The 52221-nt window shown below is 74.3% G+C and carries 42 protein-coding genes and 1 pseudogene; 32 read left to right on the forward strand and 11 right to left on the reverse strand.

Annotated elements, in window-relative coordinates:
• Window positions 1-88: 88 nt before the first annotated feature.
• The 3 genes from ACFTWP_RS18680 to ACFTWP_RS18690 all read right to left on the reverse strand — a co-directional run bounded on the left by ACFTWP_RS18680 (window position 89) and on the right by ACFTWP_RS18690 (window position 3885).
• Complete coding sequence (locus ACFTWP_RS18680; RefSeq protein ID WP_380265701.1) at window positions 89-1015, reverse strand: lytic polysaccharide monooxygenase; 927 nt, start codon at window positions 1013-1015, stop codon at window positions 89-91.
• 513 nt (window positions 1016-1528) lie between these two features.
• Window positions 1529-2782, reverse strand: a complete 1254-nt coding sequence (locus ACFTWP_RS18685) for an amino acid deaminase/aldolase (protein WP_380265702.1) — start codon at window positions 2780-2782, stop codon at window positions 1529-1531.
• A 50-nt stretch (window positions 2783-2832) separates the two neighbouring features.
• On the reverse strand, window positions 2833-3885 hold the full coding sequence (locus ACFTWP_RS18690) for a serine hydrolase (protein WP_380265703.1): 1053 nt from the start codon (window positions 3883-3885) through the stop codon (window positions 2833-2835).
• A gap of 93 nt (window positions 3886-3978) precedes the next feature.
• On the opposite strand from ACFTWP_RS18690, the gene ACFTWP_RS18695 reads away from it, so the two are divergent.
• Window positions 3979-4716, forward strand: coding sequence for an SseB family protein (locus ACFTWP_RS18695; protein WP_380265704.1), 738 nt, complete (start codon window positions 3979-3981; stop codon window positions 4714-4716).
• 141 nt (window positions 4717-4857) lie between these two features.
• On the opposite strand, the gene ACFTWP_RS18700 is transcribed toward ACFTWP_RS18695, so the two are convergent.
• Window positions 4858-5238, reverse strand: coding sequence for a DUF1844 domain-containing protein (locus tag ACFTWP_RS18700; protein WP_380265705.1), 381 nt, complete (start codon window positions 5236-5238; stop codon window positions 4858-4860).
• Window positions 5239-5807: 569 nt separating this feature from the next.
• On the opposite strand from ACFTWP_RS18700, the gene infC reads away from it, so the two are divergent.
• From infC to ACFTWP_RS18745, 9 genes are all read left to right on the forward strand, one after another.
• Window positions 5808-6545, forward strand: a complete 738-nt coding sequence (gene infC / locus ACFTWP_RS18705; protein ID WP_073921540.1) for a translation initiation factor IF-3 — start codon at window positions 5808-5810, stop codon at window positions 6543-6545.
• Between the two features lie 141 nt (window positions 6546-6686).
• Window positions 6687-6881, forward strand: coding sequence for a 50S ribosomal protein L35 (gene rpmI / locus ACFTWP_RS18710; RefSeq protein ID WP_329486877.1), 195 nt, complete (start codon window positions 6687-6689; stop codon window positions 6879-6881).
• Window positions 6882-6984: 103 nt separating this feature from the next.
• Window positions 6985-7380: a 50S ribosomal protein L20 gene (gene rplT / locus ACFTWP_RS18715; protein ID WP_073921538.1), complete on the forward strand. Its 396-nt coding sequence runs from the start codon at window positions 6985-6987 to the stop codon at window positions 7378-7380.
• 223 nt (window positions 7381-7603) lie between these two features.
• On the forward strand, window positions 7604-8470 hold the full coding sequence (locus ACFTWP_RS18720) for a TrmH family RNA methyltransferase (protein ID WP_380265706.1): 867 nt from the start codon (window positions 7604-7606) through the stop codon (window positions 8468-8470).
• A gap of 60 nt (window positions 8471-8530) precedes the next feature.
• Window positions 8531-9634, forward strand: a complete 1104-nt coding sequence (locus ACFTWP_RS18725) for an ATP-binding protein (RefSeq protein ID WP_380265707.1) — start codon at window positions 8531-8533, stop codon at window positions 9632-9634.
• Window positions 9635-10120: 486 nt separating this feature from the next.
• On the forward strand, window positions 10121-11242 hold the full coding sequence (gene pheS / locus ACFTWP_RS18730; protein WP_380265708.1) for a phenylalanine--tRNA ligase subunit alpha: 1122 nt from the start codon (window positions 10121-10123) through the stop codon (window positions 11240-11242).
• On the forward strand, window positions 11242-13761 hold the full coding sequence (pheT, locus tag ACFTWP_RS18735; RefSeq protein ID WP_380265709.1) for a phenylalanine--tRNA ligase subunit beta: 2520 nt from the start codon (window positions 11242-11244) through the stop codon (window positions 13759-13761). The genes pheS and pheT overlap by 1 nt, the downstream gene beginning before the upstream one ends.
• 407 nt (window positions 13762-14168) lie before the next feature.
• Entirely contained in the window at window positions 14169-15005 is an 837-nt protein-coding gene (locus tag ACFTWP_RS18740) for a chitosanase (RefSeq protein WP_380265710.1), read from the forward strand.
• Window positions 15006-15142: 137 nt separating this feature from the next.
• Window positions 15143-15874 (forward strand): hypothetical protein, encoded by a 732-nt coding sequence (locus ACFTWP_RS18745; RefSeq protein ID WP_380265711.1) that lies wholly within the window; start codon window positions 15143-15145, stop codon window positions 15872-15874.
• A 536-nt stretch (window positions 15875-16410) separates the two neighbouring features.
• On the opposite strand, the gene ACFTWP_RS18750 is transcribed toward ACFTWP_RS18745, so the two are convergent.
• Entirely contained in the window at window positions 16411-17280 is an 870-nt protein-coding gene (locus ACFTWP_RS18750; protein ID WP_380265712.1) for a 3-hydroxybutyryl-CoA dehydrogenase, read from the reverse strand.
• Window positions 17281-17509: 229 nt separating this feature from the next.
• On the opposite strand from ACFTWP_RS18750, the gene ACFTWP_RS18755 reads away from it, so the two are divergent.
• The gene (locus ACFTWP_RS18755; RefSeq protein WP_380265713.1) at window positions 17510-18328 is read left to right on the forward strand and encodes an SDR family NAD(P)-dependent oxidoreductase; all 819 of its coding nucleotides are present in this window, start codon (window positions 17510-17512) and stop codon (window positions 18326-18328) included.
• A 72-nt stretch (window positions 18329-18400) separates the two neighbouring features.
• On the opposite strand, the gene ACFTWP_RS18760 is transcribed toward ACFTWP_RS18755, so the two are convergent.
• Together ACFTWP_RS18760 and ACFTWP_RS18765 are read right to left on the reverse strand one after the other, a co-directional pair.
• Entirely contained in the window at window positions 18401-19405 is a 1005-nt protein-coding gene (locus ACFTWP_RS18760) for a ketopantoate reductase family protein (protein ID WP_380265714.1), read from the reverse strand.
• A 115-nt stretch (window positions 19406-19520) separates the two neighbouring features.
• Window positions 19521-20408 (reverse strand): polysaccharide deacetylase family protein, encoded by an 888-nt coding sequence (locus ACFTWP_RS18765; protein ID WP_380265715.1) that lies wholly within the window; start codon window positions 20406-20408, stop codon window positions 19521-19523.
• A 127-nt stretch (window positions 20409-20535) separates the two neighbouring features.
• Between ACFTWP_RS18765 and ACFTWP_RS18770 the strand changes: the two genes are divergently transcribed.
• Window positions 20536-21459: an SAM-dependent methyltransferase gene (locus ACFTWP_RS18770; protein ID WP_380265716.1), complete on the forward strand. Its 924-nt coding sequence runs from the start codon at window positions 20536-20538 to the stop codon at window positions 21457-21459.
• Between the two features lie 115 nt (window positions 21460-21574).
• Complete coding sequence (locus ACFTWP_RS18775) at window positions 21575-22084, forward strand: FBP domain-containing protein (protein WP_380265717.1); 510 nt, start codon at window positions 21575-21577, stop codon at window positions 22082-22084.
• Between the two features lie 33 nt (window positions 22085-22117).
• Here the strand turns inward: ACFTWP_RS18775 and ACFTWP_RS18780 are convergent, their stop codons facing one another.
• A complete protein-coding gene (locus ACFTWP_RS18780) occupies window positions 22118-22489 on the reverse strand; it encodes an RNA-binding S4 domain-containing protein (RefSeq protein WP_380265718.1) in 372 nt (123 codons plus the stop codon).
• Between the two features lie 50 nt (window positions 22490-22539).
• On the opposite strand from ACFTWP_RS18780, the gene ACFTWP_RS18785 reads away from it, so the two are divergent.
• The gene (locus ACFTWP_RS18785) at window positions 22540-23484 is read left to right on the forward strand and encodes an ADP-ribosylglycohydrolase family protein (protein WP_380265719.1); all 945 of its coding nucleotides are present in this window, start codon (window positions 22540-22542) and stop codon (window positions 23482-23484) included.
• 44 nt (window positions 23485-23528) lie between these two features.
• On the opposite strand, the gene ACFTWP_RS18790 is transcribed toward ACFTWP_RS18785, so the two are convergent.
• Complete coding sequence (locus ACFTWP_RS18790; RefSeq protein ID WP_380265720.1) at window positions 23529-23918, reverse strand: VOC family protein; 390 nt, start codon at window positions 23916-23918, stop codon at window positions 23529-23531.
• Between the two features lie 285 nt (window positions 23919-24203).
• Here ACFTWP_RS18790 and argC point away from each other — a divergent pair, with 285 nt between their 5' ends.
• The 16 genes from argC to cobA all read left to right on the forward strand — a co-directional run bounded on the left by argC (window position 24204) and on the right by cobA (window position 45172).
• A complete protein-coding gene (gene argC, locus ACFTWP_RS18795) occupies window positions 24204-25232 on the forward strand; it encodes an N-acetyl-gamma-glutamyl-phosphate reductase (protein WP_380265721.1) in 1029 nt (342 codons plus the stop codon).
• A 14-nt stretch (window positions 25233-25246) separates the two neighbouring features.
• A complete protein-coding gene (argJ, locus tag ACFTWP_RS18800; RefSeq protein ID WP_380265812.1) occupies window positions 25247-26401 on the forward strand; it encodes a bifunctional glutamate N-acetyltransferase/amino-acid acetyltransferase ArgJ in 1155 nt (384 codons plus the stop codon).
• 75 nt (window positions 26402-26476) lie between these two features.
• Window positions 26477-27409 carry an acetylglutamate kinase gene (gene argB, locus ACFTWP_RS18805; RefSeq protein ID WP_380265722.1) on the forward strand — a complete coding sequence of 311 codons (933 nt, stop codon included), beginning with the start codon at window positions 26477-26479 and terminating at the stop codon, window positions 27407-27409.
• Complete coding sequence (locus ACFTWP_RS18810) at window positions 27406-28614, forward strand: acetylornithine transaminase (RefSeq protein ID WP_380265723.1); 1209 nt, start codon at window positions 27406-27408, stop codon at window positions 28612-28614. Before argB ends, ACFTWP_RS18810 begins: the two co-directional genes overlap by 4 nt.
• 18 nt (window positions 28615-28632) lie before the next feature.
• Entirely contained in the window at window positions 28633-29181 is a 549-nt protein-coding gene (locus tag ACFTWP_RS18815) for an arginine repressor (protein ID WP_073921522.1), read from the forward strand.
• Between the two features lie 271 nt (window positions 29182-29452).
• Window positions 29453-30646 (forward strand): argininosuccinate synthase, encoded by a 1194-nt coding sequence (locus tag ACFTWP_RS18820; protein WP_380265724.1) that lies wholly within the window; start codon window positions 29453-29455, stop codon window positions 30644-30646.
• A gap of 89 nt (window positions 30647-30735) precedes the next feature.
• On the forward strand, window positions 30736-32160 hold the full coding sequence (gene argH, locus ACFTWP_RS18825) for an argininosuccinate lyase (RefSeq protein WP_380265725.1): 1425 nt from the start codon (window positions 30736-30738) through the stop codon (window positions 32158-32160).
• Window positions 32161-32322: 162 nt separating this feature from the next.
• A complete protein-coding gene (locus ACFTWP_RS18830; protein ID WP_380265726.1) occupies window positions 32323-32967 on the forward strand; it encodes an RNA polymerase sigma factor in 645 nt (214 codons plus the stop codon).
• A gap of 274 nt (window positions 32968-33241) precedes the next feature.
• Window positions 33242-33742, forward strand: coding sequence for a GNAT family N-acetyltransferase (locus ACFTWP_RS18835; protein ID WP_380265813.1), 501 nt, complete (start codon window positions 33242-33244; stop codon window positions 33740-33742).
• A gap of 550 nt (window positions 33743-34292) precedes the next feature.
• The gene (locus tag ACFTWP_RS18840) at window positions 34293-35318 is read left to right on the forward strand and encodes a methionine ABC transporter ATP-binding protein (RefSeq protein ID WP_380265727.1); all 1026 of its coding nucleotides are present in this window, start codon (window positions 34293-34295) and stop codon (window positions 35316-35318) included.
• Window positions 35315-36070, forward strand: a complete 756-nt coding sequence (locus ACFTWP_RS18845) for a methionine ABC transporter permease (RefSeq protein WP_380265728.1) — start codon at window positions 35315-35317, stop codon at window positions 36068-36070. The genes ACFTWP_RS18840 and ACFTWP_RS18845 overlap by 4 nt, the downstream gene beginning before the upstream one ends.
• 52 nt (window positions 36071-36122) lie before the next feature.
• The gene (locus tag ACFTWP_RS18850; RefSeq protein WP_380265729.1) at window positions 36123-36950 is read left to right on the forward strand and encodes a MetQ/NlpA family ABC transporter substrate-binding protein; all 828 of its coding nucleotides are present in this window, start codon (window positions 36123-36125) and stop codon (window positions 36948-36950) included.
• Window positions 36951-37148: 198 nt separating this feature from the next.
• The gene (locus ACFTWP_RS18855; protein ID WP_380265730.1) at window positions 37149-37793 is read left to right on the forward strand and encodes a GNAT family N-acetyltransferase; all 645 of its coding nucleotides are present in this window, start codon (window positions 37149-37151) and stop codon (window positions 37791-37793) included.
• A 204-nt stretch (window positions 37794-37997) separates the two neighbouring features.
• Window positions 37998-39347, forward strand: a complete 1350-nt coding sequence (gene cbiE / locus ACFTWP_RS18860; protein ID WP_380265731.1) for a precorrin-6y C5,15-methyltransferase (decarboxylating) subunit CbiE — start codon at window positions 37998-38000, stop codon at window positions 39345-39347.
• A 462-nt stretch (window positions 39348-39809) separates the two neighbouring features.
• Entirely contained in the window at window positions 39810-43781 is a 3972-nt protein-coding gene (cobT, locus tag ACFTWP_RS18865) for a nicotinate-nucleotide--dimethylbenzimidazole phosphoribosyltransferase (RefSeq protein WP_380265732.1), read from the forward strand.
• A gap of 134 nt (window positions 43782-43915) precedes the next feature.
• On the forward strand, window positions 43916-45172 hold the full coding sequence (cobA, locus tag ACFTWP_RS18870; RefSeq protein ID WP_380265733.1) for a uroporphyrinogen-III C-methyltransferase: 1257 nt from the start codon (window positions 43916-43918) through the stop codon (window positions 45170-45172).
• 173 nt (window positions 45173-45345) lie between these two features.
• On the opposite strand, the gene ACFTWP_RS18875 is transcribed toward cobA, so the two are convergent.
• Window positions 45346-48123 carry a SpoIIE family protein phosphatase gene (locus ACFTWP_RS18875; protein ID WP_380265734.1) on the reverse strand — a complete coding sequence of 926 codons (2778 nt, stop codon included), beginning with the start codon at window positions 48121-48123 and terminating at the stop codon, window positions 45346-45348.
• 281 nt (window positions 48124-48404) lie between these two features.
• Here ACFTWP_RS18875 and ACFTWP_RS18880 point away from each other — a divergent pair, with 281 nt between their 5' ends.
• The gene (locus ACFTWP_RS18880) at window positions 48405-49313 is read left to right on the forward strand and encodes a TrmH family RNA methyltransferase (RefSeq protein WP_380265735.1); all 909 of its coding nucleotides are present in this window, start codon (window positions 48405-48407) and stop codon (window positions 49311-49313) included.
• Window positions 49314-50007: 694 nt separating this feature from the next.
• Here ACFTWP_RS18880 and ACFTWP_RS18885 read toward each other — a convergent pair.
• Window positions 50008-51234, reverse strand: a pseudogene (locus ACFTWP_RS18885) (protein kinase); the annotation flags it as partial.
• 521 nt (window positions 51235-51755) lie between these two features.
• Between ACFTWP_RS18885 and ACFTWP_RS18890 the strand changes: the two are divergent.
• Window positions 51756-51947, forward strand: a complete 192-nt coding sequence (locus ACFTWP_RS18890) for a hypothetical protein (RefSeq protein ID WP_380265736.1) — start codon at window positions 51756-51758, stop codon at window positions 51945-51947.
• Window positions 51948-52221: the final 274 nt, after the last annotated feature.

Below are 52221 nucleotides of genomic sequence, written 5' to 3' on the forward strand. Positions count from 1 at the left end.
CCCCCGGACACCCGGGGGCGGGCCGGCCGCCTGGCGTCCGCCGCCGGCGCCGGCCGTCCCGCCGTACGGATCCGGCGCCGGCCCGGCGTCAGGCCGCGTCGCGCGCGGCGTCGGCACGCCGGCGGCGGACCACCATCACGCCCCAGCCGGCGCTGACGGCCACCGCGCCGGCGAGCATCATCGGGCCGGCCTGGGAGGTGCCGCCGACCGCGGCCGCGTGGGCCTGGACGACGGGCGCGTCCGGGGCGGTGTCCCCGCCGTGGCCGTGGTGGCTGACGGTGGACTTCGCCGCGGCCGCGGTGATCTGCTGGTCCGTCGGCGCGGCCGGCGCCTCCCCGGCGGTGGCGGCCAGGGCGGACGTCGACTGGGTCGCGGCCTTGGCGCCGAAGTCCACGTCCGAGCAGCTGTAGAACGCCTCGGGGCTGTCGCTGCGCTGCCAGGTCATGTAGAGCAGCTGGCGGCCGGTGCGCTGCGGCAGGTTGCCGGTGAAGTTGTAGTAGCCGTCGGTCGCCGTCCGGGTCACCTGGGTCTGCGCGACCGGCGTCGGGTCGAGGTCGGACCACTTCAGCGGCTTGGTCGGGTCGTAGCCGACCTTGGTGATGTAGACCGTCATCAGGCCGATGTGCGCGGCGGTGACCCGGAACTTGAAGTTGTACGGCCCCGACGCGACGGCGGTGGCCGGCCAGTCGGTCCGGGCCATGTCGAGGGCCTTGTACTTGTCGCGGTTGGCCGAGCAGAGCTTGCCGTCCGGGATCAGCGCCTGGTGCTGGCCGTTGGCGTTGGCGATGTTGACCTCGTTCCAGTCGTAGAGCGGCTGGGTGCCGCTCTGCGCGACGAGGTCCTTGCACACCTGGGACTGGGGGTGCTCGGGGCCTTCGGCGAAACAGGCCGCCACCCGGCTGACCGGGTTGGACATCGAGCCGTGCGCGCTGGCGGTGCCGGCCGAGGTGAGGGCGGTGAGCAGCGCGGTGGAACCGACGACGCCGAGCGCGAGGGCTCTGCGGTGGAGCGACATGGGGACTCCTTGACGGTGCTTCGGGGTCGAACAGTGTGGGGGACGGGCACGTCTGCCCGAGGTCGCGACTGCGGCCGAGCGTATGATTGGACTAGACCAGGTGGCAATAGGCCTGCCCTGGACAGTTTCTGACGGTTGTTCGCCACTGGCCGGGATCGGCCGGACCGCTCCGACCGGGTGGTCGGCGGTCGCCCGCGGTGCCCGCCGGCCTGCACGGCGTCGGTGCCGGCCGCGTCGGTGGAGTCCGCCAACCGGCCCTGTGCAGGCGGGGATTGACCTCGCGCTCGGCGATCGGGGCGCGATCGCGAGCAGGCTCGACCGTCGACCGGTGGGTCGCGGGAGCGGGAGGAACGGAGCCGGCGGGCACTCCCCGGCGGGAGCGTGGGGCCCGGCCGCTTGAGGGCCTCTTAAGGAGCCGATGAGCCCGTGTTCAGGAGCCGCCGCGCCGCCGCCGGCGACTGCGGCGGCGGCGCACGGTGCCGGACTCCGTCCGGCCTTGGAGGGGGCCGGCCGTCAGAGGAAGGTCTTCCCCTCGCCGCGGTAGGTGGGCACGCTGCGCACCACCCGGTCGCCCTCGATCAGGTGCAGCTCGGCGAAGCGCTCGCAGAGCTCGCCGGCCTTGGCGTGCCGGAACCACACCCGGTCGCCGATCAGCAGGTCGTCGGCCGCCGCCCCGAGCAGCGGGGTCTGCACCTCGCCCGCCCCCTCCATGGCGTCGTAGGACAGCCCGGTCGGGAGGTAGGGCACGGGGGAGCGGTCCGGGCCGGCCGGGCCCGAGGCCGGGTACCCGCCGCCGAGCACCGTCACCACGCCGAGGCCCGGCCGGCGCACCACCGGCAGGGCGAACAGGGCCGCCGGACGCCCCTGGAACGCACGGTAGTTGTCGAAGAGCCGCGGCACGTACAGCCCGGAACCGGCCGCGACCTCGGTCACCGCCCGCTCGGCGACGGTCGACTCCACGCTGCCCGTGCCGCCGCCGTTGACGAACTCCAGGTCGGCGACCTCCCGCAGCCGTCGCACCACCGCGGCGCGGCGCACGGCCAGTTCGGCGCGGGCCCGGGCCTGCATCAGCCGGATCATCCGCGAGCGCACCGGGCGCCCGGCGAGGCTGTCCCCGACGCCCGCGATGTGCCCCTCGTACGCCATCAGCCCGACGACCCGGAACCCCGGCCGGCGCTGCACCAGTTCGGCGAGCGCGCCCACGTCCTCGGGCGTGCGCAGCGGCGAGCGCCGGGCGCCGACCCGGACCCGGCCGCCGAGCAGTTGCAGCGAGGTGTCCAGCTCCAGGCAGACCCGGACCTCCTGGCTGCCGCCCCTGGCCTTGTCGATCAGGTCGAGCTGGGCCGGATCGTCCACCAGGACGGTCACCGCGGCGGCGAGGTCCGGGTCGGCGGTGAGCTCGGCGTAGCCGGCCCGGTCGGCGGAGGGGTAGGCGAGCAGGATGTCCTCGAAGCCGGCACGGGCCAGCCAGAGCGACTCCTCCAGGGTGAAGCTCATGATCCCGGCGTAGCCGTCCCGTGCCAGCACCCGCTCCAGCAGTGCCCGGCAGCGCACCGACTTGCTGGCCACCCGGATCGGCTTGCCGCCGGCCCGGCGGACCAGGTCGTCGGCGTTGGCGTCGAAGGCGGCCAGGTCGACGATGGCGAGCGGGACGTCCAGGTGCGCGGTGGCCCGGTCGTAGCGGGCGCGGTCGGCGGCGGGGGACGACTGGGCCGGCGCCGGGCTCGTGGACGAGCCGGGACGGGCGGGAGCTTCGGGCTTGGCCATGGCCGCAGACTGCCACACCGCCCCTACCGGTGGGTAGGGCCATCGGCCGGTCAATCGGAGCCGCTGTCGACGAGGGCGTCCACCGCCGCCACGGCCACCGACTCGACCAGGGCGATGCCGGCCTCCTCGGTGCTGTTGCCGTCCGAGAGCACGGCCACCAGCACCTCGTGGTCGGCGCGGGTGACCAGGCCGATGCTGTTGACCGCCCAGAGGCCGTCCGAGGTGCGCGGCAGCCAGCCGTTCTTCAGCATCCGGTCGCCGTCCGGGTCGGCCGCGGCCGAGACTCCCCAGGCCTGGTCGGCGGATATCAGGCCCATCAGCTTCCGCAGGTAGGCCCGGTCGTCGGCGGCGAGCGGCGAGTCATCGGTGAAGATCACCCGGAGCAGCCGCAGCTGGTCGGCCGGCGTGGTGGTGGTGAGACCCCAGTAGCCGTCCCGGCCGGCCGTCGTCCCGGTGAGGCCGAAGGCCCGGTTGGCCTCGTCGAGTCCGTCGGCCCCGCCGATCGCGTCGTACAGGTCGCTCGCGGCGTCGTTGTCGCTCTGCTCGATCATCGCCTCGGCCAGGGTGCGCTGCGCGGCGTCGATCCCGGAGCCCGACTGCCGCAGCAGGGCCGCCAGGATGTCCGCCTTCACGATGCTGGCGGTGACGAAGGCGTGGCCGCCGTCGCCCGGGACGAGGCCGTCCGCGCTGCTGCCGCCGTCGGAGCCGCCGTCGTCCGGGGCGGAGTCCGCAGGCGCGGAGCCGACCGGGGCGGGGCTCGCGGTGCCGGCGGGCCCCGAGCCGAGGACGTCCGCACCCGCGCCGGCGCCGGAGGTGAGGTCCAGTACCGCGACCGCCACCGCGCCCTCCGCGCCCGCCCCGGCGGAGCGCACCGCCGCGCCGACGGACCGGGTCGCCGCGGTGTCCGCCGCGTCCTGGCCGGCCGCCGCGGACGGCGTGCCGGTGCTCCCGGCCGTGGCGGTGGTGGCCGGGCGGGCCACCAGCTGGCCCCCGCCCGCCCCCATGTCCAGCGCCAGCGCCACCGCGACGGCCGCGGCCAGGGTCAACAGGCCCGCCCGCAGGGGTCGGTGCCGGCGGCGGGCGGCGCGGTGTCGGGCTGTCATGCCCCCATGGTGGCCCGCGCGGCTGGGCGCAGGATGAGCCTTCGGTGAACGCCTCCTGAGAGGGCGCGCCGCACGGTGGCATAGGCTCGCCGGGTGGACCGCAAGAACATTCCGAACCCAGGCTTCGCCGACGACGACGGCACCGCAGACCCCGCCCTCGCCCGGGCGCTCGACCGCTGGTCGCAGGACGCGTCCGCCGAGCCGGAGGTGCTGGCCGCACTGCTGCCGAGCCGGCTGATGGTCCCGATCGTGGCCCTGCTCGGCGAGGTGGAGACGGACGAGAAGGGTCTCCGGCACGAGAAGACCAGCGACATGGCCGTGCCGGTGGTCGAGGCGGCGGACGGCCGCCGCGCGCTGCCGGCCTTCACGTCCCTGGCGGCGCTGGCGCGCTGGCGGGCGGACGCCCGCCCGGCCCCGGTGGCCGCGCCGCAGGCCGTCCTGGCCGCGTACGCGGAGCGCGCGGACACCCTGCTGATCGACCCGGCCGGGCCGGTGGCGTACCAGCTGACGGGCGCCAGGATGCGGGCCGTGGCGGAGAACCGCGCGTACCTGCCGCCGGTGCGCGACCCGCAGGTGCGGGAGGCCGTGCGGCTGGTGCTGGCCGCGGAGTCCGCGGTCCGCGTGGGGTACCTGCGGGCCGGCGGCGACGCGGACGGCACGCTGGCCCTGGTGCTGGACCCGGGTACGGCGGAGGACGAGGTCAGGGGCTCGGTCGACCGGCTGGTGGCGGCGCTGGTCGGCGATCCCGTCCTGCGGGTGCGGCTGGACCGCGGGCTTGAGCTGGCGCTGCTGCGCGACGAGCTGGCGCAGGAGCCCTTCTACCGGCGCTGAACGCCGCGCCCGCGCCCGCCGGCCCGCCGGGGGTCGGTTCCGGGCCGGCGCGCACCGCTTCCGGGGCGGCCCGGGACGCGGCGACGCCCCCGGGCGGGCCTGCTCGGGGGCGTCGGACGGGGCGCGGGCCGCCCCGGGGCGTCAGGAGTAGACGGGCCCGGTGAACTTCTCGCCGGGGCCGGTGCCCGGGGCGTCCGGCACCAGGGACGCCTCACGGAAGGCGAGCTGGAGCGACTTCAGGCCGTCCCGCAGCGGCGCGGCGTGGAAGTTGCTGATCTCGGGGGCACCCGCCGTGACCAGGCCGGCCAGCGCGGTGATCAGCTTGCGGGCCTCGTCGAGGTCCTTGTCGGCCTCGCCGCCCTCGGCCAGGCCGCACTTGACGGCGGCCGCACTCATCAGGTGCACCGCGACGGTGGTGATGACCTCGACGGCCGGGACCTCGGCGATGTCGCGGGTGAGGTCGTCGAAGCCGATCGCCCCGTCGTCCTCGGAGGCGTGGGTGTCGGTGGGCTCGCTGCTCAAGGGGGACTCACTCCGTCGTGCCGGTGTACGTACATCAGGGAGCGTACAAGGGGGCGCGCGGGAGCGGCGCGGGCCGGGGTCGGGGATCACGGGCCCGCTGACCCGTGCCGACAGCGCCGCTGCTCACCGGCCGGCCCCGGTGATCGGCCGCGGAACCCCGGCGGGGGACCGCGGAATACCCATGGCCGGGCAAACGCTGTATGCTTCGAGACTGACCGGCCAGGAACCCCTCAGGGGGCCCGGGCCAGCAAGTGGAGGCTCCACCCAGGAGGCCCGAGAGGGCAACCGCGACAGTCTCCCACCTGATCGGCCTCGCGGTCGACGGGTCCCGGTCCGCGACAGGCGCTGCAAGGTGCCCGATCGCCAGCAGCGTCCCTCACCAGGGCGTCGCCCCCGGATGTGTGGAGCCCCGCTTGCACCGAGCGGGGCTTTTTTCGTGTCGCGGTGCGTGCAGCCTGACGAGCAAGTGGGCAGCGCAGCACGAATGAAGCCCCGCCCAGTGGTCGAGTCCACTACGTGCGACCGCCGTCCGACGGCCGCATCGGAAAAGGTGCAACCGAGGAGGCCCCATCAGCACCGAGCCCCGCATCAACGACCGGATTCGCGTCCCCGAGGTGCGACTCGTCGGTCCGAGCGGCGAGCAGGTCGGCATCGTGCCGCTTGCCAAGGCGCTGGAACTTGCGCAGGAGTACGACCTCGACCTCGTCGAGGTCGCGGCGACCGCCCGGCCGCCGGTGTGCAAGCTCATGGACTACGGCAAGTTCAAGTACGAGTCGGCCATGAAGGCCCGTGAGGCGCGCAAGAACCAGGCGCACACGGTCATCAAGGAGATGAAGCTCCGGCCGAAGATCGACCCGCACGACTATGACACCAAGAAGGGTCACGTCGTCCGGTTCCTCAAGCAGGGCGACAAGGTCAAGATCACGATCATGTTCCGCGGTCGTGAGCAGTCGCGCCCCGAGCTGGGCTTCCGACTGCTGCAGCGGCTGGCGAACGACGTCCAGGACCTGGGCTTCGTGGAGTCCTCGGCCAAGCAGGACGGCCGTAACATGATCATGGTGCTTGGCCCGCACAAGAAGAAGACCGAGGCGATGGCCGAGGCCCGCGCGATCGCGGACGCCCGTAAGGCCGAGCGTCAGGGCCGCAACACCGGCCCCGATGCCGCCGCGGACGACGACGCAGCGCTTGAGGCCGAGAACGCCGCAGCCGAGGCGGAGGCCGACGAGGCCGACGACGACGCCGAGGACGCGGACGACCAGACCGACGCCGAGGTCGAGCAGCCGACCGAGGTCTCCCAGGACGCCTGAGCCCCAGGGCTCGGGACGGTTCGGGAGAGCCGGTCACCAAGGTGGCGGGGCACCCGCCCGGCCACCACAGATCAATCCAGTTCCTGCCCGCGCGGCACCACCGCGCGGGCAGTAACGGGACCGACGAGGAGAGACGGCGACATGCCGAAGCAAAAGACGCACAGCGGCGCCAGCAAGCGCTTCAAGATCAGTGGCTCCGGGAAGGTGCTGCGCGAGCGTGCCGGCCGTCGCCACCTGCTCGAGCACAAGCCCTCGACCCTGACCCGCAAGCTCGCCGGGACGGTCGTGGTCGCTCCGGCCGACGCCAAGAAGATCAAGAAGCTTCTCGGCAAGTGATCGCCCTCCCGCGGCCACGCTGCGGGACCAGCTGATCCTTCCCGACCCATTCGAATGACGGACCACGTGAAGTAGTCCGTGGTCCAACCCAAGGAGTAATGAAGTGGCACGCGTCAAGCGGGCAGTAAACGCCCACAAGAAGCGCCGGGTCATCCTCGAGCGGGCCAGCGGTTACCGCGGCCAGCGGTCGCGCCTGTACCGCAAGGCCAAGGAGCAGGTCACCCACTCGCTCGTTTACAACTACAACGACCGCAAGAAGCGCAAGGGCGACTTCCGTCAGCTCTGGATCCAGCGCATCAACGCGGCGGCCCGCGCCAACGGCATCACCTACAACCGCTTCGTCCAGGGTCTGAAGGCTGCCAACGTCGAGATCGACCGCAAGATGCTGGCCGACCTGGCCGTCAACGACCCGGCCGTCTTCGCGTCGCTCGTCGAGGTGGCCCAGAAGGCGCTGCCGACCGACGTCAACGCCCCCCGGGCCGCCGCCGACGCCGCCTGATCCTCCCCGGATCGGGTGCCCCGGCACCGCAGCTCACCGATCGGACCCGCAGGCAAGCTCCTGCGGGTCCGATTCGCATTCACCCGAGGCCGCACCGGGGCCGGCCCCGCCCCAGCCGTGTGGACCCGCCCCAGGCGGGCGGGCGGAGGCGTACGGCCGCCTTCGACGGCGCCCGCCGGCCCGGCGTGCGCCCCCTCCGGCACCCCTGCCCAGAGACGAGACCATGCAGAGCACCGACCTCCCCCTGCTGACCTCCCTGCGCTCGCCCCGCGTCGTCGCCGCCCGCCGGCTGGCCAGACGCAACCAGCGCAGCAAGGAGCGCCGCTTCCTCGCCGAGGGCCCGCAGGCCGTCCGGGAGGCCGTCGCGTACGGGCAGCTGCCGGGTACGTCCGAGCACGCGGTGGTCGAGATCTACCTCACCCGGGAGGCCGCCGAGCGCCACGCGGACATCGTGGACGCCGCCCTCGCCGAGGGCCTGCCCGTGCTCACCGCGACCGACGAGGTCGTCGCGGAGATCTGCGACACCGTCACCCCGCAGGGCATCGTCGCGCTCTGCCGCTTCATCGACACCCCGTTCGAGGACGTGCTGCGGGCCCGGCCGAGGCTGGTCGCGGTGCTCGCGCACGTCCGCGACCCCGGCAACGCCGGCACCGTGCTGCGCACCGCCGACGCGGCCGGCGCGGACGCCGTGGTGCTCACCGACGCCTCCGTCGACCTGTACAACCCCAAGGCCGTCCGGGCCTCCGTGGGCAGCCTGTTCCACCTGCCGGTCGCCGTCGGCGTCCCGGTCGAGGAGGTCGTGGGGCGGCTGCGCGAGGCCGGGGTCCGGGTGCTGGCCGCCGACGGCGCGGGGGAGCGCGACCTCGACCAGGAGCTCGACGAGGGCACCCTCGGCGCGCCCGGCGCATGGGTGTTCGGGAACGAGGCCTGGGGTCTGCCGGAGGAGACCCGCGCGCTCACCGACGAGGTGGTGCGCGTGCCCATCCACGGGCACGCCGAGAGCCTCAACCTGGCCACGGCCGCCGCCGTCTGCCTCTATGCCTCCGCCCGGGCCCAGCGCTCGCCCGGAGGGTGTCGCGCACAGGGGTAGGGACGCTAGGGTCGACTCCTGTGGGGGGAAGTACACGGTGGGTAATCGGGGAGGACACCCATGGCCGGCAGCGGGGCAGAGCTCGATCCGGACGACCTGCCCGACGGGCTGGTGATCGCGGACGCCGACGGCCGGGTGGTGTGTTTCAACAGCGCCGCCGCCCGCCTCACCGGCATCACCCCCGCCGTCGCCCTCGGCAGCCGGCTGGCGGCCGCCCTGCCGCTGGAGGACCTCGACGGCCGTCGCTGGTGGCAGCTGACCGACCCCTACGCGGGCCTGGCCACCCGTACCGGCCAGCCCGAGCGCAACCTGCTGCTGCCCGGCGGCCGTGAGGTGCTGGTCTCCGCCCGGTACGTGCGCGAGCGCCCCTGCGGGCCGCTGGTGCGGCTGGTGATCGCGCTGCGCGGCACCGAGGAGCGCCGCCGCACCGAGCGCAGTCACGCCGAGCTGATCGCCACCGTCGCGCACGAGCTGCGCTCCCCGCTCACCAGCGTCAAGGGCTTCACCGCGACCCTGCTGGCCAAGTGGGAGCGGTTCACCGACGGCCAGAAGCGGCTGATGCTGGAGACGGTGGACGCGGACGCCGACCGGGTGACCCGGCTGATCGCCGAACTGCTCGACATCTCCCGGATCGACGCCGGCCGGCTGGAGGTCCGCAAGCAGGTGGTCGACGTCGCCGCCGCGGTGCGCCGGCACGTGGACGGCAAGGTCGCGGCCGGCATCCCCGAGGACCGCTTCGACATCCGGATCACCGAGCCGCTCACCCAGCTCTGGGCCGACCCCGACAAGGTCGACCAGGTGCTGGGCAACCTGCTGGAAAACGCGGTGCGCCACGGCGAGGGAACTGTCACGATCGAGGTGGCACCGGCCAAGGAGGTCGTCGAGGCACCCGTCTGGGAGCGCCCCGGCACGCCCCCCCGCGTACTGGAAGGCACAGCGGTCACCGTGAGCGACGAAGGCGGAGGCATCCCCGAGGAGTCGATCCCGCGCGTCTTCACCCGCTTCTGGCGGGGCAGCAAGCGCGGCGGCACCGGCCTGGGCCTCTACATCGTCAAGGGCATCGTCGAGGCCCACGGCGGCTCGATCCGGGTCGACCGCGCGCCCGGCGGCGGCGCCAGGTTCCGATTTATCCTGCCCGCCGGAGTGCCCGACTTCATGCTGTAGACGGCATCGGAGGGCCGGCCCGGCGGGCCACCACCCCACGCCCCGGCCCCCGACGGCCCGGCAACCCGGCCCCGGCCGGGCGCCCCGGCTCCCGACGGCCCGGCGGGGACCGCCCCGCACAGTCGGCGCGCGAGCCCCCCACACCCCGGCGAGCGAGCCGAAGGGGCGCGCCGCTGCCGAAATGGGGGTACCCCCGGCCGAAGGCTGGGGGAGAGGAGGGCCAAGATCCCGACGAAGGAGGGATCGCAGCGCCCGACGAGTGTCGGCAGCGGATCGGAGCGCCCCGGAGGCGAGCCGAGCCCTACAGGCAGGCGACTACACTCGACCCTTGGCGTTGTTGGGACGCCCGGCGCGGCCGAGCCGCGGACACCCACCCTCCACCAGCGGAGACCGGCTGCCCGTGCCCCGGCCACACCGGGCGTACCGCAGAGGTAACCAAGGCCCCAGACCTGAGCACGGACGAGCAGGAGCACGGGAAAGATAGAGATGTCGGCACCCAATAAGTCGTACGACCCGGTAGAGGTCGAGGCACTCAAGCCCGAAGAGGTCGAGCGCGCCCGGGACGAGGCCCTGGCGGCCTTCGCCGCGGCCGGCTCCCTCGACGAGCTCAAGCAGGCCAAGGTCGCCCACACCGGCGACCGCTCCGCACTGTCCCTCGCCAACCGCGAGATCGGCGCCCTCCCGCCGCACGCGAAGGCCGCGGCGGGCAAGCTGATCGGCCAGGCCCGTGGCGCCGTCAACCAGGCCCTGGCCCGGCGCCAGGCCGAGCTGGAGGCGGAGCGCGACGCCCGCGTGCTGGTCGAGGAGGCGGTGGACGTCACCCTGCCGTACGACCGCGCGCCGCGCGGCGCCCGGCACCCGCTGACCACCCTCGCCGAGCGCATCGAGGACACCTTCGTCGCCATGGGCTACGAGGTCGCCGAGGGCCCCGAGGTCGAGGCGGAGTGGCTGAACTTCGACGCCCTCAACCTGGGCCCGGACCACCCCGCGCGCTCGATGCAGGACACCTTCTTCGTGCAGGCCCCGGACGGCTCCGCCGACTCCGGCGTGGTGCTGCGCACCCAGACCTCGCCGGTCCAGATCCGCAGCATGCTCGACCGGGAGCCCCCGGTCTACGTGATCTGCCCCGGCCGGGTCTACCGGACGGACGAGCTGGACGCCACCCACACCCCGGTCTTCCGGCAGCTGGAGGGTCTGGCGGTGGACGAGGGCATCACCTTCGCCGACCTCAAGGGCACCATCGAGCTGCTCGTCGCCAAGCTCATCGGCGACGGCCTGGAGCTGCGCTGGCGGCCCTCGTACTTCCCGTTCACGGAGCCGAGCGCCGAGATCGACCTGCAGTGCTTCGTCTGCCGCGGGGCCAGCATCGGCAACCCGGACCGGCCCTGCCGCACCTGCTCCTCCGAGGGCTGGATCGAGCTCGGCGGCTGCGGCGTGGTCAACCCGCGCGTGCTGATCGCGGCCGGCGTCGACCCGAACCGCTACAGCGGGTTCGCCTTCGGCCTCGGCCTGGAGCGAATCCTGATGAACCGCCACAGCGTCGCCGACATGCGCGACATGGTCGAGGGTGACGTCCGCTTCACCCTCCCGTTCGGGATGGAGATCTGATGCGCGTCCCGCTTTCCTGGCTGCGCGAGTACGTCGACCTGCCGGCCGGTGAGACCGGCCGCGACGTGGCGGAGCGGCTCGTCCGGGCCGGTCTGGAGGTCGAGACCGTCGAGCAGCTGAACGGTGACCTCAAGGGCCCGCTGGTGGTCGGCCAGGTGCTGTCCATCGAGGAGCTGTCCGGCTTCAAGAAGCCGATCCGGCACTGCTTCGTCAACGTCGGCGACGCCAACGGCACCGGCGAGCCGCAGGAGATCGTCTGCGGCGCGACCAACTTCGCCGTCGGCGACAAGGTCGTCGTCGTGCTGCCGGGCGCCGTGCTGCCCGGTCCCTTCCCGATCGCCGCGCGGCAGACCTACGGCCACACCTCGGCCGGCATGATCTGCTCCGCCCGCGAGCTCGGCATGGGCGACGACCACAACGGCATCATCGTGCTCCCGCCGGAGTACGAGCCCGGTACCGACGCGATCGAGCTGCTCCAGCTGGTCGACGAGGTGCTGGACATCGCCGTCACGCCCGACCGCGGCTACTGCCTCTCCATGCGCGGCGTCGCCCGCGAGGCCGCCGCCGCGTACGGCCTGCCGCTCGCCGACCCGGCGCTGCTGGACGTGCCGCCGGCGAACAGCTACGGCTACCTGGTCAAGGTCGCCGACCCGGTGGGCTGCGACCGCTTCGTCGCCCGCACGGTGGTCGGCATCGACCCGGGCGCCAAGTCGCCGATCTGGCTCCAGCGCCGCCTGCAGAAGTCCGGCATCCGCCCGATCTCGCTGACCGTCGACATCACCAACTACGTGATGCTGGAGGTCGGCCAGCCGCTGCACGCGTACGACCGGGCCCGGGTCGACGGCCCGATCCAGGTCCGCCGGGCGCAGGAGGGCGAGCTGCTCACCACCCTCGACGGGGTCAAGCGCAAGCTGTCCGCCGAGGACCTGCTGATCTGCGACAACTCCGGCCCGATCGGCCTGGCCGGCGTCATGGGCGGCGCCACCACCGAGATCCTCGACGCCGTCCTGGACCCGGAGACCGGCGAGTCCACCGGCTCCACCGAGGTGATCATCGAGGCGGCGCACTTCGACGCCGTCTCGGTCGCCCGCACCGCCAAGCGCCACAAGCTGCCCTCCGAGGCGTCCAAGCGCTTCGAGCGCGGCGTCGACCCGGAGGCGGCCCGCGCCGCCGCCCAGCGCGCCGTGGACCTGCTGGTCCTGATCGCCGGCGGCACCGCCGAGGCCGGGGTCACCGACATCGCGGCCCCGCACCCGGTGCGCACCATCACCATCGCCGCCGACCTGCCCGACCGGGTCGCCGGCACCGTGTACGGCCGCGAGACGGTCGCCCGCCGTCTGCAGGAGGTGGGCTGCTCCGTCGCGGGCGCCGACGTCCTGGAGGTCACCCCGCCGACCTGGCGCCCCGACCTCACCGACCCGTACGACCTCGCGGAGGAGGTCATCCGCCTGGAGGGGTACGACAACGTCCCCGCCCGGATGCCCACCGTGCCGCCGGGCAAGGGCCTGACCGAGGCCCAGCGGATGCACCGCCGGGTCGGCGTCGCGCTCGCCGCCGCCGGCTACGTGGAGGTCAACAACTACCCGTTCGTCGGCGAGGCCGCCTTCGACGCGCTCGGCCTGGAGAAGGACGACCGGCGCCGCCGCACGGTGAAGCTGGTCAACCCGCTCAACGACGAGGAGCCGGCGCTGCGCACCACGCTGCTGCCGGGCCTGCTCGGCGCGCTGCGGCGCAACATCGGCCGGGGTAACACCGACCTCGCGATCTTCGAGACCGGTACGGTCTTCCTGCCCAAGGACGAGCTGACCGTCGCGCCGCGCCCGGCCGTCGACCGCCGTCCGAGCGCGCAGGAGCTCGCCGAGCTCGACGCCGCCCTGCCGGACCAGCCGCGCCGGGTCGCCGTCGCCCTGGCCGGCGAGCGGCTGCCCTCCGGCTGGTGGGGCAAGGGTGCGCAGGCGGGGTGGGCGGACGCCGTGGAGGCGGCCCGTACGGTGGCCCGCGCGGCCGGCGTCGAGCTGACCGTCCGCCAGGGCCAGCTGATGCCCTGGCACCCGGGCCGCTGCGCCGAGCTGCTGGTCGCCGGCACCGACCGGGTGGTCGGCCACGCCGGCGAGCTGCACCCGCGCGTGGTCAAGGCGCTCGGCCTGCCGGACCGCACCAGCGTGATGCAGATCGACCTCGACCTGCTGACCGCCGACGGCGCCGAGCGGGTCACCGGCCCGACGGTGTCCGCCTACCCGGTGGCCACCCAGGACGTCGCGCTGATCGTCGACTCCGCCGTGCCGGCCGCCGAGGTGGAGGCCGCGCTGCGGGCCGGCGCCGGCGAACTGCTGGAGGCGATCCGGCTGTTCGACGTCTTCACCGGGGAGCAGGTCGGTGAGGGCAGGAAGTCGCTGGCGTACGCGCTGCGGTTCCGCGCCACCGACCGCACGCTGACCGCCGACGAGGCGTCGGCGGCCCGCGAGGCCGCGGTCGCCGAGGCCCTGGCCCGTACGGGCGCGGTGCTGCGCGGCGTCTGAGGCCGACCGGCGGGCCCCGCCCCCGGACCTTCCACGGTCCGGGGGCGGGGCCTTTCGCATGCACCGGTCCGGTGTGGAGGGGGGAGCGGTGCCGCTCATCGGATGGCAGGTTCACGCCATGTCGAGCAGGGGTGCCGATGGCGGACGTCGGCCGCCGGGGTGCCCGTGACCGCTCCCGGCCGTCCTGATCTGCGCCTTTCCGTTGCCGTGGCGGCGTCGGGCCCGGTCGGCGCCGGGGCCGCACGCAGAAGATCTCCGCAAGGCCCTTGCGGTGAGGGGGAGATGAGCGCTTGAATCAGTTAGGAAAGTTTCCTAACGAGAGCGGTCGGGCACCCCCATGCCCGCGCCTCCACCTCCCCCCGAAGCGCCGGTACCTCCGACGGCGTCGACAGAAGACGGAGCGTCACATGAAGCCCCAGAACCGGACCGTCCGCATCGCCCTCGCGGCGATCCTGGTCGCCGCACCGGCCAGCATCGCCGCCGCGAGCGTCAGCCACGCGGCGGCCACGCCCACCGTCGTGTCGGCCGCCGCGGTCGGCCTCGACGACGCGCACAAGAAGGACATCGCCATGCAGCTGGTGTCCAGCGCCGAGAACTCCTCGCTGGACTGGAAGGCGCAGTACAAGTACATCGAGGACATCGGTGACGGCCGAGGCTACACCGCCGGCATCATCGGCTTCTGCTCCGGCACCGGCGACATGCTCGACCTGGTCCAGCACTACACCGACCTCAAGCCGGGCAACGTCCTCGCCAAGTACCTCCCCGCGCTGAAGAAGGTCAACGGCACCGAGTCGCACACCGGCCTCGGCACCGCCTTCGAGAAGGACTGGGCCACCGCCGCCAAGGACACCGTCTTCCAGACGGCCCAGAACGACGAGCGCGACCGCGTCTACTTCACCCCCGCGGTCAACCAGGCCAAGGCCGACGGCCTGCGCGCGCTGGGCCAGTTCGCCTACTACGACGCCATCGTGATGCACGGCCCCGGCACCGACGCGGTCAGCTTCGGCGGCATCCGCAAGGCCGCCCTGAAGAAGGCCAAGTCCCCCGCCCAGGGCGGCGACGAGGCCACCTACCTGAACGCCTTCCTGGACGCCCGCAAGGCCGCGATGAAGACCGAGGAGGCGCACTCCGACACCAGCCGCGTCGACACCGAGCAGCGGGTCTTCCTCAACGCCAAGAACTTCGACCTGAACCCGCCGCTGAAGTGGAAGGTCTACGGCGACAGCTACGCCATCAACAGCTGACACCGGCTGTGCGACGCGGGGGCGGTCCGGACGGGCCGCCCCCGCGGTCGTTCCCGGGGTGGGCGGGACTCGTCCTCCGCGGGTCGGTCCGGATATTCGAACGACAGCGCGGCTCCCCGGCTGGTAGCTTCCGGAGCGTGGCAAAGCTGAATCAGATCATCGCCGTCGAAAAGGGCGTCAAGTCCAAGTCCTTCCAGGAGTTGACGCAGGCTCACCAGAGCCTGCAGAAGCCCGCCCTGCTGGCCGGCATCTCCCGGACGTACCAGCCGAAGGACGAGGAGGGCGAGCAACTGCCCCCCGAGTCCACCCGGGTCCAGGCCCAGGCCGAGGACATCCTGCGGACCACCGCCACCACCCTCACCCGGCTGTTCGACGTCGCCGCGACCAAGGACTGGGCGAACTGCTCGGCCCGCGCCGACGTCGTGCTGGAGGGCCGGACCCTGCTGGTCGACGTGCCCGTCACGTACTTGCTCTTCCTGGAGAAGCAGCTCACCGACCTGCACACCTTCGTCCGCAAGCTGCCGGTGCTCGACGCCTCCGAGGCCTGGAGCCTGGACGCCTCCACCGACGCGTGGAAGACCGACCCGGTGCGCACCATCCGCACCAAGAAGGTCCCGCGCAACCACGTGAAGGCCGAGGCCACCGAGAAGCACCCGGCGCAGGTCGAGGTCTACTACGAGGACATCCCGGTCGGCTACTGGACGACCGTCAAGTTCTCCGGCGCCCTGCCGGCCCGGCGGGTGAACGAGCTGGTGGAGCGGGTGGAGAAGCTGCGCCAGGCCGTGCAGTTCGCCCGCGAGGAGGCCAACGGCGCCGAGGTCACCGACCAGCGGGTCGGCGACGCGGTGTTCGGCTACCTGTTCGGGTAGCCCCATGAACCCCCCTCGTCTGAGCGCGAGGGGTGCGCGAAAGCGCAAAGCTGAAACTGACGTTGAAGCTGAAGAAGGGGTGTGGTGGAGGTTCGAATCCTCCCCCCGGCACCACGTGCCGGGGTGGCCCAAGGGTAGAGGCAGCCCCGATCAGACTCAGATTCTCGCTCAAGTCTCAGTATTCGCCGCCGGGCGCCAGATCGACCGAGGGTGGACCAAAAGCATCGGATGCGGGTTCAAGTCCCGTCTGTGCCTCTCCGCGGCACGGTAGTTCAAAGGCAGAGCACGACGCTATGAGAATGATCCACCGCTCTTAAACGTGCTGGCGCACAGCAATTGGGTGGCAGCGAGGGGCTCGGGAGCCGGATACCGCTCCCGGGTCCCGTCACCATGTCCGGGGCCGGACGACTGGAATTCGATCTCCACACCCGCTCCCCGGCGGGTGGATGAGAGCAGAACGAAAGCGGCCCGGCCGGACCACCTGGGTCCGGCCGGGCCGCTCGCGTCCGCCGGGAAGCGGGGGAGCGAGGCGCAGGTCAGGCGCTCGCGGTGTAGTCGTAGAACCCGCGGCCGGACTTGCGGCCGAGCAGGCCCGCGTCCACCATCCGGGAGAGCAGCGGGGGAGCGGCGTACAGCGGCTCCTTGTACTCGTCGTACATCGACTCGGCGATCGAGACGATGGTGTCCAGGCCGATCAGGTCGCACAGGCGCAGCGGGCCCATGGGGTGGGCGCAGCCGGCCTCCATGCCCTTGTCGATGTCGGAGGCGGTGGCCACCCCCGACTCGAACATCCGCACCGCGGACAGCAGGTACGGCACCAGCAGGGCGTTCACCACGAAACCGGCGCGGTCGCGGGCGCGGATCGGCTCCTTGCCGAGCACCTGGACGGCGAACGCCTCGGCCCGGGCGGTGGTCTCGGTGGAGGTGGTGAGGGTCGGGATGACCTCGACCAGCTTCTGCACCGGCGCCGGGTTGAAGAAGTGCAGGCCGATGACCTGCTCCGGCCGCGAGGTGCTGGCGGCCAGCTTCACGATCGGGATGGACGAGGTGTTGGAGGCGAGGATCGCGTCCCGGCGCTCGACGACCTGGTCCAGCGTCTGGAAGATCTTGACCTTGATGTCCTCGCGCTCGGCGACGGCCTCGACCACCAGGTCGCGGTCGGCGAAGTCGGCGAGGTCGGTGGTGAACGCCAGCCGGGAGAGGGCGTCGTCGCGCTGTTCGACGGTCAGCTTGCCGCGGGTGACCGCGGTCTCCAGGGAGTTGGTCAGCCGGGTCCGTCCGAGCTCCAGAGCCTCGTTGCCGGCCTCCGCGACCAGGACGTCCAGCCCGGCCCGGGCGAACACCTCGGCGATGCCCGAACCCATGAGGCCGCAGCCGATCACTCCGACGCGCGCGATGTCGCTCACTCACTTGCCCTTCGGTGGTGCTGGGGTGCCCAGCGTCCTGTTCAGCGGGCCGCCCACCGGGTGTCGCCCGGTACGCCGCCCCGACGACGGTACTACCCCGAACGGCCGCGCGAGGCACCCGCTCCGGCACTGGGCCGATCGGATGAGACGGATCACGCCCGACCGTGTGGCCGGGGCCCCCGCCGCAGGCCGGGCGGCACAATGCGGTGACGCCGAGGAGGGAGCAGGGATGCCGACGGGATCACTGGTGGGCCAGGTCGCGCTGATCACGGGGGCGGGCCGGGGGATCGGCCGGGAGCTCGCCGTGGGCCTGGCCGCCGAGGGCATGTCGGTGGGCCTGCTCGGCCGCACCCAGCAGGCCCTGATCGACACGCTCAAGGAGTGCGCCAGGCACGGAGCCCGGGGCGTCGCGGTGACCGCCGACGTCACCCGGGTCGGCGCCGTCCGCGAGGCCGTCCGGGTGGTCGAGCGCGACCTCGGGCCGGTCGACCTGCTGATCAACAACGCCGGCCAGGTGGACCGCGCGGAGGTGCCGCTCTGGGAGGCCGACCCCAACCAGTGGTGGCAGGTGGTGGAGACCAACCTGCGCGGCCCCTTCAACACGCTGCGCTGCGTCCTGCCCGGCATGGTCGAGCGCGGGCGCGGCCGGGTGGTCAACCTCAACTCCGGGTTCGCCCTGCGCCCCGACGGCAACTACTCCGCGTACGCGACCTCCAAGGCCGGGCTGCTGAAGCTCTCCGACAACATCGCCGACTCGCTCGCCGCCCACCACGTGGTGGTGCTGGACATCAGCCCGGGCGCGGTGGCCACCGACATGACCGCGGGCATGCCGATGTTCAGCGACATGAAGACCTGGGGCAGCATCCCCTACATGGTGGCCGTCACGGTCGACGCCGCGCGCGGGCGGTTCGACGCCCTGCACGGCCGGTTCATCCACGTGGGGCGGGACAACCTGGAGGAGCTGGTCTCCCGGGCGGAGTCGATCCGCGAGGCGGACGCCCGTACGCTGCGGCTGCGCCCGTACGGGCCGGACGACCCGGTGGCCTGAGCGCCCGGTGGCCCGAGCGGCGCCACCCGCGCACACCGGCCGGGCGCCGCCCGGCCGGCGGTCAGTCGGCGGTCAGTCGGCCGCGAGGTCGAGCAGCTCCGCGAGTTCGGCGCCGGTCGCGCTGCCGGCGGCCCGACCCGTGCGGGCGAACTCCGCGGCCAGCCGCTGCAGCGCCTCGTTGACCGGGGCCGGCACCCCGTGCAGGCGGGCCAGCAGGACGATCTCGCCGCTGAGGTAGTCCGTCTCGATCGAGCCGGTGCCCCGGGCCAGGCTCTGCCAGGACGAGCCGCCGGTCGGGGTCCCGCCCGCCACCGGCACCTGCCGGACCAGCTCCTGGTTGGCCCGGGCCTGCTCCCGCGGGTCCTCGTGCCCGATGCCCGCGGCGGCCAGGACGGCCAGGCCCTCGGCGACGACCCGCCGGTGCACGGCGGAGCTGGCAGCGTCCCCGCCCGGGCCGGCCACGGCGGTGAGCGCGTTGGCGAGGTTCCCGAGCAGCTTGGCGTACTTCCACCGCATCACGTCCGGTCCGACCGGCGCCCGGAAGTGGGACTTCTCCAGGTCGGCCGCGATCAGCTCGGCCGTCCCGTCGGCGCCCGAGGGGTAGCGGCCCAGGCGCAGCACGCCGCTCAGCGGGGCGCCGAGACAGCTCACCCGCCCGGGTTCCAGGTGGGTGGCGGGCAGCCAGACGCACATCGCCAGCACGTGCCGGAACACCCGCAGGGCGAGCCGCTCGTTCTCCACCCCGTTCTGTGCGCAGACCACCGGGAGCCGCTCGGCGGCGGTGCCCCCGCCCGCGACCGGCCGGGGCGCCCAGGCCGCCAGCGCCGCCGCGGTGTCCTGCGTCTTGACCGCGAGCACCAGGACGTCGTCCGCCCGCAGGTCGACGCCGGCGGGTCCGTCCACCGCAGGGACGGCCACCGTCCGGGTGCCCTCGGGGGTGGTGAACCGCAGCCCCGCCCGCTGGAGGGCCGTCAGGTGCTCCCCGCGGGCGACCAGGACGACCTCGTGCCCGCTCTCGAACAACCGGGCGCCGATCGTGCCGCCCACGGCCCCTGCCCCGATGATGACGTAGCGCATGGCCCGAGCATCGCACGCGGGCCCGCTGCCGGGCAGCCCCTCCCCGTTGCCCGAGCGCTCGGGCCGTGCCGTGGACCTGCGGTGGCCGGCCGGCGCTCGGTCCGGGGAACCGGGGCTAGGCGCAGAGCTGGCTGGCCGTCACCGGGCTCAGGCCGGCCTTGCCCAGGCCGTCCAGGATGGCGGGCAGCGCCTCGATCGTGCACGGGTGACCCATGTGCAGGGCGACCACCGAACCGGGGCGCACGGCGGTGAGCACCCTCCGCTGCAGGGTGTCCGAGCTGGGGTCGTTGTAGTCGCGCGGGTCCACGTCGAAGGAGAGCACGTGCTCGTACCCGACCAGGCGGGCCTGCTCGCGCACCATGGGGGAGGCGTACTGCGCCGCGGAGGGGCGGAACCAGCGGCCGATCGAGCCGGTCAGCCGCTGGAGCCGGTCGGCGCACTCGGCGATCTCGGAGTGCGCCTGCTCGGGGCTCATCGCCGAGATGTTCTGGTGGTTCTGGGTGTGGTTGCCCAGCTCGTGGCCGCCGTCCAGTACCCGGCGGGCCATCTGCGGCTGCTGGTCGAGCCAGCTGCCGACGGCCATCACGGTCAGCCGTACGCCGCGCTGCTCGGCGAGCTCCAGGAGGCTGGTCGCGAGCCGCGGGTCACCGGCGCCGTGGAAGGTGAGGGCGACCTGCCGCCGGTCGCGCGGCCCGTTGACCACCTCGACCGGGGTGCCGGCCGCCAGCGGCGCGAGCACGGGCGGCGAGGGCACCGCGGGCGCGGAGGGAGCGGTGGCGGGGGCCGCCGGATCCGGCGGAGTGGGCCGGGCGGAGGAGGCCGGGTCCAGCGGAGGGTCGACCGGCTCGGCCGACGGGGGGCCGTCGGCCCGCACCGCCAGGTCGGCCGGGTGCGACCGGCGGGTGGCGCTGTGGTCACCGCAGGCGGCCAGGGCCCCGCCGACGGCGGTCAGGGCGGCGAGCCTCACGGTGGAGCGCAGGACGGAGCGTCGGTCGGCAGTCATCGTGGACCAGCATAGGTATGAAGGATTATCAGGGCGATTCGAGCGGCCGAGCGGTCCCGGTGTGCCGGGCCCGGACCATTGGGTAGCATCGCCGCGACGGGGTTCGGATCGCTAGGGGGCGTACGGAATGACCGAGGACGCGGCGCGCGGAATCGCGCGGGACGGCGCGGCGGGGGACGGGGCGTCGGACGCCACGGCCGAGCGGGGCGCGGCGCAGCGGGTCGCCTGGCAGTGGGCGAGAGCGGAGGACTGGCAGCCTCCGACGGAACTCGACACCGAGACCCCGCACCCGGCCCGGATGTACGACTACTACCTGGGCGGCAAGGACAACTTCGAGGCAGACCGCCGTGCCGCCGAGGCGGCCATCGCCGCGTACCCGGCGCTGCCGCTGCTGGCCCGTACCAACCGTGCCTTCCTCGGCCGGGCGGTCGCCCACGCCGCCGGCCTGGGCATCCGCCAGTTCCTCGACATAGGCACCGGCATCCCGGCGGTCGGGTCCACCACCGAGGTCGCCCGCCGGGTCGCCCCGGACGCCCGGGTGGTCTACGTCGACAACGACCCGATCGTCGCCACCCACGCCCGGGCGCTGCTGGCCGGCCACCTGGCCGGTCACACCACGGTGCTGCAGGCCGACCTCCGGCACCCGGCCTCGATCCTCGACGACCCGGGACTGAAGCAGGCCATCGACCTCGGCGAGCCGGTGGCGCTGATGCTGGTCGCCGTCCTGCACTTCATCCGGGACGAGGACGGCGCCGACGAGATCGTCTCGACCCTGCGCGACGCGCTCGCCCCCGGCAGCGCGCTGATCCTCTCGCACGGCAGCCCCGACTTCGTGCCCCGCGAGATGGCGGACGCCGGCACCAAGGTCTACAACCGGGCGAGCGCCCCGCTGGTGCTGCGCGAGCGCTCCCGGGTGGAGAGCTTCTTCGGCGACTTCCGGCTGACGGAGCCCGGCCTGGTGCAGCTCCCGCTCTGGGGCGCCTCCGAGGACGAGCTGCCGGAGGGGTGGCAGCAGGTCTCGGCGTACGCCGGGGTGGCCTTCAAGTCCTGACCCCCGGCCGTCGCCCCGCCCCCGGTGCCGGTCCGCCCCGGGGGCGTTCGGACGGCGCCGGCGGCGGGGGAAATTCCGGCGACACCGGTTCGTCTGCGTGCTAGTTTCCAGCACCATGAAGCCGCTGGACGAGAACGAGATCCGCAACTCCTTCGTCAACTGCTCCAAGGGCGAGGCCCGCAGGCTCAACCTCCCCAGGGGCCTGGCCGAACTGCCCTGGAGCGCCCTGGACTTCCTCGGCTGGCGCGACCCCGGTGCGCCGGACCGCAGCTACCTGGTCGCCGAGCGCGACGGCGCCGCGGTCGGCGTCACCCTCCGGGTGCCCAACGTCCGCAGGAGCCTGACCAGGACGAACGTCTGCTCGCTCTGCATCACCGTGCACGCGGGCTCCGGCGTGTCGCTGCTCACCGCCCGCCGGGCCGGCGCCTCCGGCCGGGAGGGCAACTCGGTCGGCACCTACATGTGCGCGGACCTGGCCTGCTCGCTCTACCTGCGCGGCCTCAAGAAGTCGGCGCTGGTCAGCCGGCCGGACGAGTCGCTGTCCCTGGAGGAGCAGATCGCCCGCACGGCCGCGAACGTGAACCGCTTCCTCGACCAGGTCCTCGGCGCCGGCGTGTCCGCCTGACGGTGCCCCGCCCGAGCCCGGCGCGGCCGGTGCTCACCAGCCGCGCAGCTGCTCGATGTCACGCCGGTCGCGCTTGGTCGGCCGGCCCGCACCGCGGTCCCGCTCGCCGGTGGTCAGGCCGCCCTGCGGCGGCGCCGGCGGGCTGTTGTCGACGAAGCACTCGGCGGCCACCGGCGGCCCGACCCGCTTGCGGACGACCCGCGAGACCACGACCACCCGCTCCCGGCCGTCGTGGCGCACTCGCACCTCGTCCCCGGCCCGGACCGCGTGCGCCGGTTTGACCCGCTCGCCGTTCACCCGGACGTGCCCGGCCCGGCAAGCGTCCGCCGCCAGCGATCGTGTCTTCGTGAGCCGTACGGACCAGATCCAGCTGTCCACCCGTACGCTCCCCTCGTCAGGAGCCATGGCACCACCCTACGGCCGGCCGCCCGCGGGGTGACCGGTAGCGTGCGGGGATGGACCGGATCGAGCGTGCCACGGGCGCCGTCGTCGGCTCGGCGGTGGGCGACGCGCTGGGCGCCCCCTACGAGTTCGGGCCGGCCGGGGTCTTCTCCGACCGCTTCCCGCCGGCTGCCGGACCCGGCGAGATGCGGGCCGGCGGCGGTTGGGAGCCGGGCGAGGCCACCGACGACACGCAGATGGCGGTGCATCTCGCCGAGTCCCTGCTGGAGCGGGGCGGCCCGGACCTGCCGGACGTCTTCGCCCGTTTCCAGCGCTGGGCGGCCGACGATCCCAAGGACATCGGCCTGCAGACCGAGGACGTCCTCACCAACGGCATGCCCTGGGACCTCGCGGCGGGCCTGCACTTCCAGCTCAACCTCCGCGCGGCGGGCAACGGCTCGCTGATGCGGGCCGCCCCTGCCGCGGTGTACTTCGCGGTGGAGGGGCAGGACGCCACCATGGACGCGGCGCGCCGGATCGCGGCGCTCACCCACGGCGACCGCGCCGCCTGGGAGGGCACCGCCGTCCTGCACGATCTCGTCCGGGTCGCCCTGGCCGGCGCCGATCCGCTGGCGGCCCTCCCGGCGGCGATCGCCAGGATCGACCCCGAGCACCGCGACCGGTACGCGACGGTGCTCGCCCCGGACTGGCACCCGGACCTGGCCACCGAGTTCAACGGCGCCGTCTGGCCCTGCCTCGGATCCGCGGTCTGGGCGCTGCGCACCACCTCGACGTTCCCGGACGCGCTGCGCGCCGCGATCGACCTCGGTGGGGACACCGACACGGTGGCCGCAGTGACCGGCACCCTCGCCGGGGCCCGCTACGGGTTCGCGGCGATCCCGCCGCCGTGGACCGGGCCGCTGCACGTGCCCCTGCCGGGCGGCGGTGACCGGGTGCTGCGGTTGCCGCAGCTGCTCGACCTGGCCGTACGACTGGCGGCCGGGCGCCCCGGACGGTAGCGGCTCTTCGGGGTCCGGAGGGCGGGGCCCGTGCCCGGGGCGGGTCAGGCGGGGGTGGGCGGCGTCTCCTGGAGCACGGAGAGGATGTTGCCCGCCGGGTCGGTGAACCAGGCGACGGTCGGGCCGCCGTCCCCGCGGTGGATGCCCCGCTCGTCGGCGTCGAACCCGGGGTAGCGCTCGATCCGCACCCCGCGCCGGCCGAGTTCGTCCACCGCGGCCTCGATGTCGTCCACCGGGAAGTTGAGGACGGTGAAGGCCGCCGGGGTGTGCCCGGGCCTGGGGTAGACCAGGACGTCGGCGCCGCCGCCCAGGTGCAGGCGCAGTAGTCCATCGTCCTCGGTGACGTCCAGTCCCAGGGTCTCGCCGTAGAAGCTCCGGGCCTTGTCGATGTCGTCCACGGCGAATCCGCTGAACGCCTTGCTGCGACCGAACACGGCTGCACCTCTCGTCGGGCCCGGGCCGCGACGCGGTGGGCGGACCGGGCGGTCGGCCTGTACCTCCATGGTCTGCCCGCGCGGGGAGCCGCGCAGTGCGGCGGCCGGCCCGGCGGGCGGTGGTCCGGACGGCTCCCCGGGGGTGGTGGACGGGGGCCGGGGGCGGGCCGGCGGCCCGTAGCCTGGGGGCGGGAGCGTGATCACCGGGGATTGGCGCCGGGCAGAGCTCCTTGCATGAATGTTCCGTGCTGCGTATATTCATGCCAAGTCCTAGGAGGGAACGTCATGGCATTGCGAGTGGCCGTCGCCGGAGCGAGTGGGTATGCGGGTGGTGAGGTCCTGCGTCTGCTGCTCGGTCACCCCGAGGTGGAGATCGGCGCGCTGACGGGCGGCTCCAACGCCGGGACGCGCCTGGGGCTCCTGCAGCCGCACCTGCTGCCGCTGGCGGACCGCGTGCTGGAGCCCACCACGCCGGAGGTGCTGGCAGGGCACGACGTGGTCTTCCTCGGTCTGCCGCACGGCCAGTCCGCCGCCGTCGCCCAGGCGCTCGGCGAGGACGTGCTGGTCGTCGACTGCGGCGCGGACTTCCGACTGAAGGCCTCGGCGGACTGGGAGCAGTTCTACGGCTCCGCGCACGCCGGCACCTGGCCCTACGGCCTGCCCGAGCTCCCCGGCCACCGGGCGGCGCTCAAGGGCGGCAACCGGATCGCCGTGCCGGGCTGCTACCCGACGGCCGTCTCGCTGGCCCTCTTCCCGGCCTACGCCGCGCGGCTGGCCGAGCCCGAGGCGGTGATCGTCGCGGCCTCCGGCACCTCCGGCGCGGGCAAGGCCGCGAAGACGCACCTGCTCGGCAGCGAGGTGATGGGCAACGTCAGCGCGTACGGCGTCGGCGGCGCCCACCGGCACACCCCCGAGATGTCGCAGAACCTCACCCCGGTCGCGGGCGAGCCGGTCACCGTCTCCTTCACGCCGACCCTCGTCCCGATGCCCCGCGGCATCCTCGCCACCTGCAGCGCCAAGGCGAAGCCCGGCGTGACGGCCGCGTCCGTCCGCGCCGCGTACGCCGAGGCCTTCGCGGACGAGCCCTTCGTCCACCTGCTGCCCGAGGGGCAGTGGCCGCAGACCAGTTCGGTCTACGGCTCCAACGCCGCGCTGGTCCAGGTCGCCCTGGACGAGCACGCCGGGCGGATCATCGCGATCAGCGCGATCGACAACCTGGTGAAGGGCACCGCCGGCGGCGCGGTGCAGAGCATGAACATCGCCCTCGGCCTGCCGGAAGAGCTGGGCCTGCCCCTGAACGGAGTCGCACCGTGACGAACAACCCCACCATCGGCGTCACGGCGGCGAAGGGCTTCCGCGCCGCCGGCGTCACCGCCGGGATCAAGGCCTCGGGCACGCCGGACCTCGCCCTCGTGGTCAACGACGGACCCTCGCTGGCGGCGGCCGGCGTCTTCACCTCCAACCGGGTCAAGGCCGCGCCGGTGCTCTGGTCGGAGCAGGTCCTCAAGGGCGGCCGGCTCTCCGCCGTCGTCCTCAACTCCGGTGGCGCCAACGCCTGCACCGGCCCGCTGGGCTTCCAGGACACGCACGCCACCGCCGAGAAGGTCGCCGAGGAGCTCAAGCTCAACGCGGGTGAGGTCGCCGTCGCGTCCACCGGCCTGATCGGGCTGCGGCTGCCGATGGACATCCTGCTCCCCGGCATCACGACGGCCGCCGAGGCGCTGAGCGCGGACGGCGGCGAGGCCGCCGCGATCGCCATCAAGACCACCGACACCGTGCACAAGACCGCCCAGGTCACCAGCCCGGCCGGCTGGACGGTCGGCGGCATGGCCAAGGGCGCGGGCATGCTGGCGCCCGGGCTCGCCACCATGCTGGTCGTGCTGACCACGGACGCCGACGCGGACAGCGCGGGCCTGGACGCCGCGCTGCGCGCCGCGACCCGCACCACCTTCGACCGGGTGGACTCCGACGGCTGCATGTCCACCAACGACACGGTGCTGCTGCTGGCCTCCGGTGCCTCCGGAACCGCCCCCGACGAGGCCGAGTTCGCCGAGGCCGTCCGCAGCGTCTGCGCCGACCTCGCCCGGCAGCTGATCGGCGACGCCGAGGGCGCGAGCAAGGACATCCGGATCGACGTCACCGGCGCGGCCACCGAGGAGGAGGCCGTCGAGGTCGCCCGGGTGGTGGCCCGCAACAACCTGCTGAAGTGCGCCCTCCACGGCGAGGACCCGAACTGGGGCCGGGTGCTGGCCGCGATCGGCACCACCGCGGCGACCTTCGACCCGGACCGCCTGGACGTCGCCATCAACGGGATCTGGGTGTGCCGGGACGGCAGTGTCGGCGAGGACCGCGACCTGGTGGACATGAGCGGGCGCGAGGTCGTCATCACCGCCGACCTCAACGCCGGCCAGGCCTCGGCCACCGTGTGGACCAACGACCTCACCGCCGAGTACGTGCACGAGAACAGCGCCTACTCGACCTGAGCCAGCCCGGCACCACGGGGGCGGTCCCAGGCCGCCCCCGCCCCGCCCAACTCCACCGAGCCGGAGACGTACACCGTGCAGATCGCACCCACGGGTGAACAGGCCCGCAACAACACCGCGTTGCCGAAGGCGCTCACCCTCATCGAGGCGCTCCCGTGGCTGGAGCGGTTCCACGGCAAGACCGTCGTCATCAAGTTCGGCGGCAACGCCATGGTCGACGAGGACCTCAAGGCGGCCTTCGCGCAGGACGTGGTGTTCCTGCGCTACGCGGGCCTGCACCCGGTGGTCGTGCACGGCGGCGGCCCGCAGATCAGCGCCCAACTGGACAAGCTGGGCCTGGAGTCGAGCTTCACCAACGGCCTGCGGGTGACCACTCCGGAGACCATGGACGTGGTCCGGATGGTGCTGGCGGGCCAGGTGCAGCGCGAGCTGGTCGGCCTGCTCAACGGCCACGGGCCGTTCGCGGTCGGCATGACCGGCGAGGACGCGCACACCATGACCGCGGTCAAGCGCTACGCCGTGGTCGACGGCGAGCAGGTCGACATCGGCCTGGTCGGCGACATCGTCAACATCGAGGCCGGCGCCGTGAAGGCACTGATCGGGGACGGCCGCATCCCGGTGATCTCCTCGATCGCCCGCGGCGCGGACGGCCACGTCTACAACATCAACGCGGACACCGCCGCCTCCGCGCTGGCGGTCGCGCTGGGCGCCGAGATGCTGGTCGTGCTCACCGACGTCGAGGGCCTGTACGCCGACTGGCCCAACTCCGACGACGTGATCAGCCAGCTCAGCGCCACCGAGCTGGAGGCCCTGCTGCCGGACCTCGCCAGCGGCATGCTGCCCAAGATGGAGGGCTGCCTGAACGCCGTCCGCTCGGGGGTCGGCACCGCCCGCGTGCTGGACGGCCGGGTGCAGCACTCGCTGCTGCTTGAGATCTTTACCGACGAGGGAATCGGCACGATGGTCGTGCCGGACGACGACACGATGGTGACCGGGGGACTGGCATGAGCGGCAACGAGCAGCTGACCGAGCGGTGGCAGCACGCTCTGATGAACAACTACGGCACCCCGCGGATCCCGCTGGTGCGCGGCGAGGGCGCCAAGCTCTGGGACGCCGACGGCAAGCAGTACACCGACCTGATCGGCGGCATCGCGGTCAACGCGCTCGGCACCGCCCACCCGGCGGTCGTGGCGGCGGTCACCCGGCAGATCTCCTCGCTCGGCCACATCTCCAACCTGTTCCTGGCCGAGCCCACCGTGCAGCTCGCCGAGCGGCTGATCGAGCTCTCCGGCCGGGACGGGCGGGTGTTCTTCTCGAACTCCGGCGCGGAGGCCAACGAGGCCGCCTTCAAGATCAGCCGGCTGACCGGCCGCACCCACCTGGTCTCCCTGGAGGGCGCCTTCCACGGCCGGACGATGGGCGCCCTCGCGCTGACCGCCCAGCCCGCCAAGCAGGACCCGTTCCGCCCGCTGCCCGGCGACGTCACCCACGTCCCGTTCGGTGACGTCGAGGCGCTGCGCGCGGCCGTCACCACCGAGACGGCCGCGGTGTTCCTGGAGCCGATCCAGGGCGAGAACGGTGCCATCCCGCTGCCGGACGGCTACCTCCGGGCGGCCCGCGAGATCACCCGCGCCACCGGGACCCTGCTGATCCTGGACGAGATCCAGACCGGCATCGGCCGCACCGGCCACTGGTTCGCCCACCAGGCCTTCGAGGGGGTCGAGCCGGACGTCGTCACGCTGGCCAAGGGCCTCGGCGGCGGGCTGCCGATCGGCGCCACGCTGGCCTTCGGCCCCGCCGCGGACCTGCTGAACCCGGGCAACCACGGCACCACCTTCGGCGGCAACCCGGTGGTCTGCGCGGCGGCCCTGGCCGTGCTGGACACCATCGAGTCCGAGGGCCTGCTGGACCACGTGCGGAAGGTCGGCGAGCGGCTGCGCTCGGGCGTCGAGGCGATCGGCGACCCGCTGGTGGCGCACGTGCGGGGGGCCGGCCTGCTGCTCGGCATCGTGCTGACGGAGCCGGTGGCCGCGCAGGTCCAGGCCGCCGCTCAGGAGGCCGGTTTCCTGGTCAACGCCGCCGTCCCGGACGCCGTCCGGCTCGCGCCGCCCCTGGTGCTCACCGAGCAGGAGGCCGACGCGTTCCTCGCCGCGCTGCCCGCGATCCTGCGGTCGGTGAACGAGAGCGCCCCGCCCGCCGTCGGCCGTACGTAGTCCGGGAGAATCATTCATATGACCGCACCCCACTCCGGCCAGCCCGCCGCCGGTCCGACGTCACAGGTCCCGCAGACCCGTGCCGCGCGCCACCGGCGGATCGTGGACCTGTTGACCCGTCAGCCCGTGCGCTCGCAGAGCCAGCTCGCCAAGCTGCTCGCCGACGACGGACTGGTGGTCACCCAGGCCACCCTCTCGCGGGACCTGGACGAGCTGGGCGCGGTGAAGATCCGCAACCGGGACGGCGCACTCATCTACGCCGTCCCGGCCGAGGGCGGTGACCGCACGCCGCGCGCCCCGATGGGGGAGTCGGCCAGCGAGGGCCGGATGGCCCGGCTGGCCGGCGAGCTGATGGTGTCGGCCACCGCCTCCGGCAACCTCGTGGTGCTGCGCACCCCGCCCGGCGCGGCGCAGTTCCTGGCCTCGGCGATCGACCAGGCCGAGGTGTTCGAGATCATCGGCACCATCGCCGGCGACGACACCGTGCTGCTGATCAGCCGTGACCCGGCCGGCGGCCAGGCGCTCGCCGACCACCTGATGCAGCTGGCCCAGGCCAAGGCGCAGTAGCGCCCCGCCGGGCCCGCCCGCCCGGCCGTGCACGGTCCGCCCGCCCCGCCGCACGCCCCGCGCGGCCGACCGCCGTCCGGCGCCGGGCCGTTCCCCGAGTGCACCACCGGCACCGTGCCCCGGCCGGTGTTTTGAAATCCATACGGACTCATGCATACTTATGCCTAGCACTGCATGGGACCCGCCCCCGGCGGAATCCGCACAGTCCGGATTCCGCGGACGGCACCCGCGTACCCCACGCCCTGTTCGCACAGTTGTGAAGGAGAAAGCCGTGACCGAGCGCGTCGTACTCGCCTATTCGGGCGGTCTGGACACGTCCGTCTGCATCGGCTGGATCGCCGAGGAGACCGGCGCCGAGGTCATCGCCGTCGCGGTCGACGTCGGCCAGGGCGGCGAGGACCTGGACGCCATCCGCCAGCGGGCGCTGGACTGCGGCGCCGTCGAGGCCGAGGTGGCCGACGCCCGCGCGGAGTTCGCGGACGAGTACTGCCTCCCCGCCATCAAGGCCAACGCCCTCTACCAGGGTCAGTACCCGCTGGTCTCCGCGCTGTCCCGGCCGGCGATCGTCAAGCACCTGGTCGCCGCCGCGCAGAAGCACGGCGCCACCACCGTCGCCCACGGCTGCACCGGCAAGGGCAACGACCAGGTCCGCTTCGAGGTCGGCATCCAGTCGCTGGCCCCCGAGCTGAAGTGCATCGCCCCGGTCCGCGACTACGCGATGACCCGGGACAAGGCGATCGCCTTCGCCGAGGCCAAGAACCTCCCGATCGTCACCACCAAGAAGAACCCGTACTCGATCGACCAGAACGTCTTCGGGCGCGCCGTCGAGACCGGCTTCCTGGAGGACATCTGGAACGCCCCGATCGAGGACGTCTACGAGTACACCCAGGACCCGTCCGCCCCGCGCGAGGCCGACACCGTCGTCATCACCTTCGACGCGGGCGTCCCGGTCGCGATCGACGGCCGCAAGGTGACGGTGCTGCAGGCGATCGAGGAGCTCAACAAGCGGGCCGGCGCCCAGGGCATCGGCCGCCTCGACATGGTCGAGGACCGCCTCGTGGGCATCAAGTCCCGCGAGATCTACGAGGCCCCCGGCGCGATCGCCCTGATCACCGCCCACCAGGCCCTGGAGAACGTCACCGTCGAGCGCGAGCTGGCCCGCTACAAGCGGCAGGTCGAGCAGCGCTGGGCCGAGCTGGTCTACGACGGCCTGTGGTTCTCCCCGCTCAAGCGCGCCCTGGACGGCTTCATCAACGAGGCCAACCAGCACGTGTCCGGCGAGATCCGGCTCGTCCTGCACGGCGGCCGGGCCGTCGTCAACGGCCGCAAGTCCGACCAGTCGCTGTACGACTTCAACCTGGCGACCTACGACACCGGCGACACCTTCGACCAGTCGATGTCCAAGGGCTTCATCGAGATCTTCGGCCTCTCCTCGAAGATCGCGGCCCGCCGCGACCTCGCCTGAGCGACCCCGCTCGCACGGTCCCGGCTGCGCCCCCGCAGCCGGGACCTCCCGCTACCCGTACCCCGTAAGCCCAGCAAGGAGCCCACGCGATGTCGTCCGACCCCACCGCAGACGTCCGACTCTGGGGCGCGCGCTTCGCCGACGGCCCCTCCGAGGCACTGGCCAAGCTCTCCGCCTCGGTGCACTTCGACTGGCGTCTCGCGCCCTACGACATCGCCGGCTCCAAGGCGCACGCCCGGGTCCTGCACAAGGCCGGGCTGCTGAGCGACGAGGAGCTGGCCGGCATGCTGGCCGGCCTGGACCGGCTGCTCGCGGACGTCGAGTCGGGCGCCTTCACCGGCACCGTCGCCGACGAGGACGTGCACACCGCCCTGGAGCGCGGCCTGCTGGAGCGGCTCGGCCCCGACCTCGGCGGCAAGCTGCGGGCCGGGCGCTCGCGCAACGACCAGATCGCCACGCTCTTCCGGATGTACCTGCGGGACCACGCGAAGGTCATCGGCGGCCTGGTGCTGGACCTGCAGCACGCCCTGGTCGGCCTCGCCGAGGCGCACCCGGACACCGCGATGCCGGGCCGCACCCACCTCCAGCACGCCCAGCCGGTGCTCTTCGCCCACCACGTGCTCGCCCACGTCCAGGCGCTCGGCCGGGACGCCGAGCGGCTGCGCCAGTGGGACACCCGCACCGCCGTCTCCCCGTACGGCTCCGGCGCGCTGGCCGGCTCCTCGCTCGGCCTGGACCCGCAGGCGGTCGCCGCCGAGCTGGGCTTCGAGCGCGGCTCGGTCGGCAACTCGATCGACGGCACTGCCTCGCGGGACTTCGTCGCCGAGTTCGCCTTCGTCACCGCGATGATCGGCATCAACCTCTCCCGGATCGCGGAGGAGGTGATCATCTGGAACACCAAGGAGTTCGGCTTCATCACGCTGCACGACGCCTTCTCCACCGGCTCCTCGATCATGCCGCAGAAGAAGAACCCGGACATCGCCGAGCTGGCGCGCGGCAAGTCCGGCCGCCTGATCGGCAACCTCACCGGGCTGCTCGCCACCCTGAAGGCGCTGCCGCTGGCCTACAACCGGGACCTCCAGGAGGACAAGGAGCCGGTCTTCGACTCCTGCGACACCCTTGAGGTCCTGCTGCCGGCCTTCACCGGCATGATGGCCACCCTCACGGTGCACCGCGAGCGGCTGGAGGAGCTGGCCCCGGCCGGCTTCTCACTGGCCACCGACATCGCCGAGTGGCTGGTGAAGCAGGGCGTTCCGTTCCGGGTCGCGCACGAGGTCGCCGGTGCGTGCGTGAAGGTGTGCGAGGGTCAGGGCATCGAGCTGTCCGACCTGACGGACGAGCAGTTCGCGGGCATCTCCGAGCACCTGACCCCCGAGGTCCGTTCGGTGCTCAACGTGCACGGCGCGATCGCCTCCCGCAACGGCCGGGGCGGCACCGCCCCCTCCGCCGTGGCGGTCCAGCTCGCCGAGCTCAAGGCCGACCTGGCGGTCCAGCAGGAGTGGGTCCAGGGCTGACACCCGCCGCGGGAGCCGCGACGCGAGCGGCCACGAGAACGGCAACGCCAGCGGCAACGAGGGGCGCGACGGTCGAACCGTCGCGCCCCCGCGCGTCGCCCTCGGGGTTGTTTCGTCCCGCCCGGCCGTGTCCCCACAGGTGCACCGCCGGTAGTAGGGGGTGTGAGAACCGACCGATCCGCCGCGGCCCGCGAGCACGCGCCGCCGCTCACGCCGCCCGCCGTACCCTCGCCCGCCGTGCCCCCGCCCGCGGTACCGCCGGCGCCCGTACCCCTGGCCGTCGTACCGCCGCCGGCGTTCCCCGCCGCGCCTCGCCTGACGGAACTGCGCCTGACGGAGCTGCGCCCGCTCCTCGCGCCGCTCGCCGCCGTGCTGGCCGACCGCCACCGCCTCGACGCCGAGGACCTGGAGCAGTCGGTCTGGCTGCGGGTCTGCGAGCACGCCGCCGCCGGCGCCCTGCCCGGCCACCCCGGCCCGTGGCTGCGCGGGCTCGCCCTGCGGGAGTGCCGGCGCCTCACCCGGACGGCCGAGGCGGACCACCGCGCGCCGGCGTGCTCCGCCGGCCGCGCGCCCGCCCCCTCGGCGGAGGAGGAGGTGTTCGCCGACCGCGCCCGGCACGCCCTCTGGGCGGCCGTCGCGGCCCTGCCCGGCCGCTGCCCGCGGCTGCTCGCCGTGCTGGCCGACGCGCCCGAGCTCACCTACCGTGACCTGGCCGCTCTGCTCGGGATGCCGCGCGGCAGCATCGGCCCGACCCGCTCGCGCTGCCTGGCCTGTCTGCGCACCGTCTTGCACGGCCTGCGGACGTGACGCTCGCCACGTCGGGGGTCCGGGAGGTTGAGAGCAGCTGACGCTGGGGTAGAGCGGTGGCGAACGCATCTCTTGACGGTGGCGCGAGCGTACGGATACTGAGCGTGAGCGTCGCCCGGTCCGGCCGGCTGTGGTCCGTCCCGCCGGGCTGGTACGTTCGTGCGCCAAACCCCGGTCAGGGCCGATCCCCGGCCGGGCACATCTCCGGCAGAGCATCCGGTGCGACACCCTCAATCCCGCGCGCCGGAGACCAACGATGGGGAGGCCCCTGCACATGGGCATGAGTGTGATCATCTCGGTGGCGGACGAAAAGGACGCGGAGCAGATCCTCAAGCTCCAGTACCTCGGCTACCAGAGCGAGGCGGAGCTGTACGGCGACTGGGGCATCGAGCCGCTGACGCAGACCCTGGAGAGCCTGCGCACCGAGCTCGCCGACCGGCACGTCCTGGTGGCCCGGCTCGGCGAGGAGGTCGTCGGCACCGTCCGCGGCCGGGTCGACGACGGCGGTGTCGGCCGGATAGGGCGTCTGGTGGTCCACCCGCGGATGCAGCGCCACGGCCTGGGCGGCCGGTTGCTGGACGCCATGGAGCGGCGGCTGCTGGAGGACGGTCCGGTCGAGGCCTTCCGGCTGTTCACCGGCCACCGGAGCCTGGGCAACCTGCGGCTGTACGCCCGCCAGGGCTACCGCCAGACCGCGGTCGAGCCGGTCAACGGCGAGCTGAGCTTCGTCACCCTGGAGAAGCCCGTGCACAGCGAGCTGGCCGCCTCCGCCTGACCTCCCCCGGCGCCCGGTGCCGTCGTGAACGCGACGCCGCCGGGCGCCGTCGCGTTCCGGCGCCGGTGTCGGTGCCCTTGGCAGGACGGGGTCGTGTCCGCATTCCGGACTCGGGGTCCTGATATCTGGGACTAAATCGTCCCATCTGATTTACTGGCTCTCATGACTGCGACGACGAACTGGACCCCCACCGGCACCATGCCGGCAGGTGAGCGTGCCATGTGCCGTCGAATGTGTCACTGCTGAGGGCCACTGTCCTCCCCGGCTCCGGCCGGTGGTAGCCCCCTCCTCGCGCCCCGAAGCGAGAACCCCCGGCCGCTCCCCTCGCGGAGCGCAGCCCTGCCGTCCCCGTCGCCTCCGCCCGCCCGGGCGGGAGGCCTCCTGTCGCTGACCCGTAAGGGCCACGCCCCCGCGCGGCCCGACCGCCCAGCGGCAAGGATCAAGGAATGGCAGCTCCGGAACCACCCTCATCGGCGCATCGCCGCACGCCCCCGGTCGGAACCCGGCCGGGTGGCCCGACGACGTCCGCCCCCGACCCACGGAAGCAGCTGTGATCACCACCACGGACCTCACGAAGGTCTACCGCTCGCACGGCCGCGAGGTGACCGCCCTGGCCGGCGTCGACCTGCACGTCCGCGAGGGCGAGGTCTACGGAGTCGTCGGCACCAGCGGCGCCGGCAAGAGCACGCTCATCCGCTGCGTGAACCTGCTGGAACGCCCCAGCTCCGGCACCGTCACGGTCGACGGCGTGGACCTCACCGCCCTCGGCGGCCACGAGCAGCGCGCCGGCCGCGCCCTGCGGGAGGCCCGCCGCCGCATCGGGATGGTCTTCCAGCACTTCAACCTGCTGTCCTCGCGCACCGTCCAGGAGAACGTCGAACTCCCACTGGAGATCATCGGCCTGGACCGGACCGCGCGCCGCCGCAAGGCCGCCGACCTGCTCGACCTGGTCGGCCTCACCGACAAGGCCCGCAGCTACCCCGCCCAGCTCTCCGGCGGCCAGAAGCAGCGCGTGGGCATCGCCCGGGCCCTGGCCGGCGACCCCAAGGTGCTGCTCTCCGACGAGGCGACCTCCGCCCTCGACCCGGAGACCACCCGCTCCATCCTCAAGCTGCTGCGCCAGCTCAACGAGCAGCTCGGCCTGACCGTGCTGCTGATCACCCACGAGATGGACGTCATCAAGTCCGTCTGCGACTCGGCGGCCCTGATGCGCGGCGGCCGCGTGGTGGAGTCCGGCGCCCTCACCGACCTGCTCGCCACCCCCGGCTCGGAACTCGCCCGCGAGCTCTTCCCGCTCAGCGAGTTCGCCTCCGGCCACGCCGGCCGCACGGTGCTGGAGATCACCTTCCAGGGCGACACCTCCGCGCGGCCGTTCGTCTCCCAGCTGGCCCGCACCTACCAGATCGACATCAACATCCTCGGTGCGGCGGTCGAGACCATCGCCGGCCGGATGGTCGGCCGGATGCGGGTCGAGCTCCCCGGCGGCCACCAGGACAACGTGGTGCCGATCGGGTTCCTGCGCGAGCAGGGCCTGCAGGTGGACGTGCTGGACACGGCGAACGGAGCGGTGGCATGACCTGGGACCAGATGCAGGAACTCCTGTGGCCCGCCACCTGGGAGACCCTCGGGATGGTCGGGATCTCCACGCTCGCCACCATCGCCGTCGGTCTGCCGCTCGGCCTGCTGCTGGTGCTCACCGACAAGGGCGGGCTGCTGCAGAACCTGCCGGTCAACCGGCTGATCGGCACGGTCGTCAACATCGGCCGGTCGATCCCGTTCGTGATCCTGATCGTCGCGCTGATCCCCTTCACCCGCTGGGTCACCGGCACCACGCTCGGCTGGCAGGCCGCCAGCGTGCCGCTGGCCGTGGGCGCCATCCCGTTCTTCGCCCGGCTGGTCGAGACCTCCGTCCGCGAGGTCGACCACGGGCTGGTGGAAGCGGTCCAGGCGATGGGCGGCAGCACCTGGACGATCGTCCGCAAGACCCTGCTGCCCGAGTCGCTGGCCGCACTGGTGGCCTCGGTCACGACCACCGTGATCGCCCTGATCGGCTTCTCCGCGATGGCCGGCACGGTCGGCGGCGGCGGCCTCGGCAGCCTGGCCATCACCTACGGCTACCAGCGCTTCGAGACGGCCTTCATGTGGGTGATCGTCGCCGAGCTGGTGATCATCGTCACCGCGATCCAGTTCGCCGGGGACACCGCCGCCCGCCGCCTGTCGCACCGCGGCGGCCGTGCGAACCCCTTCTTCTTCCGCCCGCGCCCCGCGCCCCAGACCCCGTCGGCCGAGGACCTCGAGAACTCCGAGAGTTCCGGGAACCCGCGCTGACCACCGTCGGCCCCTCCGGGCCGCGTCCTCACCATGAAGAAAGGCACTTTTCGTGCGTAACGCCCTGAAGATCACCACCCTGTTCGCGACCGGCGCCGTGGCGCTCTCCCTGGCCGCCTGCGGCAGCGACTCCTCCTCGGGATCCTCGGACCCGAACGCCGCGCTGACCGTCGTCGCCAGCCCCAGCCCGCACGCCCAGATCCTGAACTACGTCAAGGACAACCTGGCGGCGAAGGCCGGACTCAAGCTCGACGTCAAGGTGGTCAACGACTACGTGACCCCCAACACCGCGGTGCAGGACGGCTCGGCCGACGCGAACTACTTCCAGCACGTGCCCTACCTGGAGGACTTCAACAAGAAGCAGGGCACCAGCATCGTCTCCGTCGAGACGGTCCACCTGGAGCCGCTGGGCCTCTACTCCAAGAAGGTCAAGGCGGCCGCCGACCTCAAGGACGGCGCCCAGGTCGCGGTGCCCAACGACGCCACCAACGAGGGCCGGGCGCTCCAGCTGCTCGCCGCCAACAAGGTCATCACCCTGAAGGACGGCGCCGGCACCACGGCCACCCTCGCGGACATCACCGGCAACCCGAAGAACCTCAAGTTCAAGGAGCTGGAGGCGGCCCAGCTGCCCCGCGCCCTGGAGGACGTCGACGCCGCCGTCATCAACGGCAACTACGCACTCGACTCCGGCCTGAAGCCCGCCACCGACGCCATCCTGGTGGAGAAGGCCGAGGGCAACCCGTACGCCAACATCCTCGCCGTGAAGAAGGGCAAGGAGAGCGACCCGCGGGTCAAGAAGCTCGCCGAGCTGCTGCACTCCGACGAGGTCAAGAAGTACATCAACGACACCTTCCAGGGATCCGTCGTCCCGGCGTTCTGATCCGCCCCGACGCAGCTCCACCGCACCGCCCGACCGGGCCCCCGCCGCACCTCGGCGGGGGCCCGGTCGGGCAGTATCGGGGAGTGACGGTGTGACAGACGGCGTTTCTGACGTACCGTCGTGCGGTCCGTGCACCGCGTGACACCTGGGATCCGGCGGGGCGTACGGTGTGTCCACGACCCGGCGAGGAGAGACGGCATGGCAGCGAGCTTCCCCGAGACCGCCATCAGCACCGAACGGCTGCTGCTGCGCCCCCTTGAGGTCGGCGACGCCCCCGCCCTCGCCGCACTGATGGCCGACGAGCTGGTGCACGCCTGGACCGACTTCCCGCAGCCCTTCACCGAGGGCCGGGCCGACGCGTGGATCCGCACCCTCGCCCCGGCCCACCGCGCCCAGGGACGCGGCATCACCTTCACCGTCACGGAGCACCTCACCCAGCGGGTGGTCGGCGCCGTCGAGCTGCGCAACACGGACTGGCGGCTGCTCTCCACCGAGATCTGTTACGTCACCGCCCCCTGGGCGCGCGGCGAGGGCTACGCGCCGGAGGCCGTACTGGGCGTCGCCCAGTGGCTCTTCGAGGACCGCGGCTTCCTGCGCCTCGAACTGCGCACGGCGGCCGGCAACACCGCCGCCCAGCAGGTGGCGCAGAAGGTCGGCTGCATCAGCGAGGGAGTGCTGCGCAGTGCCTGGATAGTGCGCGACGGCGACGTCGTCGGCGCGCGGGGCGGCCCGGCCGCCGTCGAGAGCCGCAGCGACCTCATCCTCTGGAGCCTGCTCCCCGAGGACATGGAGGTGCCGCCCGAGCGGGAGGCGCCGGCCGGCCACTACGTCCTGCGGGACTGAGAACCGGCCCGAGCCCCCGAGCCCCCGGGCCCCGGGCGCCCGGGCCCGCCGCGCGCCCCCGCCCGGCCGGGACATGTGTGCGAGTTGTCGGCGGCCGGGCGGCCGCACCGGGTAGCCTCTGCTCGTGGACGGACCCGGCCGGGTCCCGGTGGCCCCCGGGCCACCCCGTTCCGCACAGCGCAGAGTCGAGGAGAACAGCCGCAGATGGCTGACCGGATCACGGTCATCGGGTGGGACGGCACACCGCTGACCGAGGCCGCCGGCGCGGCCCTCGCGGCGGCGACCCTGGTGGCGGGGGCGCCCTACCAGTTGAAGGCGCTCCCGGTGCCCGCCGGCGCCGAGCGGATCGCCCTCGGCAGCGTCCAACTGGCCGCCCGGCGGATCGCCGAGCACCGGGGCGCCGCCGTCGTGGTCGCCGAGGGCGACCCCGGGTTCTTCGGCGTCGTGCGCACGCTGCGCCGGCCCGAGTACGGCCTCGAACTGGAGGTCCTGCCCGCCGTCTCCTCGGTGGCCGCCGCCTTCGCCCGGGCCGGGATGCCCTGGGAGGACGCCCAGGTGGTCAGCGCGCACGGCGGCCGGCTGCGCCGCGCCGCCAACGTCTGCCGGGCCCACCCGAAGGTCGCGGTGCTCACCGCCGCCGGCGCGGGCCCGAGCGAACTGGCCCTGATGCTCCGTGGAGTGCACCGGACCTTCGTGGTCTGCGAGGGGCTGGGCACCCCGGACGAGGACGTCACCGTGCTCACCTCCGACCGGGTCGCCGACCACCTCTGGCGGGACCCGAACGTGGTGCTGGTGATCGGCGGCAACGGTCCGCAGGCGGCGGCCGGCGAGGCGGCCGGCTGGCTGGCCGGGCGCCCGGTCGGGTTCCCCGGCGCGGAGCGGGGCTGGGCCCTGCCCGCGGACGTCTACACGGGCGCCGGGCGCACGGGGCAGAGCGGGCGTGCGCCGGAGGGCGCGGGCGCGCCGGAGGCCCTGCCCGCCCACGTCCGCGCGCTGGTGCTGGCGCGCCTCGGCGCCGGCCCCGGCGACCTGGTCTGGTCGGTGGGTGCCGGCAGCGGCGCACTGGCGGTGGAGGTGGCGCGGTTCGGCGCCGCCGTCGTCGCCCTGGAGTCGGACAGCTCCGCCTGCGCGCAGATCGCGGTCAACGCCCGCCGCTTCGGCGTCGAGGTGGAGACCGTCCACGGCACCGGGCCCGAGGCCCTGGGCGGCCTGCCGGAGCCGGACGCCGCGGTGGTGGAGACCGGAGGCGCGGAGGCGGTGCGGGCGGTGCTGGCCCGCCGCCCGGAGCGGATCGTCGCGATCGCCCGTACCTTCGCCGAGGCCGAGGAGATCCGCGAGGCGATCGCCGCCGCCGGCTACCGGGCCGAGGGAGCGCTGCTCCAGTCGACCCCGCTGCGCCCCGTCCCGGCCCGGAGCGGCTCGTTCGTACCCGCTCCGCCCCGGTCGGGCGCGTCCGGCCCGGTGCTGGCGAGGGAGCAGACCGGCACGGCGGCCGGGTTGGTGCTCGGCTCCGGGACGCAGACCGTACTGCTCTGGGGGGAGCAGGGGGCCTGATCCGGCGGCGGGCGGTGATCCCGGTCGCATCCGGACACGGATTCGAGGGGGGAGTGCTCCAGGCCGGTAGTGTGGCGTCCTGGTTGGCCGTGACAGTCGGCGACTGATGCCCGATTCGGTGCGTTTGTCGCCTTTTTGACGTGGTGCAACCCCCTGTGGCTCGAAGTGTGGGCAATTCGACGGGTCGCGTGCCGGACCGGGAGAATGCCGTAGGGTCCGGTGCGATCGTGCCGGTTGCCCGGGCTTGTCGTTATTTCAGATGGCGCACCACCCCCGGCGGGTGGCGCGCAGCCGGGGTGCCGCAGCGCGCCGGATGATCGACGGCCGCAGCGCCCCCGGCGCGGCGGCCGCGGGTGGTTGAGGGGCGGGCCGGAACCTGGCCCGGCCCGTGAGTGGATGTGGGCGCTGCGGTCGGTGATCGCGTCGCCAAGGGCGCGGCAGCGGCCTGGAAGGAGCTTTGACATGACCGATGGCGGCCACGTCCCCAGCGAGGGACTGCCGGAGCACCTGCTCGCCGGGTCCGACCCGGCCGGCCGGCCGGAGGGCATCGCGGTACCCGCCGCCCCGGCGGCGGGAGTCGCGGAGCAGGGCATCCCCGGCTTCCCCGTCCAGGCGGCCCCGGCGCACCTGCAGGGCGCGACCCTGCACGGCACGCTCCCGACGGGGGGCGAGGGCCTGCTCCAGCGTCCGGGCTTCACCTTCCTCGACCAGCCGGACACCCCGGACCCGCTCGACGACGAGGACGACGTGCTCCTGATGCCCGGGCCGCAGGGATCGTGGAGCGAGCCCGTCGTGCACGGCCAGCCCGAGCCGTCACCGGTGGCCGCGCAGGCGCCGGCCGGGGTGGACACCGTCGCCCTGCGGGCGCTCGGCGAACCGCACCCCGGCGCCGAACCGGCCGGCACGCCGGTCGAGCCGTCCTGGCCGCCGCTCGCGCCGCCGGTGATGGCCGGCGCGCCGTCCCCCCAGGGCCTGACCGCCCCCGCTGAACCCGCCGCCCCGACCGCGCCCGCCGCCGAGCCGCTCGCGCAGGCCGCCGGACCGGCCACGCCGCCGCTCGTCGCCGCGTCCGCCCCGGCTCCGGAGCAGCTGACGGCCGTTCAGCAGCCCCGCCGCCCGCTGCACGCCGGGCCGCCGATTCCGGACCCGTCGCTGATGACCGGCCACGTGCCGGTCCGTTCGCTCGCCGACCGCGGCCCCTCCCAGGGCGGCACTCCGGCGCACGGCGTCCGGATCGTCGCTCCGGTCGAGCAGCCGCAGGCCGTGCCGCAGCCCCAGCCGCAGCAGCAGGTGCAGCAGGTGGCGACCGAGCCGTCGGCCGCGGCGCCCGCCGCTCCGACGGCGGACGCCCCGGTCGCGGAGGTTCCGTCCGTGGAGGCGGTGGAGGCGGTGGAGGCCCCGGGAGCCGGGCAGCCCGTCGCGGAGCCGGTCGCCGAGCAGCAGCCGGCCGCCGTCGAGCAGGAGCCGGGCCGGCAGGACGCCGGACTTCCGCAGGCTCCGGCCGACCAGGCGCCGCAGCAGCCGGCCGCCGTCACGACCGCCGCCCCCGTGCAGGCCGCCGAGGCGCCGGCCGAACCGGCGCTCGCGCCGTCGGTCGCCGAAGCGCCGCCGGTCGTCGGGGCACCCGGGGCGGCGGAGACCCAGCCGGTCGCCGTGCCGCCGGTCGCCGTGCCGTTGGTCGCCGCTGCCCAGGCGGCCGAGGCGCAGCCCGTCCCGGTGGTGCAGTCGGCCCCCGCGGCCACTCCGGTCGCCGAATCAGCGCAGATCGAGGCGGCCCAGCCCGTCGAGGCAGCGCAGACCGTCGAAGCACCGCCCGCCGTCGAAGCTCAGGCGCAGGCGGCTCCGGTCGCCGAGCCGTCGGCCGCCGTCGCCCCCGAGCAGCCGCAGCCCGTGGCACCGCCGGCGCAGCCGAGGGGGCGGATCTCCGCCTTCCTGGCCGCGCCCACCCCGCACGGCCTGCCCACCGTCGAGGCACAGCCCGCGCCCCAGCGGGGCGGTGCCCACCGGGGCGCTCCCGAGCAGACCGGAACCGACCCGAGCACCGCGGCGCAGCCCGCCGCCGGCGAGCCCGTCGTGCCGGCCGAGCCGGTGTCACCCGCGCCGAGCGCCGAAGGCGCGGCCGCCGGGGTCGGCGAGGCCGCCCCGGAGACCGCCGCCGGGACCGGCGACATGCCGTCCGGTCGTCCCGTCGACGCGCCCGCCGAGGCGCTGCCTGCGGACGTGCCCGCCGCGGAGGCAGTGACCACGGAGGCGCCGACCGCCGACGCTCCGACCGCCGACGCGCCGACCGCCGACGCACCCGCGGTGGAGGCGACCGTCCCCGGCGCCCCGGCCGAGGCCGCCTCCGCGCAGGTCGTCGAGCCGGCCGAGGGCGCGGAGGCCGAGCAGGCCCCGGCCGGGCCGCCCGAGCACCCCCGGGAGCAGCCGCCGGCCGAGGAGCAGGCGTCGACGGAGCAGCAGGCGCCCGCCGAGCAGCAGGCGCCGGCCGAGTCGCAGGCGCAGAACGAGCAGCGGGCCCCGGAACCGGAGCAGCCCCGGGCCGAGTCCGCCCCCGAGCCCGAGGAGGGCACCGCCATCGCCGCCAACGCCGTCAGCACCGACCCCGCCGCCGACAGCGGGTCGGTCGAGACCCTCGGCACGGCGCCCGAGCAGGAGCAGCCGGCCGCGTCCGGCCCGCGCCCGCCGGCCGCCCCGGGGTACGACCAGGCCGGCCGGGAGGCCGTCCACCAGGTGATCCGCGAGCGCCGCGACGTCCGCAACGGCTTCCGCCCCGACCCGATCCCGCACGAGGTGCTGATCCGCGTCTTGGAGGCGGCCCACACCGCCCCCAGCGTCGGCTACTCCCAGCCCTGGGACTTCGTGGTCATCCGCTCGGCCAAGACCCGCCGCAAGATGCACGAGCTGGCGGAGCGCCAGCGGGTGGCCTACGCGGACTCGCTGCCCAAGGGCCGGGCCAAGCAGTTCAAGGAAATCAAGATCGAGGCCATCCTCGAAACCCCGGTGAACATCGTGGTCACCGCCGACCGCACCCGCGGCGGCCGGCACACCCTGGGCCGCCACACCCAGCCGCAGATGGCGCCGTACTCGGCCGCGCTGGCGGTGGAGAACCTCTGGCTGGCCGCCCGCGCCGAGGGCCTGGGCGTCGGCTGGGTGAGCTTCTTCGACGAGGACGAGATGGTCCGCGAGCTCGGCCTGCCCGAGCACCTGGAGGTGGTGGCCTACCTCTGCGTCGGGTACGTCGACTCCTTCCCCGAGGAGCCGGAGCTGCAGCAGCAGGGCTGGGCGAAGAAGCGCCCGCTCTCCTGGGTGGTCCACGAGGAGCAGTACGGCAACCGCGCCCTGCCCGGCGAGGAGCCGCACAGCCTGCTCGCCGACACCCTGCGCGGGATCCGGCCGCTGGACGCCAAGGCGCTCGGCGAGGCCTGGGACCGCCAGAAGCGGATGACCAAGCCGGCCGGCTCGCTGGGCATGCTGGAGATCATCTCGGCGCAGCTCTGCGGTCTCTCCCGCAAGTGCCCGCCGCCGATCCCGGAGCCCGGCTGCGTGGCGATCTTCGCCGGAGACCACGGCGTGCACGCCCAGGGCGTCAGCCCCTGGCCGCAGGAGGTCACCGGCCAGATGGTGGCCAACTTCCTGGCCGGCGGCGCGGTGATCAACTCCTTCGCCAAGCAGATCGGCACCGAGGTCGTCGTCGTCGACGTCGGCGTGAAGACCGAACTGCCGGACGCGATCCAGTCCGGCCGCACCACCGGCCTGCTGCCGCGCAAGGTGAAGCCCGGCACCGACGACATGACCCAGGGCCCGGCGATGAGCCGGGAGGAGGCGCTGAAGGCGATCGAGGTCGGCATCGAGACCGCCCGCGACCTGGTCGCGGCCGGCAACAAGGTGCTGATCACCGGCGACATGGGGATCGGCAACACCACCGCCTCCGCCGCCCTGATCGCGGTCTTCGCCGGCCTCGACCCCGCCGAGGTGACCGGTCGCGGCACCGGCATCGACGACGCCATGCACGCGCACAAGATCGAGGTGATCCGCGCCGCGCTGGCCCTGCACCAGCCCGACCCGAGCGACCCGATCGGCGTCCTCGCGGCCGTCGGCGGCCTGGAGCACGCCGCCATCGCCGGCTTCGTGCTCGGCGCCGCCTCGCTGCGCACGCCGGTCATCCTGGACGGCGTCATCGCGGGCTCGGCCGCCCTGGCGGCGAAGGCGATCGCCCCCGAGGTGCTCGCCGCGTGCATCGCCGGCCACCGCTCCGCCGAGCCCGGCCACCAGGCCGCGCTGGCGAAGCTCGGACTGCGTCCGCTGATCGACCTGGACCTGCGGCTCGGCGAGGGCACCGGCGCGCTGCTGGCCCTCCCGCTGGTGCAGAGTGCGGCCAGGTCGATGCACGATGTAGCCACGTTCGACTCCGCCGGGGTCACCGAGAAGGCCTGACCCGGGCACGTCCCGACCGGCGAAGTCCGGACCCGTCCCGCAGGACCCCGTCACCCGGCCCGAGGGCGCGCCGGGTGACGGGCGGTTCACCGTCGTACCCGAAAACCCTCCCCGCCCACCCAGGAGCCCCGCCCATGACCGCGCCCACCCCAGCGCCCCGCCCCCACCCCAGCACCGAGGGCCGGACCCCGTACCCCGTCGGCCTGCTGCTCACCGGTCGCCGCGTGGTCGTGGTCGGCGGCGGCCAGGTCGCGCAGCGGCGGCTGCCGGCGCTGATCGCCGCGGGGGCGGACATCCACCTGATATCCCCGGACACCACCCCGGCGGTGCACGCGATGGCGGACGCCGGTGAGCTCACCTGGCACCCCCGGGCCTACGCGGACGGCGACCTGGCCGACACCTGGTACGTCCTGGTCGCCACCGACGACCCTGCCGTCAACACCGCCGTCAGCGCCGAGGCCGAGCGCCTGCGGGTGTTCTGCGCCCGTAGCGACGACGCCGCCGCGGCCTCCGCCTGGACCCCGGCCTCGGGCCACGACGGCGGCGCGACCGTCGCCGTGCTCACCGGCGACCCGCGCCACTCGGCGGCCCTGCGCAACGCCATCGTGGACGGCCTGCGGGACGGCTCGCTGGCCGCCCGCCAGTACCGCGAGCGGACGCCCGGGGTGGCCCTGGTCGGCGGCGGCCCCGGCGACCCGGACCTGATCACCGTCCGCGGCCGCCGGCTGCTCGCCGACGCCGACGTGGTGGTCGCCGACCGCCTCGCCCCGCGCGAGCTGCTCGCCGAGCTGGCCCCGCACGTCGAGGTCATCGACGCCTCGAAGATCCCGTACGGCCGCTACATGGCCCAGGAGGCGATCAACCAGACGCTGATCGACCACGCCAAGGCCGGCAAGTTCGTGGTCCGGCTGAAGGGCGGCGACCCGTACGTCTTCGGCCGCGGCGGCGAGGAACTGCTCGCCTGCGTCCAGGCCGGGCTGACGGTGACCGTCGTCCCCGGCATCTCCAGTTCGATCAGCGTGCCGGCCGCCGCCGGCATCCCGGTCACCCACCGCGGCATGACCCACGAGTTCACCGTGATCTCCGGCCACGTCGGCCCGGACGAGCGGTCGCTGACCAACTGGGACGCCGTCGCCGGGATGACCGGCACCGTGGTGCTGCTGATGGCCGTGGACAAGATCGGCGCGATCGCCGCCAGGCTGGTCGAGGGCGGACGCTCCGTGGACACGCCGGTCGCGGTCGTGCAGGAGGGCACCACGGCCGGCCAGCGGCGGATCGACGCCACCCTGGGCACGGTCGGCGCGGTGGTCGCCGCCGAGCAGGTCCGCCCGCCCGCGGTGATCGTGATCGGCGAGGTGGTCGGCGTCCTCGCCGAGGCCTTCCCCGCCTGACCCGAACCGCCTGGCCCGAGCCGCCTGGCCCGAACCGCCCGACCCCGGTCGCCCGACCCCCGGCCCCCACCGCCCGGGCGCCCGATCCCGCTCGCTCCCGCTGCGCCCCGCCCGTCCGGCGGGGCGCAGTCGTGCGGGGGCCCTCGCAGGGTGGCCGGGCGGCCCCGGAGAACCTAGGCGAGCGGCTGCTCGGTCCAGATGACCTTGCCGGAGCCGGTGTACCGGGTGCCCCACCGCTCGGCGAACTGGGCCACCAGGAACAGCCCGCGGCCGCCCTCGTCCATGGTCGCCGCGTACCGCAGGTGCGGGGAGGTGCTGCTGGTGTCGGAGACCTCGCAGATCAGCGTCCGGTCGCGGAGCAGCCGCACCCGGATCGGGCCGGTGGCGTAGCGGATCGCGTTGGTGATGAGCTCGCTGAGGATCAGCTCCGTGACGAACGCCGCCTCGTCGAGCCCCCAGTCGGCGAGCTGCCGGCTCACGGCGGCCCGCACCCCGGCCACCGCCGCCGGGTCGGAGGGCACCTCCCACTCGGCGACGTGGTCGCCGGCCAGCACCCTCGTCCGCGCCACCAGCAGCGCGATGTCGTCGGTCGGGCGGCTGGGCAGCAGCGCGTCCAGTACGGCGGTGCAGGTCTCCTCCGGCGTGCGGCCCGGCCGGGCGAGCGCCGCGCGCAGCAGGTCGAGGCCGACGTCGATGTCCCGGCTGCGGTCCTCCACCAGCCCGTCGGTGTACAGCACCAGCAGGCTGCCCTCGGCCAGCTCCAGCTCCGCCGTCTCGAACGGCATCCCGGCCAGGCCCAGCGGCGGGCCGGCGGGCAGCGTGGGGAACTCGACCGTGCCGTCCGGGTGCACCACCGCCGGTGGCGGGTGGCCGGCCCGGGCCAGGGTGCAGAGCCGCGAGATCGGGTCGTAGACCGCGTACAGGCAGGTGGCGCCGGTGACCGGGGAGTCACCGAGGTTGGCCGCCTCGTCCTGGTCGATCCGGTAGACCAGCTCGTCGAGGTGGCCGAGCAGCTCGTCCGGCGGCAGGTCCAGCGCCGAGAAGTTGTGGATCGCGGTGCGCAGCCGCCCCATCGTCGCGGCCGCGTGCAGGCCGTGCCCGACCACGTCGCCGACCACCAGCGCGACCCTGGTCCCGGTCAGCGGGATGACGTCGAACCAGTCGCCGCCCACGCCCGCCTGGGCGGGCAGGTAGCGGTGCGCCACCTCCAGCGCGTTCTGGGCCGGCAGCCTGCGGGGGAGCAGGCTGTGCTGCAGGGTGACGGCCATCGCGTGCTCGCGGGTGTACCGGCGGGCGTTGTCGATGCAGACGGCGGCGTGCGCGACCAGCTCCTCCGCCAGCGACAGGTCGTCCTCCTCGAAGGCCTCGGTCCGCTCCAGACGCCAGAACCGGACCACGCCCAGCAGCACGCCCCGGGCCCGCAGCGGGACCCTGATCAGCGATCGCACCCCGTACGCCACGATCTCCGCGGCGCCCGCGGGATCCTGCGTGCGCCAGTGCGTCACCCCGGCCAGGTCGGGCTCCAGCATCGCCTGCCCGCCGCTCAGGCTGTCGGCCAGCGGGGTGTCCGGGACGACGTCGAACAGGCTGCCCACGGCCTTGAACGGGGCGTCCGCCGCCACCGAGCCGAGCGCCGCCCGCTGCATCCGGCTGATCCCGCCGCCGGCCGGTTCCTCGCCGTCCAGCACCTCCTCGGCCAGATCCACGCTGACGAAGTCGGCGAACCGGGGGACCATCACCTGGGCGAGCTCCTCGGCCGTCCGGGTCACGTCCAGCGTGGTGCCGACGCTCACCCCGGCGTCGTACAGCAGCCGCAGCCGGCGGCGGGCCACGTCCGCCCGGCCGGCCAGGCCGAGCAGCTCGGTCGAGTCCCGCAGGGTGGCCACGCTGCCGGGCGGTCCGCCGTCGCGGTCCGTCGGCCGGACGTTCACCGCGATCAGCCGCTCGCCGGCCGGCACCACGTCGTCGGTGACCTGGCGGCCCGAGGCGAGCAGCTCGGTGATCGCCGGGTCGAGGCCGATCTCGGTCACCGGCCGGCCCTCGGCGTCCGCGGGCAGGTCCAGCAGCCGGCGCGCCTCGTCGTTGGCCAGCAGCAGCCGCCGGCTGCCGCTGAGGATCAGCACGCCCTCCCGGACGGAGTGCAGCACCGCGTCGTGGTGCTCGTACATCCTGGTCATCTCGGCCGGGTCCAGGCCGTGCGTCTGGCGCCGCAGCCGCCGGCTGACCAGCGCGGTGCCGGCGGTGGCCAGCACCAGGGCGCCGGCGGCGGCGCCCAGGACGATCGGCAGCTGGCGGTCGGAGGCGCTGGAGACCCGGTCGATGGTGATGCCGGCCGACACCAGGCCGACCACCTGGCCGGTGGGGGCGAGCACCGGGACGGTCGCCTGCACCAGCGGGCCGATGGTGCCCGTGATCTGCTCGGTGACCACCCCGCCCGCCAGCGCCGGCCCGATGGTGCCGACGAACTTCTTGCCGATCCGGTCGGGCAGCGGGTGGGTGTAGCGGATGCCGTCGGTGTTCATCACCACCACGAAGTCCACCCCGGTCTGGATCCGGACGGACTGCGCCTTCGGCTGGAGGATCAGGGTCGGGTCGGGGCTCTTCAGCGCCTCGACGATCCCGGGTGAGTTGGCGAAGGTCTGGGCGACGGCCACCGACCGGTTGCGGGCCTCCTCGACGCTGTCCCGGTTGGACTGCACCACCAGGGCCACCACGGCCGCCGCGACCAGCAGCAGCACCACCAGCACCTGGAGCGCGAAGACCTGGCCGGCCACGCTGAGTCGCGTCGGCGCGGAACGGATCCACTGTCTGGTGGCCCAGACGGGCCCGGACCGCTCGGGGCGTCCCGAGGATTCGCGCGACGCGCGAGCTTGCTCAGGCCGACCCGACGGCAGATCGCCGGCCGGGCCAACGGCCGGGCGCGCCCCGGAACGGCCCGGAAATCGGGCCATACGCCATGTCTACACTGCCTGCGGGGAGCAGGCCAAGGGCAGCGCCGCGCGCCGGGCCGCCGGTTCACCGTTCCCGCCGTACCCGCCGGGTGCGGCGCCGGGCCCGTCCGGCCGGCCCGCCGGGCCTCCCCGCGGCTCCGGCGCCGGCGGTCACGGCCCGTACACGAAGGCGCCGGCCGAGCGCCCGGGCCGGGCCACCCGGCCGCTCCCGTCCCGGCCGCCGACCCGGTGGCGCCTCCCGGCGTTTGGCCTTCGCCACCGGGACCGGGCAAGATCGCAGGGTGTCCGAACCCCGTACCGTCACCGACCCCGCCGACCCGTGCCTCGCCGACTACACCGGTCTGACCGACGTCGAGCTGCGGCGCCGCCGCGAGCCCGCCGAGGGCCTGTTCATCGCCGAGGGCGAGAAGGTCGTCCGCCGGGCGATCGCCGCGGGCTACCGGATGCGGTCGATGCTGCTGACCCCGAAGTGGCTGGACGTGATGGCCGACGTCATCGCCGACGCGCAGGCCCCCGTCCACCTGGTCGAGCCGGCCCTCGCCGAGCAGGTCACCGGGTACCACGTGCACCGCGGCGCCCTCGCCTCGATGGAGCGCAGGCCGCTGCCCACCGTCGCCCAGGTGCTGGCCGGCGCCGGTCGCGGATCCGGGCCGCGGACGCCGGCCGACCCGGCCGACCCGGCCGGCCCCGCCGGGCAGGACGCGGGACCGGCGGCGGGCGGGCGCCCGGTCCGGCGGGTCGCCGTGTTCGAGGACATCGTCGACCACGCCAACGTGGGCGCCGCCTTCAGGAACGCCGCCGCCCTCGGGGTGGACGCCGTGCTGCTCACCCCGCGCTGCGCCGATCCCCTCTACCGGCGCGCGGTGAAGGTCTCGATGGGGGCCGTCCTCCAGGTGCCGTGGACCCGCCTGGAGTCCTGGCCGGGGGACATCGGGACCCTGCGCTCCGCGGGCTTCACGGTGGCGGCGCTCTGCCTGAGCGACCGGGCGATCACCCTCGACGAGCTCGCCGCGCGCAACGACGGGAAGCTCGCCCTGGTGTACGGCACGGAGGGCGACGGCCTCACCGCGGCCACCCTCGCCGCCGCGGACCTGCACGTGCGGATCCCGATGGACGCCGGCGTCGACTCCCTCAACGTGGCGGCGGCCTCCGCCGTGGCCTTCTACGCGACCCGCCCGCGGCCGGCCTGAGCCACGGCGTCACGCCCCGGCCGGGCGGCCGGGCCGCGGGGGCGGTCGGACGCACCCCGGCAGGGGCTCAGCCGCCGGTGCCGCCCGAGACGCCGGCACCGGGCCAGGACTCCTCCCAGGTGCCGTCGCCGCGCACGGTGTAGCGGGTGGAGGAGAGGGCGCCGGTCTGCGAGACCCGTTCCTCGCGCACCAGCGATCCGCCGTCGATCCGCCAGCTGGCCACGGCCTGCGGATTCGCGGCGGAGGAGCGGGCGGCCAGCGGCACCGGCGCGTCGCCGTTGAAGCCGAAGAGCTGCACCAGGTCGACCGGCACCGATCCCTCGGCGCGCCGCAGCACGACCAGCGCGGCGGCCGAGCCCCGGTACTGGGCCGGCAGGACGGCGCTCAGCGCCACCTGCGGGCCGTCACCGGCCGAGCGGCCGTCGCGCAGCCGGACGAGACCGGCGCCGCCCGCCGGGTCGGGGAAGCTGCGGTTGGGCCAGTCCACCGCGGGCAGCGAGCCGACGGCCGGTCCGAGCCCGGCCTCCGAGGCCGCGGTGCCGCCGCGGGCGGCAGCCGCGAGCGCGGCCGAGGCCGGCCCCGCGGTGGACGGCTGAGGGGGCGCGACGTCCACCGAGAGCCCACCCGTCGGCGGGGGCCCGCCGACGACGGCGGAGGCGGTCGGTGCGGTGCCCGGCCGGCCCAGGCTCTGGCCGGCGCGGTTCTCGCAGCCCTGGGCCGCCGCGATGGCCAGGGCCACGCCGACGGTCACCGTGACGAAGACGATCACCCGCTGGCGCAGCAGCCGCTGCCGGGCTCCGTTCGTACGGCCGGGCGGGGGCGTGTGCTGGCGGTCCCGCCGGCCGCCGGCCGCACCGGGCGGCGGGGTCTGCTGACGCTGCCTCAGCGGCCGGGTGGTCTGCGCGGACTCGGACCGCGGCAGCGGTGAAGTGTCCGGCTGGCCGTACGGCCGCCGCACGGGGGCACCGCGGCCGGGCCCCGGTCGTTCGGCGCCGACCCGGGCGCGGGCCCCCGCGCCGGGCGCCCGCCCGGGCGCGGGGACGGCCTGCGGCGGGGGAGCGGCGGCCCGGGGCGGGGCGGCCCGCCCGGCGGAGACCGCGGCCCCCCGCGCGGCCAGCTCGCTGAGCCGCTCGTGCAGGGCGGCGGCGGCGGGCCGCTCGCCGGGCTCCTTGGCCAGGCAGGCCTTCACCAGCGGCGCCAGCTGCGGCGGCACGGCCGACAGGTCGGGCTCCTCGTGCACCACGCGGTAGAGCATCACCTCGGAGGAGGCGCCTGAGCCGAAGGGGGAGTCGCCGGTGAGCGCGTACGCGAGCGTCGCCCCGAAGGCGAAGACGTCCGTGGCGGGCGTGACCGCGGCCCCGCGCACCTGCTCGGGCGCGAGGAAGCCGGGGGAGCCGACGGCGGTGCCGACGTGGGTGAGCGTGCTGGCCCCGCGCGACCAGGCGATGCCGAAGTCGATGATGCGCGGGCCCTTGGGGGAGAGCAGGATGTTGGACGGCTTGAGGTCCCGGTGCACCACACCGGCCTCGTGCACCTTGACCAGACCGTCGGCCAGTGCGGCGCCGACCCGGGCGGCCTCCGGCCAGCCGAGCGGCCCGTCGTCGCCGACCCGCTTGTACAGCGAGGGCCCCGGCACGTAGGCGGTGGCCAGCCAGGGCCGGTCCGCCTCGATGTCCGAGCCCATCACCCGGGCGGTGCAGCCGCCCCGGATCCGGGACGCGGCCGCGATCTCGCGCGCGAAGCGGGTCCGGAACTCCGCGTCCTCCGCCAGCTCGGCGCGGATCAGCTTCAGGGCGACCCGCTGCCCGCGGCGGTCGGAGCCGAGGAAGACCACGCCCATGCCGCCGGCCCCCAGCCGCCGGTGCAGGCGGTACGGTCCGACGATGCGGGGGTCCTCACGCCTCAGCCGCATCATCGCCATCTTCGTTCCCGTCAGCCCGTGGGTGAGACCCCGTCGGTTGGGGCATCGTCAGATCCTGTCCGGCACAGCTTACGGACTGCCTGCTGCGGTGTGCTGATACGCAACACCCCATCGGCCCGTGGGATTGTCCGATCTTCCCCCGGCGGCCTCCGTCACACCCGCGCTGACCAGCTGCGAAACCGGATCCACCGTGATCGTCGGAGCCGCCGCGGGGCGGCTCCCGGATCGTTCCTCGGGGTCGCTCTCAGGGTTCCCTCGGGGATGTGATCCCCGTCATCTCCCCCTGCGGTAGTAGTCCGGCCCGCCCGGCGTCATCCTCGGGGATGCCCGGAACGGTACGCCGGCATGACGCGGGAGCACCGCCCCCGGCCATAGCGTTGCTTTAGCGGTGGACGGGAGGCTCGTCCCCCGAGGTAGACCGTCCACCGCGCCAACCGCGAGCCCCGCGCTCGGCACGGCAGAACAGCACCGCCGGCGCCCGGCCGGCGCCGCACACCACCGGAACGGGCAGGAGCAGGGTCATGGCAACGCAGGTCACCGGACCGACCGGCCGTCGGCCCGCCTCCGCCCGCCGCCGGGCCGCCCCGACCAGGCACCCGGTGGTGGCGCTGGCCATGGCGCTGCCGTGCGCGGTGCTGCTGGTGATGCTGTTCGGCGGATGGGAACAGATGGCGACCCAGGCCCAGGCCGTCGCCGACCTGATCGGGCACTGATCCCCCGGGACGGGGAGAGGATGCCGGCCGGGGTGCCGCGCCCGCGGTGACACGCGGACGGGCGAGAGCGGCGCGCGGAGCGCCCCGGCAGCGGGAGGTGCCGCGTACGGAACGCCGGTGAGGGCGCCCGTACGCGGCTCTCCTGCGTCCGCGGCCCCGCCCCACGGCGCCACCGCACCCCACCGTGAAGGCCCGGCCGGCGCCGGGCGGCAGCCGGACACGACGAAGGCCGTGGTCCTCACGGACCACGGCCTTCGGCTGAACTGTGCGCGAT

It is taken from the genome of Kitasatospora sp. NPDC057015 (genome assembly GCF_042673745.1).
Lineage (GTDB): Bacteria > Actinomycetota > Actinomycetes > Streptomycetales > Streptomycetaceae > Kitasatospora.

Excerpts from the sequence above, each read along its gene's own strand:
- ACFTWP_RS18680 (WP_380265701.1), bottom strand. The coding sequence starts at position 1,015 with ATGTCGCTCCACCGCAGAGCCCTCGCGCTCGGCGTCGTCGGTTCCACC.
- ACFTWP_RS18685 (WP_380265702.1), bottom strand. The coding sequence starts at position 2,782 with ATGGCCAAGCCCGAAGCTCCCGCCCGTCCCGGCTCGTCCACGAGCCCG.
- ACFTWP_RS18690 (WP_380265703.1), bottom strand. The coding sequence starts at position 3,885 with ATGACAGCCCGACACCGCGCCGCCCGCCGCCGGCACCGACCCCTGCGG.
- rpmI (WP_329486877.1), top strand. The coding sequence starts at position 6,687 with ATGCCGAAGCAAAAGACGCACAGCGGCGCCAGCAAGCGCTTCAAGATC.
- ACFTWP_RS18720 (WP_380265706.1), top strand. The coding sequence starts at position 7,604 with ATGCAGAGCACCGACCTCCCCCTGCTGACCTCCCTGCGCTCGCCCCGC.
- ACFTWP_RS18725 (WP_380265707.1), top strand. The coding sequence starts at position 8,531 with ATGGCCGGCAGCGGGGCAGAGCTCGATCCGGACGACCTGCCCGACGGG.
- pheS (WP_380265708.1), top strand. The coding sequence starts at position 10,121 with ATGTCGGCACCCAATAAGTCGTACGACCCGGTAGAGGTCGAGGCACTC.
- pheT (WP_380265709.1), top strand. The coding sequence starts at position 11,242 with ATGCGCGTCCCGCTTTCCTGGCTGCGCGAGTACGTCGACCTGCCGGCC.
- ACFTWP_RS18740 (WP_380265710.1), top strand. The coding sequence starts at position 14,169 with ATGAAGCCCCAGAACCGGACCGTCCGCATCGCCCTCGCGGCGATCCTG.
- ACFTWP_RS18755 (WP_380265713.1), top strand. The coding sequence starts at position 17,510 with ATGCCGACGGGATCACTGGTGGGCCAGGTCGCGCTGATCACGGGGGCG.
- ACFTWP_RS18760 (WP_380265714.1), bottom strand. The coding sequence starts at position 19,405 with ATGCGCTACGTCATCATCGGGGCAGGGGCCGTGGGCGGCACGATCGGC.
- ACFTWP_RS18765 (WP_380265715.1), bottom strand. The coding sequence starts at position 20,408 with ATGACTGCCGACCGACGCTCCGTCCTGCGCTCCACCGTGAGGCTCGCC.
- ACFTWP_RS18770 (WP_380265716.1), top strand. The coding sequence starts at position 20,536 with ATGACCGAGGACGCGGCGCGCGGAATCGCGCGGGACGGCGCGGCGGGG.
- ACFTWP_RS18775 (WP_380265717.1), top strand. The coding sequence starts at position 21,575 with ATGAAGCCGCTGGACGAGAACGAGATCCGCAACTCCTTCGTCAACTGC.
- ACFTWP_RS18780 (WP_380265718.1), bottom strand. The coding sequence starts at position 22,489 with ATGGCTCCTGACGAGGGGAGCGTACGGGTGGACAGCTGGATCTGGTCC.
- ACFTWP_RS18785 (WP_380265719.1), top strand. The coding sequence starts at position 22,540 with ATGGACCGGATCGAGCGTGCCACGGGCGCCGTCGTCGGCTCGGCGGTG.
- argC (WP_380265721.1), top strand. The coding sequence starts at position 24,204 with ATGGCATTGCGAGTGGCCGTCGCCGGAGCGAGTGGGTATGCGGGTGGT.
- ACFTWP_RS18810 (WP_380265723.1), top strand. The coding sequence starts at position 27,406 with ATGAGCGGCAACGAGCAGCTGACCGAGCGGTGGCAGCACGCTCTGATG.
- ACFTWP_RS18815 (WP_073921522.1), top strand. The coding sequence starts at position 28,633 with ATGACCGCACCCCACTCCGGCCAGCCCGCCGCCGGTCCGACGTCACAG.
- argH (WP_380265725.1), top strand. The coding sequence starts at position 30,736 with ATGTCGTCCGACCCCACCGCAGACGTCCGACTCTGGGGCGCGCGCTTC.
- ACFTWP_RS18835 (WP_380265813.1), top strand. The coding sequence starts at position 33,242 with ATGGGCATGAGTGTGATCATCTCGGTGGCGGACGAAAAGGACGCGGAG.
- ACFTWP_RS18845 (WP_380265728.1), top strand. The coding sequence starts at position 35,315 with ATGACCTGGGACCAGATGCAGGAACTCCTGTGGCCCGCCACCTGGGAG.
- ACFTWP_RS18855 (WP_380265730.1), top strand. The coding sequence starts at position 37,149 with ATGGCAGCGAGCTTCCCCGAGACCGCCATCAGCACCGAACGGCTGCTG.
- cbiE (WP_380265731.1), top strand. The coding sequence starts at position 37,998 with ATGGCTGACCGGATCACGGTCATCGGGTGGGACGGCACACCGCTGACC.
- cobT (WP_380265732.1), top strand. The coding sequence starts at position 39,810 with ATGACCGATGGCGGCCACGTCCCCAGCGAGGGACTGCCGGAGCACCTG.
- cobA (WP_380265733.1), top strand. The coding sequence starts at position 43,916 with ATGACCGCGCCCACCCCAGCGCCCCGCCCCCACCCCAGCACCGAGGGC.
- ACFTWP_RS18875 (WP_380265734.1), bottom strand. The coding sequence starts at position 48,123 with ATGGCCCGATTTCCGGGCCGTTCCGGGGCGCGCCCGGCCGTTGGCCCG.
- ACFTWP_RS18890 (WP_380265736.1), top strand. The coding sequence starts at position 51,756 with ATGGCAACGCAGGTCACCGGACCGACCGGCCGTCGGCCCGCCTCCGCC.